Origin of the sequence: Methylomarinum vadi (genome assembly GCF_000733935.1) — a bacterium.
GTDB classification, from domain to species: Bacteria; Pseudomonadota; Gammaproteobacteria; order Methylococcales; family Methylomonadaceae; genus Methylomarinum; species Methylomarinum vadi.
Genome location: NZ_JPON01000001.1, coordinates 575,537 through 632,032, shown reverse-complemented (window position 1 = coordinate 632,032; position 56,496 = coordinate 575,537). Strand labels below are relative to the sequence as shown.

Sequence of the window (56,496 nt, the reverse complement as noted above, 5' to 3'; positions counted from 1 at the left end):
GGTTCAATTTTAATAGCTCAAAAAAAGATTAAACGAAATGATATGATTCATGGCATCGTCAACAAACGGCCTGCGAATGTATTGGTTGATGTAGCCGAATTCGGTTCTGACCTGTTCGTCCATTTGAAACCCCAAGCCGATAAAGGCGCGGTTTTGGTCGAAGCCATTATCGCTTTTCCAGTCTGGTTGATTTAGGTCGACAAATATCTCATTCCAGACAACCCAGCTTAATTTGGGCGTTGTTTTGAAGGGGCGATAATATTTTAAAAATTGGCGGAACCGCCAGCCGGTATCGTCGCCACGCTCGTCGAAACGTTGCTCCAATCGAGAACGAGACATAAATTTCCCACCGGAAAAAGATTCGGTCCATAACAGTTGTTGCCATAAACGATGCTCATCAAACGAATCCGAATCGGTCGGTTCATTGGGGATCCAGGCATAACCTAACCAGATGCTCAAATTATCATATAGCGAATAACCCAATGAGGTACGCAGAATCGCTTGCGAAAACCGTGAAATATCGTCACCGAAACGCCCTTGGCCCTCTAACCAGAGTTTCACGTTTGCTAAAGCTGGATCAAATCGGTCTAACGACGTAATAGCCGTTACATTGCCCCAGGATTGAATGTCATCCTTGATTTTTTCGGCTAATCCAATACTGGGCCCGCAAATAACACTTATCAATAAGAAAATTCTGCTTAGATTCATCACATTATATGGATAATATGTCATCATTTTCGCTTGGCAATTGGCAAAAAAAAGCGCCAAAACAGTTGGCGCTAGGGACCCGCAATGTGCGGGGGAATCAATCATTATCGTACAATCAATGTTTACTTGAGAGCATTCACTATCTAATCATCGATTCAGTTAAAGATTCTAATTTACTTAGCTGGTTGGATGTAAAAGCCATCCTAATAACAAATTCAAATAAAAACAGTGTGGTTCCTTTTGGGTTCGAGAGGCATTGATGACTTTTGTCATCCCGTTGCCGTCGCGACCAGCTTGGTAAAGGCAGGCTCCCGCACCGACCCAGACGCCGGAGGTTGCAGCTTGACTTGCAACACACTGTCGAGTTCGACTTGAATATTGTCGTCGGGCGCCGTTTTCAAGAAATTTTGCAAGGTTTCTCGGATATCATGATCGATGAATTTGGCTTGAGTACCGTCGATGACCACGGTGCTGTTTTCGTCAATGCTGTTCAGCAGGCGTCTGAGCAGCGCTTTATTCAGAAAAGAGACATCTTTGTTCAATATCAGCGTGTAGTGGTTATCTTCGCGGTGCAGCAGGATCGATTCGCGATAATTCGAAATCATGACGAAAACCATGCCGAAGGCGATACCGATGACGATGCCTTGCAATAAGTCGGTGATCAGAATAAACACGACCGTTGCGATAAACGGCAGGAATTGGTTCCAACCTTGGCGGTAGAGGGCAAAAAATTGCTGCGGTTTCGCCAATTTATAGCCGGTTTGCAACAAAATAGCCGCCAAGCAGGCCAGCGGTATTAGATTCATGACCTGGGTAAAAAACAAAATACTCAACAGCAGGAATAGGCCGTGGACGAAACTGGAGACTTTGGTATGACCGCCCGCGTTGATGTTGGCCGAACTGCGTACGATCACGGCGGTGATGGGCAATCCGCCAATCAAACCGCTGATCAGATTGCCCAAGCCTTGCGCTTTCAGTTCCCGATTGGTCGGAGCGCTGCGTTTCAACGGGTCCAGCTTGTCGACCGCCTCGAGGCTTAGCAGTGTTTCCAGGCTGGCGATGATCGCCAGGGTAATGGCAATCGAGTAAATCTGAGGATTGGCCAGGAAACTGAAATCCGGCATGATAAACAGGTTGAGAAAATCGCCGGCTATTTCTGTGGCAGGCAAGCTCACCAGATCTGCATCATGAACTGTCAAATCCGGCAGCCATTTTTGTGACAAGAGGTGATATGCGATGCCCCAAGCCACTACGGCCAATGGACCTGGTATCAGTTTGACCAGCGAAAATCGTTTTAGCCAGCGTGATTCCCATAACAGTAGAATCAATAATCCGACCACGGTGATGATGACGCTGCCATAGGTAAATGCGTTTAAAGAGTCGATTAGCTCTTGAAAACTCATCGCGGCGGTTTCGTTCATGTAACTTTCGTCGCCTTCATACCCCTGGTGATAGCCCACCGCATGCGGCAATTGCTTGATGATCAGAATCAGGCCGATCGCCACCAACATACCCTTTATCACGGCGGAAGGGAAAAAGGCGCCGATGATGCCGGCGCGTAGGTACCCAAGGAGTAACTGAATAATCCCGGCTAACACCAGGCTGACCAGGAAACCGGCAAAACTTCCCAATTGTTCGATCGCGGTAAAGACGATTACGGTCAATCCGGCCGCAGGCCCTGAAACGCTCAATTGGGAACCGCTGGCCCAGGAAACGACGAGGCCGCCGATTAAACCGGCAATGAGGCCGGAAAATAATGGTGCCCCGGAGGCGAGGGCTATCCCCAGGCACAACGGCAATGCAACCAGAAAAACCACTAGCCCGGCGGGAATATCGTGTTTCAGGTGACCCAGATAATAGGCAACATGTTTATGTATCATTGTCTTCTCCTCATCAACACACTTCTAAGCGATCGTCCGTGCTGCGATGATTCATCACGTGCTCTATCCCTGACAGATCTACGGATTCCAAGTCTGGATTTTCGTATTGAAAAATCGGATGGATTAAATCCTCATTCGGGGATAGGGTGATCAGCGGGTTTAGGAGACCATCCTGTAAGCCATAGACCCAGCCATGGATGGTTGGGCTGTTCTCATGTCGCCATGCACTTTGGATGATCGAAGTGTGCGCCAAAGAATTAACCTGTTCGATAACGTTGAGTTCGACCAGTCTATTTACCTTTCTACTTTTATCGTGGATGTTATCCAGCTCATGTTGATGAAGGCGGTAGGTATTTTTTAAATGCATCAACCATTTATTGGTGATGACTAGATTGGCGGATTGTTGTTGCAACGCGGCCTGTACGCCACCACAGTTGTAATGTCCGCAGACGATGATATGCTTAACCTTGAGTACATTGACCGCGTATTGCAACACGCTGAGACAATTGAAATCGGTATGTACGACTTGATTGGCGATGTTGCGATGGATGAAAATTTCGCCCGGTTCGGCATTGACGATAATTTCCGCCGGCACACGGCTATCGGAGCATCCTATCCATAAATATTCCGGTGTCTGGCTTTTCGATAGCTTATTGAAAAAATTTGGATCTTCCGCCTTTTTTGCCGATGACCATTGTTTGTTTTGTGCTAATAATTTTTCGAACGATTTCATAGTCAATACCTTTCTCTCAATTGACTTCATGCCTAACTTTTCGCGGCGCCGGCTAGCTGTATCTTGGCTCGTCTTTGCATCACGAAAAAACTAAATAACTGAGCCCTAACGCACCCAAAAAACAACCGGAGATAAACTTGCATTTCTTAATAAACGATTGTTGTTGCCACATGCTTTTGGCCAGTTCCTTTTTGTCCTGGCACCAGCAAGGAATGGTTTGCTTCAATTCAATGACGCGTCTTTTGCAGTAACGAAACATCCGGTAAGCCGGATAAAGAACCATCGCCCACATCAGATAAAAAACAATGATCTGAGTGGTATGCCGGTCTGTATGAAACAGATGTTCGACGATTTCATCGAGCGTTACTTCGATAAGCTCGAACAGCGCGTGCAAGAGCTCAAATAAAGTGTGGATCAACCAGAGCGCAAGGTCGGGGGTAATAAACAAAATCGCGATACTTGTCAGTAACAAAAGCCATTTGATATTTGTTGAAAAGTTCATATCAGCCTCGGATCCAGCCCATTAAAAAATAGAGATCGCCTGTTCCTAAACTCAGCGCAATCAGTTACGTGTTATCTTGAGATGGTATTGTATCGATACTACCTTACAAAAACCTTTCAAGCTGGAGAAATTTTTGAATTTTAAAAAGGGGAGTTGTACCGATCTCAAAAAACAATCTATTAATAAAGATGTTAGGGAGCAATAGTGACTGTAGCGCGACCGATAAAAAGGGGGTATGTTACTGCTGACTGGATTCGCTGACGTAATCAGGCATGTTTTTGAACCTAACCCGGATATTTCATGATAGAGGCGGGCAAGTTTGTTGATATTTGATAAAATTCAGTTGCTTATATTGAATTTAACCAACAACTTGCCCATGACAAATTGTACTCCATCTCAAATAGAATTTCCCCCCTTAAAACGCCGTAAAATAGACGCCCAATTCAGTGGTGGAGCGATCACCAGCGATGGCGGCGTGTTGTTGTTAAGAGCGGTGGATCAACGGTTACGATTAACGGAGCGGATTGCTCAACACATTCCGGATCCTCGCGATCCGGCCAAAATCCAACATGCCGGTGTCGACTTGCTACGGCAACGAGTCTATGGGTTGGCCTGTGGTTATGAGGATTTGAATGATCATGACACGCTCAGAAATGATATCGCCTTTCAGACGGCGGTGGAAAAGGATCAGACATTGGGCAGCCGATCCACCTTGTGCCGGTTTGAGCAGCAGGCGGATCGCGCCTTGATGTGGCGAGTTCATGAGGAGTTGCTGGCACAGTTTATCGCTTCGTATGAGACACCGCCGAAATCGTTGATCCTGGATTTCGACGCCACCGATGATCCGGTTCATGGCGAACAGGACGGACGTTTTTTTCATGGCTACTATCGGCACTATTGTTTCCTGCCGTTGTATGTCTTTTGCGGCCATCACTGCTTGGTCAGTTATCTACGTCCCAGCAATATTGATGGCGCCAAGCACAGCTGGGCTATTCTGGCTTTGCTGGTCAGGCGCTTGCGTCAGGCTTGGCCGGACGTTGACATCACGTTTCGCGGCGATGGCGGTTTTTGTCGCCATAAGATGCTGAGTTGGTGCGAGCGGCATCGCGTTCACTATATTGTCGGGTTGGCCAAAAATAAACGCTTAACGCGCTTAAGCCAACCCTGGATTGAACAAGCCCGGCAACAGTTCCAAAGCGAACAGCAGAAACAGCGTCTCTTTACCGATTTCCACTATAAAGCCGGCACCTGGAAACGCCGACGCCGTGTCATTCTTAAGGCCGAACACATGAGCCAAGGGAGTAATCCCCGCTATGTCGTAACCAATCTGGACGGCGATGCACAAACACTCTATGAAACCGTTTACTGTGCGCGAGGCGACATGGAAAACCGGATTAAAGAGCAACAATTGGATCTGTTTGCCGACCGCACCAGTTGCAGCCTGTGGTGGCCGAATCAGTTTCGTTTGCTGTTATCCACCTTGGCCTATACCCTGATCCAGGCGATTCGCCGAATCGCCCTCAATAACACCGAACTAGCGACAGCCACTTGCGCCACCATTCGCCTGAAATTGTTTAAAATCGGTGCCGTCATCATTCGTAACACCCGTCGTATTCGACTGCTGTTCAGCAGTCAGTATCCGTTTCAATCCCTGTTTAAATCCGTTTGTCAGCGCCTGTGCCCTGATTAGTACAAACAGAGTGCTGTGCCCGGCACGCTGATAAACAATGGGGTAAGGGGAAGTTGCGCCTGAAAAACGGAAATCAATGCTTAATTCCCTTTTTGACCGCTCAATTTCTCCTTACGATCGCATGTTTTAAAACAAACGAGGGTTTCGATAGGGTTTCAAGGGACTGATGAAATATCCGGGCTACTTATTGCAGCAATGGCAGTTTTCCCACGATGAGATTCGGACCTTCCTGTTCCTGAAGCTCATTGTGGCGGGGCACAGCACCCTTTATGTCACCCGGGCGCGTGGCTGGTTCTGGCAAAAACCTTGGCCAGCGCCGGTGCTGTTTTTAGCCACCTTTGGTACCGAGGTGGTGGGCACTGTGTTCGCCGCCGAGGGCTGGCTAATGACGCCCATCGGTTGGACCTATGCTTTGATGATCTGGGGCTATGCCATGGTCTGGTTACTGATCGACGACCTGGTGAAGGTAACGGTCGGCCGCCTGATCCGCGAGAATGGACAACGGAAACAACAAGACATGAACATTGCATTCGAGAGAATATAAATATGAAAGATTCCATGCACATCGTCTGTTCGCATTGCGACGCGGTCAACCGCATTCCCGCCGTGCGACTGGCTGAAAAGCCCAAATGCGGAAAATGTCATCGGCAGCTGTTTGAGTCGCACCCGATCGAGCTTAGCGGCGCGAACTTTCAGAAGCACATCAGTCGCAATGACATCCCGGTGCTGGTGGACTTCTGGGCGCCCTGGTGCGGGCCGTGCAGGATGATGGCGCCGCAGTTCGAGCAAGCGGCGGCGCAACTGGAACCCCGCGTGCGCCTGGCCAAGGTCAACACCGAGGAGGAACAGATGCTAGGCGCGCAATTCGGCATCCGCAGCATTCCGACCCTGGTGCTTTTCCACGGTGGGCGAGAGGTCGCCCGTCAGCCAGGGGCGATGGGGGCCGCGGACATCATCCGTTGGGTCAGCGGGAAGATCTCTGGATAGTAGCAAAGTATCGCCCGGGTAACGGAAGTTGAATAAATTCGTGAACGACAGGATAAGCATATGAACAAAAATGACTATTTGCAAAGGTTATGGAGAGTATTTAAAAGAATCACTGAAGTGGATAATCATATGAACAAAAATGGTTATCGGCAAAGCAATGGGCAGGATGGACCGGACATCGAGATCAACCAAACCAGCAAGCCATCTTTCTGGCAGAACCCGCAATTCAACCTGATTCTCTATTTGCTGTTTATCTTTGTGTCGTTTCACTTCTGGGGGGCGATGCAGGAGACCAAGCAAATGGAGATCCCGTACAGCGCCTTCCTCGAACACGTGGAGAAACAGGAGGTGGCCGAGGCCGTGGTGACCGACAAGGCCATTATGGGTGAGTTGACGATCAGCGATCCACAAACGGGTCGGCCACAGCAGTTCGTCACGATTCCGCTGTGGAACCAGGAGCTGGCCGACAAGCTCGCCAGCCAGGGCGTTCGTTACACGGTGCGCTATGAAAACAACTGGCTGAGCAACTTCCTGTTCAACTGGGTGCTGCCGTTCGGCGTGTCGTTTCTGCTCTGGGGGTGGATGGCCCGGCGCATGGGCACCATGGGTAGAGGTTTTCTCAACATCGGTAACCGGGTACGAGTGCATCCCGACCAGCGGCCTAAGGTCACGTTCGACGATGTCGCGGGCTACGAAGATGTAAAACAGGAGCTGCGCGAGACCGTCGAGTTTCTCAAGGACCCAGCGCGGATCAAGGCTTTGGGCGCACGTAGTCCCAAGGGTGTCCTGCTGGTTGGGCCGCCCGGTACGGGCAAGACGCTCTTTGCCCGCGCGGTGGCCGGCGAGGCACAGGTACCGTTTTTCAATATCAGCGGCTCGGAATTCATCGAGATGTTCGTCGGCGTCGGCGCGGCGCGGGTGCGCGAGATGTTCGACCAGGCGCGCCAGAAGGCGCCCTGCATCATCTTTATCGACGAGATCGATGCCATCGGCCGTTCCCGCAGCGGCGGGCCTGTCATGGGTGGTCATGACGAGCGCGAGCAGACCCTTAATCAGCTGCTCACCGAGATGGACGGTTTCGACTCCTCCACCGGCGTGGTGGTGATGGCGGCGACCAACCGACCGGAAATCCTCGATCAGGCCCTGTTGCGCGCCGGGCGTTTTGACCGCCGGGTTCTGGTGGACAAACCGGATCTTGTCGCCAGGCAGGGCATCCTGCAGCTCTATGCGAACAAGATGAAACTGGCGCCGGATGTGGACCTGGCAGTGGTGGCGAAACGCACGCCCGGCTTTGTCGGCGCCGATCTTGAAAACATCTGCAACGAGGCGGCCATCCATGCCCTGCGCGAGAACCGCGGCCAAGTCAAGATGGCCGACTTCGAAGCGGCCATCAATCGGGTGATCGCCGGCCCCGAGGCGAAACAGCGGGCCTTGAGTCCGGAGGAAAAGCACCGTGTCGCCGTCCACGAGTCGGGTCACGCATTGGTCGCGGTGGCGGTACCGACCGGGGAGCCGGTGCATCGTGTGACCATCATTCCGCGCGCCATCGGTGCCCTCGGGTTTACCCTGCAACTGCCCGTGGAAGAGAAGTACCTCTCAACCACCGAAGAGATGAAGGACCAGATCGCCATCCTGCTGGGTGGCCGGGTTGCCGAGGAGCAGGTGCTCGGCAGTATCTCCTCCGGCGCGTCCAACGATCTGGAACGCGCCACGGAGATCGCCCGCACCATGGTCGCACGTCTGGGTATGAGCGATAGCCTCGGGCCGGTGGTCTATGGGCGCCAGCAGCAGTTGCAGTACCTGAACAGTGCGCAGACGGTCGAGGAACGCAATTTCAGTGAGGCTACCGCGCAGGCCATCGACGCCGAGGTCAAGGCCCTGGTGGAAGAGGGTAGGAACCGTACTCGGGAGATCCTGACCCGTTGCCGACCTGCTTTGGATAAGCTGACAAGTGAACTCGAGGACAAGGAGACCTTGAGTGGTGACGACGTGACCCGTTTAGTTGCGGGCTACGATGTAGGCAACGCCCGCGAATAGCCTCGATCACCTTGTCAGGGTATCGATAAATTAGCCTGTCGTCATAACTGGGCGGGATGATATTATATTTTTACGGAAGTCTTATCTATGCAAACGAACCATCAACTCGACCCTGTCTTGCGACGTCTGCGCTGGGTGACCGGGTCTGTCGTACTGATCCTGATTCTCTGGCAATTCCTGCCCTGGTTTGATCGCTATCTAATCGACATGACGTCGGAGCCGCGGGTCGTCACGGCACGTAGTGAACTGGCGGCAGACGAGCGTACAACGATTAAGATCTTTGAGTAGTCAAGCCCCTCGGTGGTGTTCATCAGCACGAGCTCGTGCAGTGAAGCGCCGTCCGAAAACCTACCGGTTGTTAACAAAGCCTAGAAATCAAGCCTGTGACGCTATTAGTTTATAAGGGATTTTTATTAAGTAAGCAGTATTAGGCCGAATATTTCATGATAGAGGCGGGCAAGCGCCTTCCGTAGCTCGCGGTATACCAGGAACTCATAGCGATCAACCTCCAGGGTTTTCTTTTTTTGTTCTTCCGCCCTGGTATACAAGTACCGCTGCAAATTCTTGGCGATGATTCCGGTCGGGAAGTTGGCCGGGTTCATTTGTCGTGGCGTCTTGCCCTGGCGCAGCAGCTCCTGTAGAAACAAAATGGCTTCCAGCAGCGGTTCATCCGACACCAGGCAGACGGAATCGAGATTACAGAACAAATGCCGTAAATTGAGCTTGAATTTGTGCCGCAGCGTACCGTAATACGACCATTCAAAAGCGGTTTTATCGAATTCGATGTTACGCATAAAATCCGATACGACTGGAAAGCTCTCGATGTTGAGTAGCTCGAAAGCTTTTTCCTTAATGGACGCAAACGGTGTTTCGTCAGGGATTGAATCGTCGATGAACAGTTCCAGAACTTGGCCTGCCGCCTGTAGATTCGCGCCGGCCTCGTCGATGGCTTGCTGCATGGCTTCATCGGCGGCAAGTTTGGCTTGTTTCTCGTATTGGCCAATGAGACAAATCAGGGCTTCAATCAAATTATCGTTGATTTGCCGAAAGCGATGAAAGGCGAAACACAGCAAATACAGGCGGGTTGTGGGTTCCGCCATGCGCCGAAGCTTATAGACGGAGTAGAACGGAACCAATGAGGCATAGTATTTTATGCTCTCATTGGACAGGCCGGCAGTACCCAGAAAGCTTTGCCCGAATTCATACAGCGGCTGGAAAAATTTGCGGCGGTCAACCTCCTGGCGTAACTCGCGGTAACTGAAATCCTTAGGCTCGTGCTTGAGAAGGCTGATGCGGTACATGCCTTCCTCAGACTTAAGCAAGGCGTCGAGTTGCTTGTCGACATCCGGCGTCATGGCTTTTTCCAGTAAGCCCGTAATCCGCCGACGTTCGCCAGTCACGACTCGGCTCACCATGTCCTGTAGATAGGTGTAGCCTGGAGCAATTAGGCGTTGGTTTGTCAGGTATTGTAAGGTTTCGCGTAGGATGTAAATCGGCTGTGTCGACAGCATGGCGACCCGTTGCGCTTTCCGTTCCAGTGCCGCCTTGGCTTCGCCGTCGCATAGGCGATAGTCGAATAATTGGAGGATGATCTGTTGCTGTTCGAGCCGGGTCGGCTTGGAAAGGGTTTTGATCTTATCTAATGCCTGGTCGGGGAAATACCGCTGGAGAATATAGTGTAGGTCGTCGAGCACAGCCTCCCGCCCGTAAACAAAAAACTGTTGCTTGGCCTTGAAATACCCGATTTGAAGGATTAGATGGACTGCCGACGAGCAGGTATGAACGGCATCGACAGCTCCCTGTTCAACCGCGCTTAAATCGAAGAAGAGACTGCGGTCGTCTTCGCTGAAACGAGGCAACCCGTAAAGATCATCGATCTCACTTTTCGTCAGGATAGACAGGCGGCGCGAATTGACGTTCATTCGACACCGCTTTTCGGCGAGTGCAGAAAGTACACTTTTTGCACTCTACGTTCACCAAAATCTGGATTCTCAGATTGATGCGTTGCAAAAAGCCGGGGGCGGCAAAATATTTTCCGACAAGATGACCGGTTCGCACATGGATCGACCCGGCTGGGATCAGCTTTTAGAATATGCTCGCCCAGGCGATACCTTGGTGGTCAGCGAATTAAGCCGCATGACGCGCTCTTTGATGGATTTACTGACCACTGCAAAGGTGCTGGAACAGCGGCAAATTAACTTAGTGTCATTGCGTGAAAATATCGATACCACATCCGCAACGGGTCGTTGTTTCTTGTCGATGATGGGCGCTATTCACCAAATGGAGCGGGAACTTCGCGCAGAGCGGGCGGCAGCGGGACGTTCATCCGCTAAAGCGCGGGGCAAAACGGGTGGAAGACCTAAAACTGACCCGGAAAAATTGGAGAATGCCAGAATCCTCTACGAAAACTCGGACAAAACCGCCGCCGAGGTTTGTGAGATTACCGGCGTAGGGAGGCGAAAATTCTTCTCCTATGTGGCAGAAAAACGGAATGGCTCTGGTAAAACGTAAAATTGTATTTGAATTGGGACGCAATCGAACGGAAAACCGAGTTAGCACCTAAAATAAGGCGCTAAGCATTTTGTATGGCACGTCTGGTCAGCAACACTCGCCCCCCTTTCTGCCGTTTATTTGTTTCAAACAGCTATGTTCTCTGTATATGATATATCTGCCAATCCAGTCTTGAAATGGCAGGATGCAGAATCTGAAAAAACCTGATGTCGAATCTGCCTTTGCAAAACACAAGTGATCTGATGGTTTTTTGATCACCGGGAACGTTATATTTGCGTAACCTCAGCCGAACGGTAACAGATGACTAAGACTATGCTCATCCATTTCCATTAACCCTCAATGCAGCCGTATCGGGCTCTGATTGGGTTCCGCTCCCAAGTGGATTAACAATTCGTTGGCCAAAAGTTCCGGATTGGAAACCGTAATCAACACTAATCGGCTACGTCTGTCCTGGTTCGGACGTTCCGGCAATGGTACAGGTGGATACAATTGACCGGCGACACCATGCACGGCCAACGGCGCCGCACAGTCAGGCAAATAAATCAGCCCTTTGATTCGAACCAAGTCATCGGCATGGTTTGCCAACAAGGTTTGCAACGTGGCTTGCAATCTGGGCCAATCCGGAATGTGCTCCAGATAAAGCGACACGCTACGAAAGCCGTGTTCAGCCACAAGCTTGCCGGTCGGCATCCGTCGAAAAGCGGGATACGCATAGCCTTGCAAAGTGGCTGCGTCGAACTGATCCAGCCTAACCGCCAACGTTGGCGTGGCCGGTGCATGACGCTGCAAGTAGCCGATCAATTCCGCCTGTTGCGCGGTATTGGCCAGATCGGCGTGAGTCAACAGCAACAGGTCGGCCCAAGTCATTTGCGCACGCGCTTCGGCGTGGCGCTGCAATTGGTCAATGGCCGACGGTATCGCCAGCGTAGCGACGATTTGCTGCAAGCGGTAGCGTTTGCACAACCAGGATTCGCGCAGCAGTGTATCCAAAATGGGTTCCGGACTGGCAACGCCGCTGGTCTCGATGATGAGCCGTTCGAACGGCTTGGCTTCAATCTGATTCCAAGCCATCCACAAGTTCTTCAAAGTCGGTGCCAGTGCGCCTTTGATCTGGCAGCACAAGCAACCGCCCGATAATACCGTCATCGGGATGTCTTGACTCAGTATCAAGTCCTGATCGATAGGCGTGGCGCCGAATTCGTTGATCACCACCGCCGTCTTCACCCCGTCTGCCAATAAACGGTTTAACAGCGTGGTCTTGCCGCTACCGAGAAAACCGGTGATCACAATAACGGGGATTTTGGGCAATTCCCTGGTCATGCGATGCACAAAAGATTCGCTAACAAGCTTTGAAAGTTCATTGAGACACCACTTGGCACGATTCCAACGCCTCCAGCATCTCCTGTTTGGGTAAATTACGGCCAATAAAGACCAGATTGGATGTCTTGGTTTCCCCATTTTGCCAGGGAGTGACAAAATCCTGCGTCATCAACATGTGTACGCCTTGGTAAATTACTCGCTTGTCGCAACCGGCAATGTTCAAAATGCCTTTGTAGCGCAATAGGTCGTTACCGAAATGGCGCACCATGATGTCCAGAAAGGCCAGTATCCTTGCAGCATCCAGCTCCCGTTCACAACTGAATACGAACGAGCTGATGTCGTCCTCGTGTTCGTGGCTGACATCTTCTAGAAAGTCCGGTTCGATTTTCAGGATGTCGTCCAGATTGAAGCCGTCGATGTCCAGGATGTCGTGCAACTCGGTGGCGCCGAAATGTACGCGTTTGATCGGCGCTCTTGGGTTCATCGCTCGCAAGCGGGTTTCCAGATCGGCGACCACTTCGGCTTCCTGCAAATCGGTTTTTGACAACAAAATCCGATCAGCGAAGCCGACTTGTTCTTGCGCTTCGTGGTGTTCTTGCAGTTGTTGATGGGCATGCACCGCATCAACCACGGTGACAATGGCATCCAGTTTGTAGTTTTCGGCGATGTCCTGCTCGATGAAAAAGGTTTGCGCCACCGGCGCCGGATCGGCCAGACCGGTGGTTTCGATGATCACCCGCTCGAAATGCACGTCGCCGTTTTCTCGGCGCTCGGACAATTCGCCCAGGATGCGTACCAGATCGCCGCGTACCGTGCAACAGATACAACCGTTGTTCATGGTGACGATTTGCTCGTCGGCTTGCACCAGCAACTCGTTGTCGATACCGGTTTCGCCGAATTCGTTTTCGATCACCGCAATGCGCCGACCGTGATGTTCGGTGAGAATGCGGTTCAGTAACGTGGTTTTACCAGCGCCTAGAAAGCCGGTCAGGATGGTGACTGGCACCGGGTAGTTGAGTTTTGGGGCGGTATTCATGAACGAGATTTCTCCAAAGAAGTGAATTAAGCGGTGTTCTGCGGTGCGCTGTTCATAACCACGCGATCACCCTGCACCGTATGATAGAAACAGCTGCGGCGCCCGGTGTGACAGGCTGGCCCTTGCTGATCGACCAGCAGCAACAAGGTGTCGCCGTCGCAATCGATGCGCAGTTCTTTCAGCGTTTGATAATGCCCGGACGTCTCGCCTTTGCGCCATAAGCGCTGCCGCGAACGCGACCAATAGCACACCCGGCCGCTACTCAGGGTTTCCAGGATGGCGGCGCGGTTCATCCAGGCCAGCATCAATACTTCTCCGCTGTCGACTTGCTGGGCAATGGCCGGTAACAGGCCGTCGGCGTTGAAGGGTAGCTCAGCCAAGACGGCTTCCCAGGACAGGCTGTCACCAACGGCCAGGGTTTCCGCATGTTTGAACAGATTCATTTCACCCCCTTGATCAAGGCATACGCCGAATGATTGTGAATCGACTCGAAGTTCTCGGATTCCACGATGTAAGCCGTGATGCGAGGTTCAGCTTCCAGTCGGGCGGCCACGTCGCGAACCATGTCTTCGACGAATTTGGGGTGGTCGTAAGCGTATTCGGTCACGTATTTTTCGTCGGGACGCTTCAGCAAGCCATAGATGGGCGACGAAGCCTCGGACTCGACCAGCGCAATCAATTCTTCCAGCCAGATGAATTCCCTGGTCGCAATTGTCACGGTCACGTGCGAGCGCTGGTTGTGAGCGCCGCGCGCGGAGATTTCCTTGGAACACGGGCACAGGCTGGTCACCGGCACCACGATTTTGACTTTGGTGCGGCAGCCTTGGGCGTCGATTTCGCCGATGAAGCTGACCTGATAATCCAGCAGACTGCGCACGCCGCTGACCGGCGCGGCTTTTTCGACAAAATACGGAAAGCGCATGTCGATGTAGCCGGATTCGGCTTCCAACCGCTGCAGCATTTCTTGCAACATGATCGGGAACGAGGCGATGCTGATTTCGCGGTCGTGGCTATTCAAAATCTCGACGAAACGCGACATGTGAGTGCCCTTGAAGTCGTGCGGCAGATTCACGGTCATGTCGAAGCGGGCCACGGTATGTTGCTCGCCGCCGAATTTATCCTGTACCCGCACCGGATGCAGGATGTCCTTGATGCCGACTTTGTCGATGGCGATGCGGCGACTGTCGGCGCGACCTTGGATGTCTTCGATAACACAATTGTTCATGCAGCGATCTCCTTGTAGCGGACGCAGGCGGTGTCGGTTTCCCAGATCGTGACGGCGCTGACACTGACGCCGCTGCCATTCAAGATTTTCGACAATTGCCGGTAAAACCAGGCCGCCAGGTTTTCGGCGCTGGGGTTGATGCGGTCGAAGGGTTCGATGTCGTTCAAAAACCGGTGATCCAGGCTATCGGCCAAAGTCCGGGTGGCCGCCTTGATGGCTTTGAAATCGATGGCAATACCGATGTCATTCAGCACTTTGGCTTCTACCTCGGTTTCGACTTTCCAGTTATGCCCATGCAGGCGGCGGCAATCGCCGGGGTAATCGCGCAAGGCATGGGCGGCGCAAAATTGGGCCTGGATTTTCAGGGTATAGAGGCCGCAAGTCGGCGGCGCTGATTCGGAGTGATTCATTATTCAACGGGTTCTGTTTCGTTATTAGCTTTTCCTGAAGGGAAACGATTTTGTCTCGTCAATTCAGCGACCGCTTGCACCAATGGCAAGGTTTGCTGATGTCCGCCGTGCAGCCAGCGCAGTGTGACTAGACCGTCTTGCATTTCCTGCTGGCCGACCACGATTAACAGCGACACTTTGGCTAAACTGTGTTCACGGATCTTGTAGCCGATTTTTTCATTGCGTAAGTCGGTTTCCACATGCAAACCGGCGGTGTTTAATTGCCCGGCAACCTCCAGCGCATAGGCTTCGGTTGGTGCGCTGATGGGCGCGACCACCACTTGCAAGGGTGCCAGCCAGAACGGCAGCCAACCGGCGTAATGCTCCAGCAAAATACCGGTAAAGCGCTCCAGCGAACCAAACAAAGCCCGATGTAGCATCACCGGGGTTTGCTTGTTGCCGTCGGTATCGATGTAATAAGCGCCTAATCGCCCAGGCAAATTGAGGTCGACTTGCAAGGTACCGCATTGCCAGTCGCGCCCCACCGCATCGCGCAGCACAAATTCCAGCTTCGGACCGTAAAACGCGCCTTCGCCGGGATTATGCGTATAGGGCAGTCCGCTGGTTTGCATGGCTTGAATCAAGGCCTGCTCGGCCTGGTCCCAAACCGCATCGCTACCCACCCGTTGTGGCGGGCGGTCGGAAAATTTGATGCGGATGTCGTGAAAACCGAAGTCGCGATAGATGCTTAATATCAGTTCGCAAATGGTCAGGCTTTCTTGAGTAATCTGCTGCTCGCTGCAAAAGATATGGGCATCGTCCTGAGTGAACGAACGCACCCGCATCAAACCGTGCAAGGCGCCGGACGGTTCGTAGCGATGCACCTTACCGAACTCCGCCAGCCGCAAGGGCAATTGCCGGTAGCTGCGCAAACCCTGTTTGAATACCTGAACGCCGCCGGGGCAGTTCATCGGCTTGAGTGCGAAAATCCGTTCATCCGGGGGTTGGGTGGTAAACATGTGTTCGCCGAATTTTTCCCAGTGGCCGGAGTCTTGCCACAGGCCTATGTCCATGACATCCGGGGTGTTGATTTCCTGATAACCCGCCGCCTTTTGCCGTTGCCGCAAGTAATCGATTAGCCGCTGGAACAAACGCCAACCCTTGGGGTGCCAGAATACCGAGCCCGGTGCCTGTTCCTGAAAATGAAATAAGTCCATGTCTCGCCCCAGACGGCGATGATCGCGCAATTCCGCTTCCGCCAATTGCTTGAGATAGCGATCCAGCTCCTCCTGAGTCGGCCATACCGTGCCGTAGATGCGTTGCAGCATGGGCTGGCGATGATCGCCGCGCCAATAAGCGCCCGCCAGCTTCAGTAATTTAAAGGCAAGTCCAATTTGCCCGGTATCCGCGCCGTGCGGGCCACGGCACAGGTCGGTAAATTCGCCCTGCCGGTAGACGCTGATGGTCTCGTGTTCCGGAATGGCGACCAGCAACTCTTGTTTAAAGCGTTCGCCTGTTGCGGCGAAAAACGCATCGGCTTCGGCACGGGGCCATTCTTCCCGCCGAATGGGTTCGCGGCGGAAAACGATCTCGCGCATGCGCTGCTCGATGGCCGGCAATTCGTCGGCGGTCAACGGCTCTGGAAACGCAAAATCGTAATAAAAGCCGTGTTCGATGGCCGGACCGATGGCGACTTGGACGGCCGGATATAACTCCTTGACGGCTTGCGCCAACAGGTGGGCGCAGTCGTGGCGCAAGGTTTCCAGATCGGTTTCGAGTGTTGAGCGATTTGATGGCATAGGTTGGCTAAGACAAGGCAATATTGCGGAAACGCGGCTGCCCGAGATCATCGAAATCGGCATCGTTGACCCCGTATTGACTGAGTTTCAAACTGTAAAAACGGTCGAAATGCTGTTTGACGGTGCGGGTGATGCCGGTGTCGTAGATCGGGCTGACGGTTTGCGCCAGACCGGTCGGCCGCTCGATCACCACACCGTCCTGCACCACCAGGCGGCCGTTTTTGAACAGCAGTGCGGCGTTAGCGAACATGGCTTGGTAATCGGGACGAGAACCAGCGGCTTGGTCGGATCGCGTGTGCGGATCGTAAACCACAATGTCGGCGATGGCGCCAGGGGCGAGATGACCGCGATCGTTGAGGCCCAGCAATTTGGCAGCGGCGGAGCGGGTCATGGTGGCAACTTCGCTCAAGCTCAGTTCGCGCTTCAAATTCGGCAGCAGGGTCAGTGCCAAGGCTTCCTGATTCAGACGTGCCATGCACTGCTGCCGGTAGTCGGCGTCCATCAGTAAGCGCAACAGTTCCGGGTAGGCGGTAAATGGTGCGCCATTGGGGTGGTCGGTGGTAAAAAACAGCCGTTCCGGCGCCTCGGCCAGTAAAAACAGTTCCAAACCGATCGCCCATTGCAGGGTGTTGACGAAGCTGGCTTCGCGGTAACGGTACGGCACCACGCCGCCGGAGCCTTCTGTTTCGGCGTCCCACATCACGTATTTGCTCGGGCTGGCGTCGGCGTGGCGGCTGTATTGGGCAATTACATCGCCGGAGATCGTCACCGTTTGGCCGAACAGCACTTGGCCGACGTCCATGGTGATGTTGGGGTGGCGGTTGAAGGCTTCCAGCAGTTTGGCCGCCGCCGACGAAAAGCCTTTCGCGCCTTCGCTGCCGTAGGCGTAGAACTGCACGTGGGCAAGGTGCATCGGCAAGCCTTGCGCGGCGTCCATGGTGGCAACGATGGTGTCGACGTTGCCGGGAATGCCGAGGTTGTTGCAATGGACGTGCGGCGGATGCGGTACGCCGATCTGGCAGGCGGCAGTTTGCAGGGTTTGCAGAATTTGCCGCGAGCTGACGCCGTAATCCGGCACGATGTCGTCCAGGCCGAATTGGCGGACGTTACTTTTAAAGGCGTTGGCGCCGCCGGCGTTGATGATCTTCAGGCCCATCGCGCGGGTGGCGTTCAAGGTCCAGGCCACGTAATCGTTGATCTGGTTCTGGCTGGCCTTGGACCGCATCAACCGCAGCAATAAATCGTCGTTGCCCAGTATCGCCAGCGCGGCGGTGTCCAGAATTGGAATGTCGGCCATTTGCAGATGCACGTCCAACGCGTCGACCGGCAGCATCGCCGGTTCGACCACGGTGGTGTAGCCCATGCGGGCGTAGCGGTAGCCGGTGTCGGTGGTCGACCATTTGGCGGTGCTGAAGGGATGGTTAAGCCGCCGGGCCATGTGGTTGCGATGCTGTTCCGGTAGCAACAGCCGGGCAGTGTTGACGTTACCGCCGGCGATGTGGCTGTGAATGTCGATGGCCCCGGCCATGACAATTTTGCCCGCCAGATCATAAACCGCGTCGAAGTGCGCATCCGGACCGGGATCATTTGCCATCAGTCCATCTTGAATGAACAGGTCACGCTGTTCGCCGTGTAGGTTTTGCGCGGGATCGTAAATCCGCCCACCCGTTAACTTGATCAGCAAATCCGTCTCCCTACAGCATATCCAGAGTCAACAACAATCTGCGTGGCTGCACGGCGGTTGGCTGCGGCGAGCGATGCACTAAGCCATGACCTTCGTTGCCTTCCCAGTTTTCGCCTTTCATCAGCCCCACCGCGTAAGCGGGCATTTGCCGGATTGCGGTGGGATCGGCAATCAGGCCGGATTCGGCATCCGGCAAGCCGCAACCGCCCATGCCCAATTTGGCGCGCTCGAATGCATATTCCGGTAGCCATTCGGTACCGATGCCGCCGTAACTGCAAATCATCCGCGCCGGCACCCGGTCGACGTGGAAGCGCGGGCACATGGCTTTATCCAGTGTCCTTAGGCGTAAACCGGCTTCACGGCGTTCGAACAGTTCGCAGAACGCCGTGACCAGTAACTCGACATCGGCCAGCCAGTCTCGATAACCGGGTATTTGTGCGGTTGCCGGCCATAGCTTGTTGAAGTCGAATTGCAGCGGATCGACCGGCTGGCTAATCTCGATACTGCCGACATTTTGCAAAGCCCGGTAGACGAATTGCTCTATAGCTGCAGGTAACGGCCGTTCGATCAGGCACAAATTGACGCCGTCTTCATAGATGCGCGATAAATCGGCGAACTGATTAGAGATGACGTTCCTGCTTGCCGAGGGGTTGAATAGCGGGCGAAATCCAGAGGCAATGATGGGCGATGCAATGTCAGATTGACGAAATGGAACACGGGCGAACATTGAAAAACTCCTTAGGTAGTCAGCAAGGCTTGTTCGAAAAATACGATGAATTGCATGAAACCGATGCCCGATGCAAAAGCCGCGCTCTGACCGCCTAGATGAATCAGGCTGGAGCGTTCATGCAACACGGGAATTAGGTCGGAAGCGGCAATATAGATGAAGCCGCCGGCGGCAATCGGCAGTAATACGATTAAGGACGATTCGGCGACCTGACTGAGCAGCAAGGTAAAAATTGCGCCCGGCAACACACTCAGCGAGCAGTAAAAGTTGTACAGCACGGCCTGACGCGGCTTAAATCCGCCGCGCAGCAGCGCACCGACATCGCCCAGCTCCTGGGGGATTTCGTGCGCAATGATGGCCAGCGTGGTGGTCAGTCCCATAACCGGATCGGCCAGAAAGCTACCCGCGATCAGAATGCCGTCGACAAAGTTATGCATGGCATCGCCGATCAGATTCATTTTGGCCAAAGGCAAAATGTGATCGGTGGATGGGCGGGTGTCGACGTTGTGGTCGTGACGCCAGCGCACGCCTTTTTCCAACATGAAAAAAACAAACATACCGATTAGCACGGTCAGACAGACCTCGCTGACTGCCCCATGGCGCTGAATGGCATCGGGAATCAGATGAATGAAGGCATCGCCCAGCAGTACACCAACAGCCAAGGCCACCAGATTGGGTACCAGCCATTTTAATGTCTCAGGTTTTAGCCAGAGCGCAATCGCACTCGACAGCGTGCATAAACTGACGGCGAGACAGGCGGCAATTGTGCCGGTTACGGTCGTTAAGACAATGGTCATGTTCTGCCCAGAGCCGGTGTTTTTATGGAACGGTATTCGTGGTGCGAGCTGTAGATGAACGCGGCGATTTTGCCGGGTAATAAGTGCGTGGCGAAGTGCGCCAACGTGAAGCCCATCACGACCAGAAATACCGTCGATAACGCACGCTTATGGGACCGGTTGTTCAACAGCGGTAGGACAATTGCCAGAATCGCCAACAACTCGATGCCAATGATGTGTAAATAGGTGTCGAGGCTAGCCATCGGCAAACCACTGAGGGAAATCATCCCGGTAGTTGCGCCAAGTGTTCGGACCGGCCGCCAATTCGGCTTCGGTTAGCAGGCAGGCGTCGAGTTCCATGCACACTTTTTTAGCATCGACGTTTTGACCGATGAACACCAGTTCCTGACGGCAATCGCCGTAAGGTTCTTCCCATTGCGATTCGATGTCGTCCAGATAGTCCGCCGGCCATTGTTCCTTGGGGACCGACGCCCACCAGCGACCGGCCAGCCCGTGATGCATGACGCCACCCGCCTGGGACCAACTGCCTGCGTGATCAGGACGCGAAGCCAGCCAGAAAAAGCCCTTGGAGCGCAACAGAGTGCCGTTGTCCCATTCGCCGTCATGCAGATGCTCGTAGAAGCGTTGTGGATGAAACGGCCGGCGGGCACTGTAAACAAAGCTGCCGATGCCGTATTCCTCGGTCTCTGGAATGTGCTCACCGCGCAGTTCCTTCAGCCAACCCGGCGCTTGTTCGGCTTTTTCGAAATCGAACAGGCCGGTGTTCAGTACCTTATGCAAATCGACTTGACCCATCACCATGGACACGATGTCTGCGTCGGGATTGAGGCTATATAAGACGGCTTTGAGGTTAGAGATTTCGTCGCTGGAAATGAGGTCGATCTTGGAAATCAGGATGACGTTGGCGAATTCGATTTGATCGACCAGCAGATCGGCGACATTGCGCTCATCGTCTTCGCCCTGGGCTTCGCCGGCCTCTTTCAGGCTCAAGGCTTCCTGGTAATCGCGCATGAAATTGACTGCATCCACCACGGTGACCAGGGTGTCGAGGCGGGCGATGTCGGACAGGCTGATGCCTTGTTCGTCCCGGAAAGTGAAGGTCTCGGCGATTGGCAAGGGTTCGGCGATACCGGTGGACTCGATCACCAGATAATCAAAGCGGCCTTCCTTGGCCAAGTTGCCGACCTCGATCAGCAAGTCCTCGCGTAAGGTGCAGCAAATGCACCCGTTGCTCATTTCGACCAGTTTTTCCTGGCCACGATTCAGTTGCACTTCGTTTTTGACTAATGCCGCGTCAATATTGACTTCGCTCATATCATTGACGATAACGGCCACACGGCGATTGTCGCGGTTGGTGAGAATATGCTTTAGCAGCGTGGTTTTACCGGCACCGAGAAAACCGGAGAGTACGGTGACAGGTAATTTTGCGGAGCTCGGGTCAATGACAGTTAACGACATGGCAATGATATATTGTGACGTTTATGAGGTTTAAAAAAGACGTGACGGATAACCCGTAACGTCTTGATCTACAGCGTGTTTAGTAACTGACTCTAAAGCCGACTTCCGCACCGCGTCCTGCTTCCGGCGCAAAGTTGCGCAGGTATGACGTCGAGTTACGGATGTTTTCGTCCAGCAGATTGTTGCCTTTCGCGAACAGCATTAAATTGGACTCTTTATACAGCTTGACCTGATAATTGACGCCGACGTTGAGCAGGAAATAGCCGGCGGTCGAGGTTTCAAAATCCCCGGCATGAGGCTGGTCGTCAGCGCGGGTCAAGCGCAGGTAGCTGGAAAGTTTATTTTTGTTGTAATCCAACTGAAAGCCGTAACGTAGTGGCGGCATGCGCGGCACGTCGCCGCCATTGACGAATTCGCCGCGGGTGTAGTCGCTGAACAGGGTCAGCTCCAGCAGGCCATAGTGGTTTTCCATCATCGGGAAAATCAACTTGGCTTCGTAGCCTTTGAATATCGCGTCGTTCTGGGTACTGACAACCACGGGAATAGTGCAGTCTGGTGCACAGGCATTGCTACCGTCTTCATCCACGAATTCGCCACTGCGTTGCTGGGCGATATAGTCGGTCGCCCAGTTGTGGAACAGGTCGAACTCGGCGCGCAGCCAGTCGCTTTTGAAGCGGTAGCCCAGATCCAGGTTGTACGAAGTTTCTTCTTTTAAACTCAGGCTGCCGATCTCGAAACTGCGGGTAGCGTCGTGATAGCCGTTGGATAACAACTCCTGGACATTGGGCGCCCGCGATGAACGGGTGATGGCCAGATTCAGGCTGTTGCGATTATCCAGTTTCCATAAAGCAGAAGCCGAGGCGCTGACGGGGGTGTAACTGAGGCTGTTCATGCCGTCCGGGCGAATGTCGGTTTGTTCGACGCGGATGCCGAATTGATAAGTGACCGGACCGATATCGAAGGATTCGACGCCAAATACGCCATAACTGGTGATATCCGATCGCGGCACAATAATTTCACCGCTGAGTTTTTCTATGGCGTTGAAATCGCTCGCTTGCGCTTGAAATCCGACGACACCGCGCAGTGGACCGATATCGTGGTGTTCGAACTCCATACGGCCTTCATAGGTTTGATTGGTGAAATAAGCACCCGGTTCACCATTAGCAATTTCGGTATGCTCATAGTCGGTATAGCCCAGCCGAGTCTTGATGCTTTTGGCGAATTTAAACGGATTGTTCAACTCGCTCTTAAAATCGTATTTGCTTTGCCGCATGGCGATGCGCACTGTTTCTTCGCCGGTACCGTCCGGCGCAATGCCATAATTGTTATTGATGTTATTGTATGAAACGCCGGCAAAGCCGAAATCGTCTATCCACGACAAACCGGCCGAGCCGCTGATGGCTTCGGCACCGGTGTTATTCAGATAGCCATAGGGATTGTCGACAACCTCCAAGGAAGGGTCGGTGATGGCGACTTTGGCGGTATCGATGCCGCGACCGCCAATATCCAGGTTATTACGGTGGCGGTAGAAACCGTCCACATGGTAAGCGATGTGATCCTTACTGCCTTCGACTTTCATTGCTGTGCTGGTTTCGTCGCTGGTGGAGTCGAAGCGTTGCTCCAGTGCGGCATTCAACGCTTTGTCAAAAGCCTTGCCGGGAATTCGGTTGTCGATGACATTGACCACGCCGCCCATCGCACCGCTGCCATACAACAATGTCGCCGGTCCACGCAGCACTTCAATGCGTTCGGCGAGCAGCGGCTCGATGCTGGTCGCGTGATCCGGACTGATCGCAGACGCGTCGTTGCTGCCGATGCCGTTGTTCAACACCCGTACCCTGGGGCCAGCTTGGCCGCGTATCACCGGCGTACCGACTCCGGGGCCAAACGACTGGCTGTTGATGCCCAACTCGTTTTTCAGGGTTTCGCCAATGCTGTGACCGGTTTTCATCCGTAATTCATCATCGCTTAAAACCGTCACAGGCATGGCGCTTTCGGATAGTTTCAATTGCAATGGGGATGTGACGATCACCGGTTCGAGCTCAGTGATAGCTTGTTCTTCGGCTTGAACGCTTATTGCAATAGAGTCCGAAGCGGCCAGTAAGATGAGTTTTTTGTGCATCAGCATTCCAAATTTGTTGTTAATTTCCAATGTTATATCGTTTCATCTAAGTGCGTGAAAAGGATGTCAGTTTTCCTAGGTTTATGCCGAGTTAGCCAACTGCTTTGGCCTGCGCGCATCGACCGCAGATGCCATGAATTTCGATGGCCTTACGTTGCATAGTAAATGATGCCAATTCAAGTTCCTTTGCTATGGCTTCCATCACCCGTTCGCCAGGCCTTTCCTCGACTTCATGGCATTGAACGCAAGTCAGCAATAACTGCTCGTGCCGACGATCCGAAAAACTGCATCCGATAAAGGCGTTCAGACTTTCCACCTTGTGAATCAGTCCTTGTTCCAACAGAAAATCCAATGCCCGGTAGACCGTGGCGGGCTTGGCTGTACCCGATTTTGGCTTGATCCGATCAAGCAAATCATAAGCCTTGACCGCCCGATGACTTTCCCAGATCAGTTCGAGTACTTCACGTCGAATGGGTGTAAAGCGAACCCCGCGTTGGCTACACAATTGTTCCGCAGTGTGCATCGCCTTCGCACGGCAACCATTATGGTCATGCGTTGTCGGAGAATGCTCTAGCACAATCATTTCAGCTTGTTGCGTCATTGAGAAAATGGCGTATCTCGTTCTTAGCGTTATGTTATAACATTTCATTGCGATATAGCAACATTTCCCACATTAAGCCTCCGTCCGATCACTGGTAAACATCAGCCAGTGGCGAGCGATGTTTTTCCGCGATCTGAATGTAGCAAAATGGTGGCTTATACTTATCAGTTTGCTTAAGAAATCCTATAAGCGAATTATTTGAATGTTAATTATCCATCATAAGGTTTAAACCACCGGCTTTAGCCGGTCAGCTTTAGCTGCGATAATTTGCCCAAGGAGGTGGCGATGGACTATAGATACGGCAGCCATACGGTTTACCAAATTGAGTATCATTTTGTTTGGGTTACGAAGTATCGTTATAAAGTGCTGAAGGATGAAATAGCCGAACGAGTGAGAGACTTGGTGCGGCAGACATGCGAAGCCTTTGAGATACGGATTATCAAAGGTGTCGTGAGCAAAGATCATGTGCACATTTTGGTGAGTGCGCCGCCGACTATGGCCCCAAGCGAAATCATGAGGCGAATCAAGGGACGAACTTCGAGCTATCTGTTCGAAGAGTTCCCGCACTTGAAAAAGCGATATTGGGGTCGACATTTTTGAGCCCGCGGTTATTTTTGCGCCACAGTGGGGCAAATGACTGATGAGATGATAAAGCAATATTTGGAGCATCACTTTGAACCTAATCCAAACGATAATTTCAAGATGGAGCCCGACTAAGACGCGTCGTTTAGTCGACGCGTATCCGGACTTTCAGTCCGTTATTGGAACCCACCCGCTTGAGCGGGTGGTTGTTTAGTTGCGTTTTCGTCCCGTTGGATTTATCAAGCTGGATCGGCATGCAGATGAATGCGTGCGCCCGTGAGGGCGCACAGTCTGTGTGGTGAAAGTCCGCACCGGAGAAAGCCATGACTCCGAAGCCGAAAGTAACTGCGTCACCGCAAGGTGGGGTAATGGCTCGTGTTGAAATGGGTATAGCGGAAATGGGTTATATGCCAGGTAGCTTAGTAAAAACAAAGCCATGTTCTTACCTGTCTATTAGATATTTCTAATTTTTACCTTTTCGAGGGGATGGGCAAAAATAGCTAAATCGCCCCGGTAACAAGGCCGAGAAAGCGAAGAATCTTGGTGTTACTGTCCTGTCGGAGGAGGAGTTCCTTCACTTGCTCAACGAGTCTCGTCGTGATGGCATTCTAAAATCTCAAAGCGCAGGTTGTCAGGATTAGCCGGCTGACTTTTTTATTGGAGTCAGCCGGTTCCTGGCAAAGTTATAATTTTAAGGTTTACTCGGAGGCCGTTCCTTCACCGCTGGTATCGGGGACTGTCACTTTTTTGTCGGTATTGGAAACCGACTCTTGCTCACCCACTCCAGCGATCGTTTCCGTCACCGTTTTCAGGCTGGCGGACTCGATCAGCGGCTTGGCCTGGTAACTGGTCAGCCGGAAGTATTCCGGCCGGCTGGAGACCTTGAGGGTGTACTCTTCCTTGTCTTTGGCTTTACTTACGCGGTAGGTCAGCGTCTCGCCCCCATTCCGGGTTAGAGCCAGCTCCAGCACGAGTTCTTCTAAGCCGTACTCGGCTTTCCCTCTTGCCCCAAAACTCGATCGAACCGCAGATCGGCAAGCAATCCGACCAGCTTGTCTACCGCCTCGGTTTTCAGTCGCTTGCCTTCCGGTACGCCTTTGGCTTGCCATGTCGGCGCTGTCGTTGAGTCTTCGGTCACCTTGACGTCTTTTGTTGCCGATGAGCTGCGCTCGATATGCAGGCCGTTGGCAGTGATGGCCGTTTTCGATAAGGTCAGAACGGACTTGTCTTCCCAGGCCGACGCTTTGACCGGCACATCGTTTGCGGCCATCTTGACAACATGGATGGCGTCACACGCTTCATCACGGGCGTGGATCAGCCGCATACCCGGCGAGCTACCTAGGTATAGCCGGGCGACCGTCTCATCTCTGTCGGACAATGTGATGCGGCGTTCAAATGCCTCGTTGCCCACCTTGAAGCGTTCCCATGCGCCGTAGCTGGTAGCCACCGGCGTGCCGGAGCGCAGGGCTTCGAGTCGGTCGAATAGCTGCTTCACTTTGTCGCTGTTGACAGGGAAGTCGGCCACATCCGGCAGCACCCAAGTGCCACCTTTCTTCTCAAGCAACACTTTCGCGTCGTCCGGTCCTTCCAAGGTGATGCGATCAACTTTTTCACCATCGAAGTTCACCAGAGGAACGGGTTTATTTCCGGCGGAAATTTCTTGGTCGCTAAAGCCGGTCCCCGCTGCCAGCATCAATTGGGCGGCGAGCAGAACGGCCAGTATCTTGACAGTTTTTTGCATGATTTATACCTCCGCCAACACGGTGTCGTAATGTTGCTTGTCAGCGGCCGCTACCTTGCGGCGCCAGCCACACACGGCCAGTAGTCCGAGGACGGCCAGGCCGTAGTTGGCCACCCCCAAATCCGTTGTTCGTCATCGGGCATGGGGTCGAGGGTGACCGCCAGTTGCATTCGTCCCTGCAAGGCCAGCAATCCGCGGTCTTCCAGCGACCAGTTGATGGCGTTCTGTACGAAGGCCAGCGGCTTGGTGTTCAGGGTGCTGAGGCCCTGGGAAGCGCGGTCGATGGCGGCGTTAGAAGCGAAGGTGTTGCTCGACACCAGGATCAGCCGCGCCGATTCCGGCGAGCGCTCGATCACACCAGTGATGCGCTGCTCGGCCTCTTTCTCCTCTTTTTATCCGCACTTTCACCGTCTGCCTCGTTATCATTGGCTGCGTCGTCGCTATCTTCAACCTTGGCCAGGGGCGACTCCTTATCTTTATAGAACGAATCGAAACGCTCTTCGATGGCCACGGCCAGGAGTTGTGACTTGCATTCGCCGCTGACGCTAAAACCTGCATCTGGATGGGCGCGGTAATCAGGCACCAGGTTCAGGCTGTCCTAGGTCCAGCTGTTTTCGGAGCTGTGCAGCAACTCGATGACCTTGCGCGCCTGGTTCTTGTCCACATCCACCTGAATCGGCAAGGCCCAGTTGAGGATCAACTGACCCAGCGAGGCGGTGATGGGATTGTCCGGGTTCAGGCTGCCGCTCACCTGCACGTCGAAGGGAGACGTGGTAAGAACCACGCTGCCGCCCTGCATCAAGAACTGGTCGACGGCGAAACGCTGTTCACGGCTGAAGAATTGGCGGACGTTATTAGCAAGCGCCATGACCTGAGGCGAAAGGCCAGGGAATCTCTCGCTAGACGGTCTCAGGTGGCGCTACAATGAATCTGACAAAGTAGAATTAGGCAGTTGCAAAAAAGCACAGAGTCGACGCAAAAACGTTTGCTGAAAGCGCGCCTCCCGGACGAGCCACTGGAAAACGTGGAAGAATTGACGGCGCAACTCGACGATCTGGAGCGGGCGATGGCGCTGGTTGGCGAACAGGCAAAAACGATGCAACAACCGCTGGCGCCGTTCGATTCTCAGGAACTCAAGGTGCGGATTTCGCAACTGGCGCGCGACAGCGGCGTGAGAATACGCAGCAACGAGAAATTGCAGCCGCCGCCGCAAACGGCGACGAGCAAAAATGCCAAGCGAGTGGGTAAAAAATGCGGCAAGACTATAGCCGAGCCGATAGAACCGCTGATCTTGCCGGAAACCTCGGGCTGGATCGCGCGGATGTCGCCCGGAACAATGTTTCACCGGCCGATGCAGCGAATCGAGCTGGAAGGTTCGTATATGGCGAAACGTAAATTCGTTCACGGCCTGGGCGACTTGTCTTACTAGATCACTGTGCTGATGCTGAATATAGAGAAATAGCCGCTGTCCTCGCCGGCCGGTGGCGATGGCGGATCCGTCGCAGTTGCGCCTTCGCATCGAACGGGCGCTGGCCGGCAAGACCGCCGCGCCCGAGACGGACTCGGCGGAGGACGACACCAATCTGGTGGCGTTGCTGGATACGATCATTCGTGAGGCTTATCGCCCGGAATTTCAGAGACCGATGCGATTATTGGCGCTAATACGTCGGGCAACGAAAAGCGGTTGCCCGACTACTTGGCCCCGCTTCCTTTCAATGAATAATTCCTGCTTCCACTCGGGGAGAGTTCCCTTAGTCCGAGACAGTGCCCCGGTCGATAATATCCGCTTTTTGGAAGACGGACGACAACTATGAAACCCTTGTTGCTTTGCATTTACCTTGCCCTGTTACCGATGTTGGCACAAGCGCATGGACCGACCCCGCAGAAGGCCAAGGAAAGCATCGTGATCGACGCGCCGCCGGCAAAAGTCTGGGAAGTGGTCAAGGATTTCGACCGCATCGCCGACTGGCATCCCGGCGTATCCGCCAGTTCCGGAGACGGCGGCAACGAGGCTGGCGTGGCGCGCAAGATCACCCTGGAAAACGGCGGCGTGCTGGAGGAAAGCCTGGATTATTACAGCGACGCCGACCATGAATACAGCTATCGCCTCAAGGCCGAGAATCTCGAGGCGCTACCGGTCAGCTTTTATACCGCGTCGCTGCAATTGAGCGCGGAGGGCGACAAAACCTTGGTCAATTGGAAGGGCCGTTTCTACCGCGGCGACACCAGTAACTTTCCGCCGGAAAATCTCAACGACGCCGCCGCGGTCAAGGCCATGACGGATTTTATCCGGCAGGGTTTGGCCGGACTGAAAAGCAAATTCGAATGACATGAAGGTGTTTTTCCTGACCATGATGCTGACCTTCTCCGGGGTGGCCCAGGCTGGCTCCTATGTTTTCATCAACCGGCAGCAAGGTAGTTCGGTCAATGTGTATGACGGCCAGGACATGCGTCTGCTGCGCAGCGTACCCACCTTGGAAGGTCCGGCGGGCATCGTCATCGACACGGAAAACGATTGGTTCGCGGTCAGTTACCCCGAACGAGGCATGATCAGCTTCATCGATAGCCGCCGGTTGATTCCGCTGGAGCATGTTGCCGTCGGCGGCAGTCCTTTCGGCCTGGCCGTTATCACTGGAAAATTGTTTTACAGCGATTGGAACGGGGATGTCGTTGGCGTCGTCGACCCGGCCAGCGGCCGTCTGTTGACAAAGATTCCGGTCGGCCAAGCCCCGGCGGGACTGGTTGCGGTCGCCGGCAAGGGGCTGCTTCTGGCGGCCAACCGCGAAAGCGATAGTGTTTCGGTCATCGATGTGCACGCATTGAAACGGTTAAAGGATATTCCTGTCGGCAAGGCGCCGTTCGCCCTCGATCATGACGGCCGCTATGCCTATGTAGCCAATTCCGGCGACAATGATCTGAGTGTGATCGACCTAGGTCGGTTGGCCGAAACCCGACGCATCGCCACCGGCCGCATGCCTTTTGGCGTTGCCGTCGATGCATCGGAACATAGGCTCTATGTCAATAATCAACTGGAAAATACCGTCAGCGTCATCGACATCGTCGAAGGGCGCATTAGCGGGACTATTAAAACCGGCGCCTATCCGGAAAACATCGCCCTGGATCGAGCTGATCGGCGCCTGTATGTGTTGAATTGGCTGGACGCCACGCTCGGCGTGTACGATATCCGCATTCACAAACTGTTGCGGACGGTGCCGCTGGAGGAGGGCAGCCGCGCCTTCGGCCGGTTCGTGTCGAGCGACCAATAGAGGCGAATCGATCAAGGTGCATGAAATGCACCCTAGTGTGCCCGGGATGGGCTAAAACTTGTTATCTGAAAGGAGATAACCGGAGAGAGTAACGACAACCGAAGCGAAACCGCAAGGGGAAAGCCGCGAGGCCAGCCTGAAAGAAGCGGATAGCAAATGCACGACCGTAGGAACACGAACAAGCAGCGAGGCTGAGTGCGGGCGATGAGTGTGCTAGGGAACACGAAATCCAACCGTTACCGAAAGACGCATCACGTAGAGCTTGGCGGCACGGGCAGAAAGTTTTAGCGCCTTATCCGGGGAGATCTCCCGAATGAGAGTTTGGGAGAAGTCAGCAGAGGCCGTAGTAGCGAAGAAGGCCTGGAAACAGGTTGGAGCAAAGGGCCGAAGGAATCGAGATACGGCGAAATGACTTCTGTGGAAACACGAGTAGTCACTTGAAACAGGACGGAGTAGTCGCGAGCGACAAGCTACCCGAATGCGATGTTTTGTTGGGTTTGGTGGATTCCAAGCATGGACAAAACAGGAAGTGACGAGTGTCGAACAGGGCGGCAAAAGTAAGATGTATCGACGAGGAGTAAAACCTTGAACGACTTAGGCCGTTGATTCCAACCGCCGGATGCGGAAAACCGCATGTCCGGTGGTGTGGGTGGGGTGACGGGCGCAATCCCGTCACCTCCACCCGATCGGTTGATTTAAGCCAAGGGGGTGCGGTTGCTTTCGCGTCTCGAGGGTGCATTCCATGCCCCGCACGACAGTGGATGAAGGTTCGGCCGTCCGGTGTTTCCGCGTCTCGAGTAGGCTGCATTCCATGCGCCGCCGCGAATCTATTCAATCAATCCCTGGCGATTGGCCAGCAAGGTCAATTCGGCGATATTCTTGACTTCCAGCTTGTCCTTGATATTGGTGGCGTGGTTGCACACGGTCTTGTAACTCAAGTGGAGTTTATCGGCGATGTCGCGGGAAGTCTGGCCTTGCGCGAGCAGGCGGAAGATGTCGAATTCCCGGGGCGACAGCTTGCCGATCTTTTTTTCCTCGTCTTCGCCGGTCGCCATCGCCACGGCCAGTTTCTGCGCCAGCTCCGGATCGATATAGGTGTTGCCTTGAGCGATCGCGCAGACCGCGGTGACCAAGGTTTCCGGCACGCTGTTTTTGGTGATGTATCCCTTGGCGCCGGCCTTGATCGCGCGGGTCGCGTAAATCGCCTCGTCATGAATGCTGAAAACCAGGATCTTGCAGCGGCTGTCTCGGCTCAACAGGCGGCGGATGCATTCGAAACCGCCGATGCCCGGCATCGACAAGTCCAGCACGACGACATCGATGTCGTGTTGATGATAGAGCTGGCAGGCTGTCTCGCCGCGGTCGGCTTCATGGATCGTGCCGATCTTGTCTGAAAGCGACAGATAGGTTTTATAGCCGGTCCTGACGACGGCGTGGTCGTCTACCAGCAAAACACTGTACTTGGCCATCCTTAAATAGAGTTCGTTACCTTAAACAGCCACCTATCTTGCGCGTTTTGATTGGGCATGACCATAGGAGATTTTCCCGTTCCCGCACGAAAGAGAAAAACGGGAATTTTTCTTGGCGGTTTTGCAGCGTTTTTCCCGCCGCATCGGGCGCTGATTCCGTATCCCGAAAACGGTGAAAAAAATATCATATGCCGCAGGTTCCGGGCGATGGAAATACTTATTTCGCCTTGATCAAGTGGCTGTTATCACAAATAAACATTGTTGCCATCGTCCGGCGCCGACCTGATTAAAAAAACGACCTGGAGGAAACATGCAAATTTCGAAATTTGCGCGGAACATGGGCGCGGCGGCGATTGCGTCGGGCGTCGCTATGACGGTGTCGCAACCGTCATACGCCAACAAAGAATTGGACAAGCTGTCGATGCAAAACACCAATTGGGTGATGCAGACCAAGGACTACAAGTCCACTCACTATAGTCCGATGTACGACATCAATGTCACCAACGTGCATAAGCTGAAGCCGGCCTGGTCGTTCTCGACCGGCGTGTTGAACGGGCACGAGGGCGGTCCGTTAGTGATCGACGGCATCATGTATGTGCACAGCCCCTTCCCGAACAACGTCTACGCGATAAACCTGGACAAACCCGACGAAATCCTGTGGCAGTACAAGCCGAAACAAAATCCGGCGGCGCGGGCCGTCGCCTGTTGCGACGTCGTCAACCGGGGCCTGGCTTACGCGCCGGGCACCAAGGATTATCCGGCGACCATTTTCCTGAATCAACTGGACGGCCATATCGTCGCACTGGACGCGAAAAACGGCAAACTGCGCTGGAAAATGGAAAACTCCGATATCGCGATGGGTTCGACGCTGACCGTCGCCCCGTTCGTCGCCAAGGATAAGGTGATCGTCGGTAGTTCCGGCGCCGAGTTGGGCGTGCGCGGTTATGCGACCGCCTATAACATCAAGGACGGCAAGCAGGAATGGCGCGTTTACGCCACCGGGCCGGACGAGGACATCAAGTTGGCCAAGGATTTCAACGCCGCCAACCCGCATTACGGCCGTTTCGGTTTGGGCCAGAAAACCTGGGAAGGCGACGCCTGGAAAATCGGCGGCGGCACCAATTGGGGCTGGTACGCTTACGACATTGATCTGGAAATGCTGTATTACGGTTCCGGCAACCCGGCGCCTTGGAACGAAACCATGCGTCCCGGCGATAACAAATGGACCATGACCATCTGGGGCCGCGACATCGATAGCGGCGAGGCCAAGTTCGGTTATCAAAAAACGCCGCACGACGAATGGGATTACGCCGGCGTCAACTACATGGGTCTGTCCGAGCAAAAAGTCAACGGCCGCATGACCAAGCTGCTGACCCATCCGGACCGCAACGGCATCGTCTACACCCTGAATCGTGAGACCGGCGATCTGGTCAACGCCTTCAAGATCGACGACACCGTCAACTGGGTCAAGAAGGTCGACCTGAAAACCGGACTGCCGATCCGCGATCCGGAATATTCGACACGCATGGACCACGAGGCCAAAGGCATTTGTCCGTCGGCGATGGGCTATCACAACCAGGGCATCGAGTCCTACGACCCGGCCAGGCAGTTGTTCTTCATGGGCGTCAACCATATATGTATGGACTGGGAGCCGTTCATGCTGCCGTACCGCGCGGGCCAGTTCTTCGTCGGCGCGACGCTGAACATGTATCCGGGGCCTAAAGGAACGTTGGGTCAGGTCAAGGCGATGAACGCCGTGACCGGCGAGTTCGCCTGGGAAGTGCAGGAGAAATTCGCGGTCTGGGGCGGCACGTTGGCGACCGCCGGCGATCTGGTCTTCTACGGCACGCTGGACGGCTACATCAAGGCCCTTCATTCTGAAACCGGCGAGGAGCTATGGAAATTCAAGCTGCCTTCCGGCGTCATCGGCCACCCGATCACCTATAAACACGACGGCAAACAATACGTCGCGATCTACTATGGCGTCGGCGGCTGGCCGGGGGTCGGTCTGGTGTTCGACCTACAGGATCCAACCGCCGGCCTGGGCGCGGTGGGCGCGTTCAAGGAGCTGGCGCACCATACCCAAATGGGCGGCGGCGTGATGGTGTTCTCACTTTAAACCGTTAATGTTGTCGGCACTACGCCGGCAACGATTAACCAACAAAAATGAAGTAAATGATGGCGTTTAAACAAAAATTGATTTCTTTGCTGACCGTTGGCCTCGGCAGCATCGCCCTGCAGGGTTGCGCGGGGCTCAAGGCCGAAGACATCGACCGTTATGTCGAAAGCACCGTGGTCGACGGGCCGGTGTTGAAGGTCTGCGCCGCGGAAAACGAAATGCCGTATTCCAACCAACAAGGCGAAGGTTTCGAGAACCGCTTGACCCGATTCCTCGGGGCGAAACTGAACCGCAAGATCGAATACGTTTACTGGAAGGACCCGCGTTATTACGTGCGCGATTTCCTGCAAAAAGGATTGTGCGATGTCGCGGTCGGGGTCGACACCGGCGATCCGCGGGTGGCGACGACGATCCCTTATTACCGTTCGGGCTATGTCTTCATTTCCCGGCAAGAGGACGACCTGGCTCTGGCGAACTGGGACAGCGAGGTATTGCAGCGGGCCAGACGCATCGGCTTCATTCCCGGCACGCCGTCGGAAGTGATGCTGAAGAAGATCGGCCGTTACCACGACATGTTCAATTACAACAAGGAACTGGTCGGCTTTAAATCGCGCCGCAACCAGTATGTCAAGTACGAACCGTCCAAGCTGGTCGCCGATGTCTCCGCCGGCAAGGCGGAAGTCGCGGTGCTGTGGGGACCTTCAGCGGCACGTTATGTGCGGGAATCCTCTACCCCGCTGAGGATGACGGTGATCCCGGACAACAACACCCGCAGAGATGGGCAAAAAGTGGGATTCCACTACAGCACGTCGATGGCGGTGCGCAAGGACGATAAAGAACTATTGCAACAACTGAATCAATTTATTCAACAAAACCAAAACCAAATCACCGCGCTGTTGGAACAGGAAGGTATTCCGCTGTTGCCTCTGGAGGAGACGGAATTGGCTTTAACCACACAGGATAACGAATGAAAGTGAAAAATATATTAATCGCCGGGACTGTCGCAACGACGATATGGGCGGCCCACGCCCAGGCCGAGATCACGCCGAGACATGCCTTGACCGGCGAAGTGCTCGATCTCAGCTACGCCAAAAAAGGGGGCAATACCGAGGCCTTCAGGAAGTTTTTGGAAACCGGCAAGAACCCCTACAACAGCGATGACGCAGCGATAGAGGAAGGTCATAGCCTGTTTTTGACCGGCTGTTCCGGCTGCCACGGCCACGAGGCCGAGGGCAAACTGGGGCCGGGCTTGGCGGACGATTATTGGACTTATCCGCGCGGCCTGACCGACCAAGGGTTGTTCGAGATCCTGTTCGGCGGCGCCAACGGTATGATGGGGCCGCAGTATGTCAATTTCAACACCGACGAAATGCTGCGTATCATGGCTTGGCTACGATCCATTTACCAAGGCGATCCCAAGAAAGCCAAATGGTTGAAGTAAGACCGTTAAACAACGTCGCCGAATTAGACGCTGGGTTACGTGACGATTGAAACCGCAAGGCTTTTTAGGTTGTCAGGGAACGCTGTCGCGCACCCTGACCTACCGGTCCCATTTTGGCAACGATAACGAGTGAAATAAAGAGGAGTGAATAATGAAGCAAAAAACACTGGTGACAAGCGCGCTGTTGAGCTTAGTTTTGCCGCTGGCCGCGCAGGCCTATGACGGCACCAACTGTAAGGAACCCGGTAACTGCTGGGAGCCCAAACCCGGCTATCCCGAGCAGGTGGCCGGCAGCAAGTATGATCCCAAGCACGATCCCAACGAACTGAATAAACAATCCGAGTCGATCCGAGAGATGGAAGCCCGCAATTACAAACGCTGGCAACACCTTAACAAGACCGGCGAGTTTGTTTATGACGTAGAGGAAATCTAACGGTTTTCTCGGACATGAATACCCTCTCTCCGGTATTCATGTCAACGGTAACTCAAACGGCCAAGCCTATTCCGGTTTCCCCCTTCCTAGCGGATTAGGTTCAGTCGGTTGCGTTTCCTCAGGAATCGCCTGTGTACGCTTGCAGGCGTTCCATTGTGTTTTATGACTAATATAACCTCACACTCCGGTAATTAACTGCCGGAGTTTTTTTATCGATGAATTCAGACAATCAACTCAGTGACTGGCGCGAACGCGCATTGCAGTTTGAACGACAAATCAACCAAACCGTGCTGGGCCAGCAACAAGCCATTCGTCATGTGCTGATCGCCGTGTTCGCGCGCGGCCATGTGCTGCTGGAAGGCAATGTCGGGGTCGGCAAGACCACCTTGCTGCGCGCCGTCGCCCACGGCCTGGGCGGCGATTATCAACGCATCGAAGGCACGATCGATCTGATGCCGGCTGATTTGATTTATTACACCCACCTGGACAGCAACGGCCGCCCCAGCGTCGACCCGGGACCGCTGCTGCAGCAGGGCGAACGGTTGGCGACCTTTTTCTTCAACGAAATCAATCGCGCCAGGCCGCAAGTGCATTCGCTGCTGCTGCGGGTCATGGCCGAACGCAGCGTCAGCGCCTTCAATCGCGAATACCGTTTTCCGCATATCCAGGTGTTCGCCGATCGCAACCCGGTCGAAAAGGAGGAAACCTTCGAATTGCCGGCCGCCGCGCGCGACCGCTTCATGATGGAAATCGGTATCGACCGGCCGGACGACGACGCGTTGTTGGAAGAGTTGATTTTCAATCCCCGTTTCCACGATGTCGACCGCCTGATCGATGCATCGGAAACCGGCGCGATCCCTTATTACCAATTGAACGAAATCGCCGAACAGTTGCAGCAGGCGATCAACCCCAGCCCGACCCTGCGCCAGTACGCGGTGGACCTATGCCGGGCCAGCAGCCGGCCGGACGCCTACGGCATCGCATTGAGCGACGTCGACATGAGCCAGGCGATCGTCGCCGGATCGAGCCCGCGCGGCATGAGTTATTTGATCCGAGCCGCCCGCGTCCACGCCTGGCTGGCAGGACGCGACATGCTGCTGCCGGAGGACCTGCAGGCGGTGTTTCATGTCGTGATGGGGCACCGGATTTTCCTGAACCCGGTCTACGCCTACCGCCAGGACGAACTGCTGCCGGCCTTGCTCGACGGCATGCTGCGCTATATCGCCGCCCCATAAAATGGTTTGGAACCCCGTAGGTTGGGCTGAATGAAATGAAGCCCAACAAACCAACCCGACATCGGTTATTTCGATAACCCAATGAACAAAGAAACGATTAAACGAACATGCAACAGCGGATGAAACAATTATTGCCGAAAAGCGGTTGGCGCGATTTGCTGACCGTCTATATCAACTGGTCCGGGGTCGGTTTCGTCAGCGTGCTGGTCGCCGACTGGCTGGACGATCTGTCCGGCATCGCCTACGCCGCTCACTACACCGACGCGGTCAACGCCGCGATCGGCTTTCATTTCTGGCTGCTGATCAGCAGCACCGGCCTGCTGTTGTTTTGCCTGGCGCTGCCGGTCGCCTACGGCCTGCGCGATTATCCGCAACATCACTGGCTGTCCGAACGCCTGCGTTTTTTCACCTATATGTTTTTTCTGGTCGCCTTCGACGAAGGCGCGCTGATGGTGGGTATCCTGCTGGGCACGATGCTCGGTGTCAGCGAGCGCGCCGACCTGATCATCTCCAAATCGTTCTTGTTCAGCGATAACAGCTTCGGCATCCTGGCCGCGATGCTGCTGGCCAATTCGCTGCTGTGGTGGTTGGGCGAATCGATCTACAATCGGATGGACAAGAGTGTTTCCGGCCTCGTCACGCTGGCGCTGAACAGCCCGCTGAAATACAGCGCGCCGTCCTATCTGCTGTTGACCGGCGCTTTCGTACTGACATTGATCAATCAACAATGATCGCGATGTCCCGACCCCAAACCTTCAATTACCGCGTTTCGAGCAAGGTTTGCGGCACCTATCCCGGCGCCCATGTCGGTCAGATGGTCGGCTCAGGGCAACTGTTCAAGCGCCATGCACCATTGATCGCCAGCCCCGATCCACGGCGCATCGATTTGCGAGCCAGCTTGCTGGACCCGTTCCAGCAATTCAACGTGCGCGTCTATCAACAGGCGACCCAACTGACGGTGTTCTTGCTCGCCGATCTGTCGGCCTCGATGAGATTTCAGGGCGATCGCGACAAACGCGGCGCACTGGCCGATGGCCTGTTGTCGGTGGCCGATTCCGCTAGTCAAGCCGGCGATTTGTTCGGTTTCATCGGCTGCGCCGACGCGGTGGATAGCGATTATCTGTTGTTGCCGTCGGCCCACGGCCAGCAGCGCATCCGGCGGGTGGCGGAAAGTTTGCGACAAGTGCCGCTGCATGGCCAAGCCAAGGGATTGTTGCAGGCCGTCCGTTATCTGCCGGCGCGGCCCGCGCTGGTCTTCCTGTTGTCCGACTTCTACTGGCCGGCAGGGCAAATAACGCACCTGCTGCAGGCGCTGTCCCGCCATTTCGTCGTGCCGTTGGCGCTGTGGGACAAACAGGAATATGAACGCCTGCCGGCCTGGGGCAGTATTCGGCTGCGCGATCTGGAAAACGGCCGACAGCGCACGCTGCTGATGAGGCCGGCATTGCGGCGTAAAATCATCGCCGCCTTCGAGCGCCGGCGCGATGAACTGACGCGGCAATTCCGCGCCTTCGGCTGCGAGCCGCTGTTTCTCGACGAGGGATTTCAGGCCGAGCGCCTGAACCAGTATTTTTTACGCCATAGCGCCTGAATGACCATGAAGATGAACGTATTCTTTTTCGATGTTTCAGGGTTAAAACGCTTGCCGTTGGCTGGCCTGGTTTTCATACTGTTGGCGCTGAGCGCCTGCTCCGGCAGGATCGACGAAGCGATCAGCCATTTCGCCGTGCAAACGCCCAGGCCTTTCGGTTACGTCATCGGCGACGAAATCGAGCAGCGCATCGAGGTCGTCGTGCGCCGAGGATTCGAGCTGCAGTACAGCAGCCTGCCGGGGAAGGGCAAGATCAACCGTTGGCTGGATTTGAAGCATGTCAAGGTCCGGCAAACGGACGCTCCGCAAGGCGTCCGCTATCGAATCGCCTTGCGTTATCAATTTTTCTATGCGCCGCTGGAGGTGAAGATGTTGACGTTGCCGGGCTTCCCGGTGCAGTTCCGTCAAGGCGTCAACCAAGTCGAACGGCCGGTCCCGGACTGGCATTTCACCGTCGCGCCGATCCGCGAACTGGCGATACGCAAGCAGGACGGAAAGCAGTATATGCGCCCGAACATGCCGGCGCCGTCCATCGAGACGACGCCGCAACGTCTCGGCTTGTGGATTTCGCTGGCCGCCGCCGCGCTGGCGGGAGCTTATCTGGCCTATTGCCACGGCCTGTTCCGGCGCTTCTCGCGGCGGACGGTTTTCAAGCGCGCCCAGAAACGTCTGGCCCGGCTTGGCGATGACAGACTGAAGATGCATTGCAAAGTGCTGCACGAGGCGCTGAACGAACTGCATGGGGAGGTTTTGTTCCAACACGGCCTGGAAGCGTTTTATCGAAGCCAGCCGGCTTACCGCGCATTAAGGGAACGGCTGGAATGGTTCTTCGATCTCTCCAACCGCTTGCATTTTGCCGGCGAGAGCGCGATCGATAGCGAAGCGGCGCAACGCATCCGCGAACTGTGCCGGCAATGCCGGGCCATCGAGCGGGGGCAGCGATGACTCTCGCCGTCGTCCACCCTTGGGTGCTGAGCGCGCTGCTCCTGACGCTGTTGCCCCTGTTCAACAACGGCGTCACGATCCGCCGCTATGCCAACGCCGCGTTGTTGCCGGAGGATTGGCCGTCGACCCTGTATTCGCTGTTGCTGAAGGCGCTGGCGATGAGCGTGATGGCTGCGCTGATTCTTGGCATTGCCGGGCTCTATCGCGGCGAGCATTGGATTGAACGGGTCGGCCACGGCGCCAACATCGTTATGCTGTTCGACCGCAGCAGCAGCATGGACCAGACCTTCGCCGGCCGGGCGCCGGGCGGCGGCGAGGAAGCCAAAGCCAGTGCCGCCAAGCGCCTGCTGCTCGATTTCATCGCCCGGCGGCCGCATGACCGCGTCGGCGTCGCCTCCTACAGCACTTCGCCGTTGTTGGTGATGCCGTTGACTGAAAACAAGGATGCGGTGGCCGCGGCGATATCCGCGACCGATAAGCCGGGGCTGGCCTACACCAATATCGCCAAGGGCCTGGGGATGGCCCTGTCGTTTTACCGGGAACAACCCGAAACGACCGGCTCGAAGATCATACTGTTGGTGTCCGACGGCGCCGCCGCGATCGACGCCGACAACGAGCGTAAATTGAGGCAATGGTTCGCCGAGCAACCGTTGCGGTTGTACTGGATATTTCTGCGCGGCAAGAACAGTCCGGGCATTTTCGAGCAACCCGAGGACCCGCGCGACGACAACGCCCAGTCCAGGCCAGAACGCTATCTGCATTTGTTTTTCAAGAGTCTCGGCATTCCTTATCAGGCCTACCAGGCGGAAAGCCCCGACGCGATGCGGGATGCGGTCGCCGAGATCGACCGCTTGGAGAATCTGCCGCTGCATTATCGCGAGAAAATTCCCCGCGAGGACTTGTCGGGGACCTGCTACGGCGCCGCTGCGCTATTGCTGGCCCTATTGCTGGGGCTGAAACTGTGCGAGGCCAGAGCATGAGAAGTTTACGTTATTACGGTATTTGGACGGTGCTGGCGCTGGCCGTGCTGGTCACTGGTTACAGCGCCATTTCGCTGTACCGGATCGAGCGCGACAATCATACGATCGCCCGGCTGAATCAGGGCAAGGGACCGGTTCCGGACGGAGCCGAGCGGGCCGCGCCCGCCATTCGCTTGGCCGCAGCCGGTTATCTGCAACAACACGGCCGTTCCGAGGAAGCGCTGGAGCTGCTCGGCCGCGAGATCGATCGCGGCGATGCGGCCTTGAATATCACCAGGCTGTATAACCTCGGCAACCTCTATCTGAATAAAGCGATGGACGCCGCCCTGGACAGCCGTTTCGACGAGGCGATGGCAATGACCGGTCTGGCCAAGAACGCCTACCGCCGGGTGCTGGCGCTGGACAGCCGGCATTGGGACGCGAAATACAATCTCGAGGTGGCGATGCGGTTGTTGCCGGAAATGGAACGTGTCAATATCGAAGACGAACAGGAAACCGCGAAAAAAAGCAAGCCATGGACCACCATACCGGGCTTTCCACGCGGTTTGCCGTAGGGTGCGTTCCATGCGCCATTTACGGTGCATAAAATGCACCCTGGAATATCATCATGTTGAGCGAACATCTGCAAAAGAATATTCACGATCACCGTTTCCTGCTGTTGCTGCTGGCGCTGGCGGCGATGCTGGCGGCTTTCGTCAAACCGAGCATCGTTCGCGAACGGCCGGTCTACAACTTCACCTTCGTCATCGACATCACCCGCAGCATGAACACGCGCGATTATCGGCTGAACGACGAAGCGGTCAGCCGGCTGGATTTCGTCAAACGGCAGTTGCGCGCGCTGATTCCGAAATTGCCGTGCCAATCGAAAATCGGGCTGGCCGTGTTCACCGACCGGCAAGCGAGCCTGTTGTTCGAGCCGCTGGAAGTGTGTTCGGCGCGGATTGAAATCGACCGGGTCATCGAAGCCCTCGACTGGCGCATGGCTTGGGCCGCCGACAGCCGCATCGGCAAGGGCCTGCGGCATGCCGTCGACACGTTGACGCCGCTGGACACGACCTTGGTCTTTGTGACCGACGGCCAGGAGGCGCCGCCGCTGAATCCGCGCTACCGCAGCGATTTTTCGGACGTCAAAGGGAGATTTCGGGGCATGATAGTCGGCGTCGGCGGCTTGAACAACGTGCCGATTCCGAAATACGACAAGCGCGGCAAACAAATCGGTTTCTATAAGGCCGACGACGTGCCGCACCGCTCCACCTTCGGCATCCCCAACCGCCTGCCGACGGATGCCGGCAATGTCCACGCCCGCAACGCGCCGTTCGGCGGAGCCAAGGTGACCAGCGACCAGCATCTGAGCCGGTTGTACGAACCCTATTTGCAACAACTGAGTAACGAAACCGGTTGGCGTTATCACCGCCTGAAAAACTTGAAACAATGGAGCCGGGCGTTGCGCAATCCGGCATTCGCCGAAATGAGACGCGTGGCGGTCGATATCCGGTCTTACGCCGCTGCGGCCGCCTTGTGCCTGGTCGCACTGGCTTATCTGCCGTTGGGAAGATTGACGAATATCGGCGCGTGAGCGGGTATTCGGGCGGTGATCGCTACAGGGAACAAGCGGGGCGGACTATTTGGACTTCGACGAGTGAGGGCATGGAACAGGCGGTACTAGCGGCCGTGTTGTCGGGTTCGAGCATCGATCCGAAGTGGCCGGTCGGGACTCGCCAAAGGCTTTACCGTGCTCATCGGGACGATAGTGATTGCGCACTTATGCCCTTGAGGCTCCAAAGCCCGGCGAACGGCCATGGGTAAAGTCAACGCGTTAACGCTGTGCGGCATCCCCTCAGCCGCTGGCTCGTACCCTCGCCGACCTCTTATTAGCCTAAAAACATCAGTCGAATGCTGCGTAGCGTAATAAGGCGTTGACTGATAAATTTAACTTCATTTCCTCTGATTCACCCATGGGTTGATTCAAACCCGCTTCACGGTTTTGTGAAAAATCTAAACGCGGAATTCAGCAGAATAGCTCTAGACAAGGACTAACGACCATTATCGTCAAGCGATTCTTTGTCTTCCATGCCCAGATTTTCCACAAAATCCGTGCTCAACTGATGTTTTTAGATTAATCTGACATCCAGTATGTATCCCATTGATGATCCGTTAAAAACCCTGATCAGTTGGCGGCAATATTAGGTCGATTTTGGCAATTGTCAGAAGATCTTAGAGCGGTCTATCCCGGAGGCGATCTTCTTTAAGTTTTTGACAAAATAGTTGACTAACGTTACCCGTACTCGGCATAGATTTCTTATTGGAATAATCAACGCTCCATAATCCCCTCCGTAATATCCAATTTTTGGTAATGGATTTTCCCCATCATTTAATTTGGGCCAATTCCTGCCAATTTGTCGTATAGCGCGGTGAAATACGCTGCGCCTTAGATTACCAGGACTTGTCGAAGCCGGTGGCTGCCAGCGATATCGCTTTGGGAAAGCGCCGGTTGATGTGGTCTAGCGCCTCAAAAATTGATGCAAATTTTTTCAAAGAAAGGAAGCTAGGATATTAATTATCCATCCTAAGGTTTAAACCACCGGCTTTAGCCGGTCAGCTTTAGCTGCGATAATTTGCCCAAGGAGGTGGCGATGGACTATAGATACGGCAGCCATACGGTTTACCAAATTGAGTATCATTTTTTTTGGGTTACGAAGTATCGTTATAAAGTGCTGAAGGGCGAAATAGCCGAACGAGTGAGAGACTTGGTGCGGCAGACATGCGAAGCCTTTGAGATACGGATTATCAAAGGTGTCGTGAGCAAAGATCATGTGCACATATTGGTGAGTGCACCACCAACTATGGCCCCAAGCGAAATCATGAGGCGAATCAAGGGACGAACTTCGAGTTATCTGCTCGAAGAGTTCCCGCACTTGAAAAAGCGATATTGGGGTCGACATTTTTGGGCCCGCGGTTATTTTTGCGCCACAAGGGGCAAATGACTGATGAGATGATAAAGCAATATTTGGAGCATCACTTTGAACCTAATCCAAACGATAATTTCAAGTTGGAGCCCGACTAAGACGCGTCGTTTAGTCGACGCGTATCCGGACTTTCAGTCCGTTATTGGAACCCACCCGCTTGAGCGGGTGGTTGTTTAGTAGCTGAATCAGCGATAGCAAAAATCCTTGCGTCGCTCGCAAGGTCAGTTTAAACACTTCTCTGAGAGTGAGTGCACATTGGATCGCCATCTCAGAATAGGTCATCGGACTGCCTCTATACCCCGTTTTTTCCGGCTGATGCCAATGTTGAACGACTGATTCATCAAACCATAACGTGAGCGAACCTCGATTGATCAGCGCTTGGTTGTAGGCCGACCAGTTTTTAAGCTTGTACCGTTGCTTGCCTTTCTTTTCCATGTCCTCGAATATGGGGGCTATGCCGATTTATGCAACAAAGCCTATGCCAGCGATACCGGTAATACGGAAACGGTCGCGAAAATGATACAAGATGAAATCGGTCAGGAAGTCGTTACCCTCCATCAAGTCCACACTATAGAATTAACTGATGTGCTGAGACAATACGATTTTTTCATTTTGGATATTCCCACTTGGTATGATGGCGAAATGCAAACCGATTGGCAGGATAATGCGGAAGAGCTTACCAAGCTTAATCTGACCGGTCTTAAGTTTGCTGTTTATGGATTAGGAGACCAAGAAGACTGGGGTGAATACTTTTGCAACGCGATGGGGGCGCTGGCAGAAAGAGTCAGTTCTTCAGGCGCGACACTGCTCGGACATTGGCCGGCTGAGAATTATCATTTTACTGAAGCCAAAGCTTTGATTGATAGAAAAACTTTTGTGGGATTAGCCTTAGATGAAGATAGACTGGCTGATTTGACGGCAACCAGAATTGTCAATTGGATTAAGCAATTACAAAATGAATTACAGATCAACAACTGGGAGGTGACAGACCCGACAAGCGCTGCAGCCTAATAATTAACTTCAGAGAAAAACACCTTTTCTACTTCACGGATAGTGCCTGGAGAACTAATTCGTTCCCATTCACGGAATAAGGCCAGTGGCTAAACAAACCTGGTGTGATAAATATCTGGTAAAACCGATGCAAGCTCAGGATTCATCATGCTGCTCATGTATAATTGATTCTTACAATTCTCTTCTGAAGGGTATCAGAACTTGATTGTTAAAGTATCAAAGTAGTTTTACATACTTTTTCATTACTTTGTTAATTTTACTTGTTTTATTACTACTTTTAGTAGTAAATTTCAGTAAAACTCAGGAGTTTCATAAACGATCGTTCTTGAAACGGGAGGAAGATGCTAATCGGCTACGCCAGAGTCTCTAAAGCGGACGGATCACAAATGCTGAATTTGCAAATCGATGCGTTGCTGGGGGCTGGGGTCGAGAAAAATCATATCTATACCGATCACGCTTCCGGAACCAAAGATGATCGGCCAGGATTGCAGGCCTGTTTGAAAGCGCTGAGGTCGGGTGATACGTTGATTGTTTGGAAGCTCGATCGATTGGGTAGGAATTTAAAACACCTGGTCACGACCACTCACGAGCTATCCAACCAGGATATCGGTTTTCGTGTATTAGCGGGGCAGGGCGCTAATATCGACACCACAACGACAAACGGAAAATTGATTTTCGGCATCTTTGCAGCGCTGGCAGAGTTCGAGCGGGACTTGATCAGCGAACGCACGAAGGCAGGACTGGCTGCGGCTAGGGCCAGGGGACGGAAAGGCGGAGCCAAGCCCTCGTTGACAAAAGCGCAAATCAGACAGGCACAGGCCTCGATGGGGAAGCGCGAAACCGTGGTCTCTGAGCTTTGTAAGGAATTAGGTATCACCAAGCCTACTTTGTATCGCTATGTCGGTCCTGACGGCTCCTTGCGGGAATTTGGCAAAAAAGTGTTGGGGATTAAGCAATAACATGTTGAATATTAGCTGGTTGAAAAAAGACAAGGCTAAATCCGAAGCGGTACCGCCGGATATTCCCGGAATTTTGTCGATTCGAAGTGTCGACGATTTGTTGTCTCCTCATCAAGGAATGATGGTGCAAATCGATGAATTGGCCGGTTTGTCGGAACGCAATTTCAACCGCTATTATCTTCACACCATTCGGAATTTCGCGCGATTCGTGCAATTGCTTCCAGCCTCGGAAGTGCATCACCACGCCGGCCCAGGAGGAATGCTAACGCATACCTTGGAAGTCTGCGTGAATGCGTTGAAGATCCGACGATCTTATTTATTGTCCGAAAGCGGCGGAGCCGAGGAGATAGCCGCCAAACAGGATTTATGGACTTACGCCGTTTTTCTGGCCGCATTATCACACGACTTGGCCAAAGTCGCCGTCGATCAATCGGTGACGGTTTACGATGCCGATCGCAAGGCAATACCCTGGTCGCCTTGGGATTCGTTTTTGGACGAGCAGGGTGTATGGTACAGCACGGAGTTCCAACGCGGACGGAAATACCGCCTGCATGAGAAAGCCTCGCTGCTGTTAATCCATCGAATCATTCCGTCATACGCTTTAAATTGGTTGTCCGGCGATCGACACATTTTTGAACAATGGCTGGCTTGCGTATCTGGCGATATCGAAAATGCGTCATCGATCGGCGAGATTGTTGGCGCTGCCGATAGTAAATCGGTGGCGACGAACCTGGGAGCCGATTCCAGCCGGATGCCGGCCGTCAGAACAAAACCATTGCACGAAAAGATGTTGACCGCTCTACGCCATTTATTGAACGAAGGGGAACTACCGTTAAACCGGAACGGCGCGGCCGGATGGGTTAGCGGCGACGACTGTTGGTTGGTGAGCAAACGAACCGTGGATGCAACCAGGGATCAATTAACCCAAGAAGGGCACTCCGGCATACCAACGAAAAACGGCCGTATGTTCGACATACTCCAAGAGCATGGCGTACTGATCCCGTATGGCGACAAAGCGATCTGGCCAGCCGTCGTCGAAGGGAGGCTGTCGTAAAACCCCAATTTCTTTGATTTACCACTGGAAACCGGCCGTATTTCCCACGGCCGGCGAAGCTGGCAAGTCAGTAGTTTAACCATGACAAATGTCGAACTTTCGGTCAAACGAGCTCATAAACCGGCTAAGCCAATGATATAAAGCGCGAAAAAGAGCTGCCACTAAGGCGCGGCTCAGATTGTAGGCCATGGCGTGCAAGGCGAATTCCACTTTGACGCCCGCCAAACCTTTACGGCGAAAGCGATTCAAGCCTTGGCGACCGCGTAGCTGACTGAAGACGGGCTCCACCATGGCCTGCCGCTGTCGATAGCGTTGCCGAGGTTCGGGCTGGGCCATTTTCAGGCGCAGGGCTTCTTTTTGTGTATCGCTGTCATAGCGTTTGAGGGTGCGACCGCTTTCGCTACGCGTGCATTGGGATTTCAGCGGACAGTCTGAACAGGCATCGCAGGCGTAGACGGTATAAGCATGGCCACTTTTACCGCCTTTGCAGGTGTGACGGCGAGTCAAGCGTTGTTGCCCCGGACAGCGATAAGTGTCGTCGTCGGCCTGATAAATAAAGCGGCTTTTGGGGATTTGTTTGTTGGATTGTTTGTTCCAATCGTCTCCTTCACTTTGGCCTTCCGGACAAAGCAATTCGATGTTGTGTTGCTCAGCAGTATCCAAGACGCCATTGCTGAAATAGCCAGCATCGAACAGAGCTGTTTCGACGCCTCCCAGGGCTTGGGCGCGATCCAGTAAGCCCGGCACCACCTCGGTTTCACTGGAAGGATGAACGTCGCAAGCCACGATCACTCGATTGTCGTTCGCCAATACCGACGGTTTATAACTGCTGCGAAAGTCTTTGGAGTTCTTTTGCGGCTGTAATACCGCCTCCGGCTCGTTGCTTTGTACTTGGGTCTTGGCCGGATCTTTGCCTTTGGCGGCTTGTTTTTGCTGGCGAGACTTTAGCTCGGCTTGGGCTTGTTCCAGACCGTTCAAACGCTTAGTCGCAGCCGCATCGTTTGGGTTGGCTTGCGCGGCTTCCTTCGCTTGCGCCAAGGCTTGGTTGAGCGCTTCTTCCTTCATCAATCGAAACCGGGAGGACATGGCTTCGATCACGGTACCGTCACCCGCCAACGCCGTCGTGCCGGAGCCGGTGACTTTCAAAGTACGACGCGTTAGTTGATCGAAAAATTCGGTCGTCAATGAGTCGGCATGCTGATGGACGAAACGGCCAATGACGGAGTGATCCGGCATGATACCGCCACTTAGCCACCAACACCCCACATCGGCTCGAGCTAAACGCTCCAAGTCGCGCAGGCTGCTGATGCCTTGTAACAGGCCGTAGAGAATGATCCCCACCATCGCACATGGCGCATACGGCGGACGCCCGCCGGGCCGATAACGGGCTTCGAACTCGGCGAAGGATAGCGATTGCAAGAAGGGGCGCAATTTCAACGGGATGGTTAAGCCGGCGTGCTCCAGATGTTCGCCGAGCGGTTTACCGTTGATCGATAAGCCGCGCGGGTCGGGCGCTTCAAAACGGGCCATCGGTTCGCTTGAGATCGATTGAGCGATCAACTCAGGTAACGGTTCAACCTCGCATTCATCGAATAGCGAATATTGCTTGGCGCTATACAATGTCTTGACGGGTCTAATGTTCGCTTCGGCTGCCATTGATCTATTTCTAATAGGTTTGGATAGGGTTATTTTACCGTATGTGTAGCTGGTTGGGGCTTTTACGACACCCTCATAAAGATAGAGTTGATCAGGATAGTGCGCAACGTTTAGCGATCTTAGCTTCGAATGAGTTTTTGGTTTGGTCTTTATCGTATGAAGATGTACAGAGCATATTAGAAGATAAATCAGTTGATCAATTCGATTTATTTCTTGGCATGCCAAAAGAAAAGTTAGAGGCTTTTCTTGAGAAGTTTAATGCTCGGTCATTGATGGAATTAAAAAGTCGTTCTAGTTTTTATTGGTTGGTCGAATGGCTTAGCCAGCCATGTTTTTCGGCATGGAATTCCTTTGCATCTGCGTTTGTTTTTGGTGGTTTTTTGAAGGCATGCTCAACACCTTCCAGTAACGAAGCGTTTTATCAGGAATTTGAGTTGCCGGATTATGCGCAGACTCAGCTTGGAAACTTGTGGCTCTCTGGAGATAAAAAAGGATGCTTAAAAGGCATTGTTATGGGAGAGAGCTGGCAGCGTTTCCATTTGGGCTGGATTGTAGATAAATCAGCTATCAAATCAGGCAATATGCATCAACTAGCTGGGCATTGTGTATTTGATGATTCCTCGGAGCTTACTGATAGTGACCTGGATAAGCAACAATGGAATGGTTTTTTACGGATGATTAACCTACTTCAATTTCAATCGCTCAGCTGCTTTTTTACTATCAAGGGGATTGCGAATAGTCTTTATTCCGGTCTGGCATCGAATAAAACAACGACTGAAGATAGCGGAGATGCTTGGGATGAATTGTTGGCTGATGCTGTCAGTGACGAGGAACGGGCATTAATTGTGTTGCTTTCGAGTTTGGGAGTAGAAATACCGATTCTGGGGTATGAGCTTGAAAATGAAGAAGGGGAAGTTTTAGCAGAGGCTTTTTTAGCATGGACAAATCAAAAAATTGCCGTTTTGTTCGATGATGTATTGGAAGATCAGTCAGTTTTTACAGCTATGGGATGGACTGTTTTTACTAGTCCTGCATTGCAAGAAGATAGCAGCGCTTTTGTTAATTTATTTAAAAAATAGCGATGTGTGTACGTAAAAAAATTCATTTAAAAAAACAATAATGAGTAGGTAGTATGTCAATCAGCCCAAAAGTTGCTATTTCATCAGAATTTTTTACTAGTGTCTTAAAACTGCCTAAAGCTCAGCAAGACAAGGCTGTTAAATTCATGGAGCAGTTTCGTCATGATCCGAAGTCTCCTGGGATTAATTATGAAACGATTCAAGCTGCTCGAGATAAAAATTTGCGATCGGTAAGAATTGATCAAGCTTATCGGGCGATTGTATTAGCACCTGATAAGGGGAACGTTTTTATTCTGTTATGGGCTGATAAACATGATGATGCGTATCACTGGGCGCAAAATAAAGTTTTAAAAATCAACCCAGAAAATGGGGTTTTGCAATTTTTAGAGTCTGAATATATCGATGAGGCGGAGCGCGTAAAGTCAAATTTGATAGAAGCAAGTGATGGGTTATTTTCCGGCATTAGGGATAGGCATTTAATTGTCGATGAGGCGCAAGATTTTGGATTTAATGCTTTTAAATTAATTCGCCATCTTGTTTCTGAGCATAGTAACGACTTGTTTATCGTGGGCGATCCGCATCAAAGAATCTACGGTAGTAAGGTGACCCTAGGTCATTGTGATATCAGAATTGTTGGGCGTAGTCATAAACTCAGAGTGAATTATCGAACAACAGAACAAATTCGCCATGCTGCGGTTGCGGTATTGGAAGGGATCCCTTTTGATGATTTGGATGATGGTTTAGATGAGCAAAAAGGCTATCGGTCATTGATGACGGGTGTTGAGCCTGTAGTTCAGTGTTTTAACAATGCTCAAGAAGAATTAAATTATTTAATCGACTCATTAGCTGCATCGAGTCCAGAAGAGCTGACGAGGACTTGTATTGCAGTTAGGCGTCACATCGATATTGATCGTTATAGTATGGCCTTTGGTGAAGCAGGTATTGCTTACTATAAAGTCGATCATAATTCGCTGGATGATGCAAATCATGCAGGTGTCCGGATGGCAACAATGCATCGGGTCAAAGGATTAGAGTTCGATACGATGTATGTGGCTGGTGTTAATGACGGGGTTTTACCGTTAGCAATTTTAGAATCTGATGATCCAACAATAGTCAGAGAACACGAATGGCGTGAGCGTTCTTTGCTCTATGTAGCTATAACCCGCGCAAAACGATTTTGTTCAATATCAGGGTTTGGGACGTTATCGAAATTTATTCAATAAATTGGAAGCATACTGAGCAGTAAATCGTCATGTGAAGTTGCTTTGCGCCGACAACCTGCATGCCAAAATGGTCGAGGTTAACGATGAAAGAAACCTGGTGAAAAGGGTTCCCGCATTATCCCAGGTCGAAGACTGGATTGCGCAAGCCAAGGAAATGCCTCGTGTGATTAATTATTAAGTGAGCTTACGCTTAGAATAGTATAGTAAGAGGTCACGCTACGAAACGATTGTGAATGATATGATTCTCACCGTACAGCGGAGACCGATTAATCGGTAAAATTCATGAAGTAACAAATAAGACTTATATCTATGTTGAGTGGCGTTTTTCTTTCGAGACTCGCGTGTTAGTTTCATTGTTCTTCAAACGCCGGTCGCGTCGTTGAATCGGCGTGGTGTTTTTCAACATGGTGCAGAGGCGAGCGCGTTCGATGCCGGCCGCCAGGTAGACATAGGCAATCGCGCGAACTTCGTAGGCATAGATGAAATCACCATCGGGGGACTCGATGGCTTCCGGCGTCAACCGAAAGCCTCGCCAGGGTTTGCCCAGGCAATCGAGTTTACCGCCCATCAATTCCAGGCAAGCCGATACTGATTTAGGCAGTCGATTCGTCTGCCAGTTACGCACGGTTTTTTCCGTGACCTCGAAAAAATGGGCCAGTTCTTTTTCATTATGAAAACCGGCATCGAGCATGAGCCAACGGAAATCACAGTGTCTCATCACGCCCACCTAACACGAATGCGCCCCGAGCCGGTGTCGTTCCGTTGACCCGGGAATGGGAAACAGAAACCGAAGAATGACGTGAAAAAGCGTAAGAAGGCTTTTACGACGGCGCCACGCATTCTGCCATAACTTCGCATAATGTATATTATGTCAAATCACTAAAGTATCTCCGTATCGTCGCCGCAAACGCCTTTTCCAAATTGTGCGCGATCTTTTATGGTCTATTTTTTCGATTCGCTGGATGCATCAACCGGCCATCGGCTTGTGTGCCTGTTAGGTGGGCGTGATGACCCCGTCCGATTTCCGTTGGCTGATGCGTGACGCCGGTTTCCAAACCGAAAAAGAACTGGCAACCTTTTTCGAGGTCACCGAACGCACCGTCCGTAACTGGCAGCGTTATCGCTTGCCGAAATACGAAGTCCGCGCTATCGCCTATGTCTATTTGGCGGCCGGGATCGAACGCGCCCGGCTTTGTCCGATGTTGCAACAAACGACGCCGATTCACCGCGGCAATCGTTGCCGGAAAGCGGAAAAACCGGCGTTGACCGTCATCACGGACACGGCGCGTCCCTTCAAACGTGTGGCGCGGAACTGACACATTCCTGTTGAACCGTTGCGTCGCCAAAGATGGCGCTCATCACAACGCACTGGGACGTTACATCGATCCATGTGATGTGAAAAAATGTCGTGTGATGATGGACTGACAAACTACTATCGATTCTCAATCAATAACTATTAACTTTTTAAAGAACGATATTACCTGGCCGATATCCGAGGAAAATCGTGTTTTCATGGAGATGCCGATGAATCAATCCCATTTTCACTGGTTGCTTGTCGATGCCGGGTTCCGAGATGAAAAAGAACTGGCGGCTTTTTTTGAGGTCACCGAAAAAACCGTGCGTAATTGGAAAAAACAGCGTCCACCCAAAGCCGTGCGATTCTGCTTGGAACTGATGAGCGGCCGGCTGGATTGCCTGGGCAATCCGTGGCGTGGTTTTCGGTTGACGCCGGAAGCGATCGAGTCGCCCGACGGCGACTTTATTTACGCCCATGAAGTTCGCGCGATCGGCTATGTGTATCAAGCGGCCGGCATCGAGCGCGCTCGCCTCTGCACCATGCTGCACAATACTACGCCGATTCAGCAACGCGGCCGACGTTTGAAGAGCGATGAATCTGACACACGAATTTCGGAAAGAAAAAGCCACTCAACATAAATGTTTGTTATATTCATTTTCACGCCATTAGACTGAACGCATGGATGCGTGGCAAAACTGGATTCGCTTAATGTACGTTCGGTTTATCCTGAGTGGCGGTGTCGCTATTTTTAGGTCAATGTATCTCGAGGCGATAAAAACACCACAGGCTTTCCGCTCTGCACCATCCGCTTGTTATAGTTCACTCGATCGATACGGGCGCCGGTGCTGTCGCACAGCATAATGATATCCTGATTATTCGAAAGCTGAACGGGACTGATGTCCTTGATGGCCACCGATTCGCCGGGATGCATGATGCGTTCGTTGGGATCCGTCAAGACGTTATCGAGCAATAACTTCTTGTAGGAGTTGTCGGATAGCGTCCATCCGGTAATATCGACGGTTTCACTGCCCAAGTTGTGATCAAGGACACCCATTCGTGATGGGCATCGGGTCCTTCCGGATTGACCATCGCCGAGGCAATGAAAATATCCACGATATCGTCATTAAGCGTTTGTCTCTTCAGCCCTGAGGAAATCATGTCTTCAGCCCTCGAGACCTCGATGCGCTCCGGCACATGCACGACGTTTTCATTAGGCTGTGCGTTATCCTCGCGATAATACAACGGGTTTGCCTCGTAAATGCTGTTTTCGAATCGGAACCGGTCAATTGCTCGATTTCCGTAATAGTGACTTGATAATGTTCATTATTGGGGTAGAACAAGCAGTCGTGTCACCAGCCGCCATTTCAATTAGGGCAAATCCAGCCGGGTATTCATATCGAGGTCAAACCGCCCGTACGGATTGATATGTTCCCAAATCAGTGGAGTTAATGCGGCGTAGTCTCGTATTGTCATCTTGCCCTGCCAGTGCGGCATGGCTAACACCTTCTGAATCATCAACGTGTTGATGTAAACCATGCAGTTTTGAATGAGATGCAGGGATAGCATGCTAATTTCGTGGTCTTCCTGGCGATTGCTTGACATTTCACCACGACGAGCAAAGAACACGAAATCAGTTGCGCCATTCCATTGCTCAACCACATTCAGTCCTTCGTGAATTTCCCGGCGCAACGATTCATCGTGCAGATAACGGCATAGAAAAATAGTCTTAATCGCCTTGCCTAATTCTGCGAATGCCTTGTAAGTGGGATGCTGTACGTTCTTCCGAGTAAATCGCCGTAAGATAGCTTCTGTTTCCGCTGTTCGAAGACGAAGAGAGGTCGTGTATTTCACCATTTGATCATATTGCTGCCGAACGCAATCCCAATCAATCGGTTTTGTTAAAATCTGTTGTAAATTTGGATAGGCATCAGCCATACCAACATCCGGCCGATTTAACTTCTGCGAGTGAATAGCTTTTAGTCTGGGTAGTAACTGAAATCCTAATAAGCGACAAAAGGCAAACGCAACCGTGCTTTGGCCGTGAGAATCGACATATTGGCGGTCAACTTCCATCTCGGTGCAATGATGGATAACGCCTTCGATCATTGACGCCACTTCCGAAGAGGACGGCGATTTAAGTTGCGAATGGATGCACAATGAATTGCGTTCGACATGCCAGTAAATCATGATGCCGCGGCCACCATAACGAACATGCCATTGTGTGGTTAGGTTCTGATCCCATGCGCCGAAATGCTTGGAGTCGGATGCGCAAGCGGTAGTACCGTCACCCCATATTGCTGGATTACGAGCATGTAACGTACCATCGGCGACAATAGCAATCGCGCGGCGCATGGCTTCGACGCCAATATAACGGCGACGAACATAAGCCAAGTCTCTTGCCGTTGTGCCGGAATCAAGCCCGGCCATGCGCTGTAAGCCCGCATTGGTACCAAGACCGTGTAGGCAAAGTAATAATCGTGGCTGCAACACTGACCGATCCATCGTTTCATAGGAAGTCGGACTTTTCAATACGTCTGTAAAACCCAGCCGCAGATCGGTTTCCTTTACGACATCGAGCAAACTGGTCATCGGCCACAGCGTATTAAGTTCGGCTTTGAGCGTTGCCAAATTGGGTGGTTCGGGCTGGGCGTCCAACGGTGTTAAGATGATCCAGCCGTTATTTTTGTCGCTGAGTCGGACGTAAGGATTCTTTTTCAGGCTAGTGTCGAAGGCGTTTAATGCTTCGCGCATTTCGGCCTGTAAATTGGTGATGAACAGCTCCGCATTGAGCGGCAGATTTAACGCTTGATAATAGTCTGCACGGTTCTCATTGAAGTCGCTTGGCAGGTCTTCATCGGGATTGCGGTAACGGTTTGCACCGACCACCCAAATTTCCTTGCAGCGCAGCCGTTCGCGTAACGCTTCAAGCACAGAAATTTCATAAGTGATGCGATTGACGCGATCCCGGTCGGCGGCGTCCTTTTCCATCACAGCCTCACGCCATAATCCGCGCACTACGCCATCAAGCGGCACATGTTCATCGGCCGGAAAGGTATGCACCTTGGTGTCTGCAAAACGTTTTACCAATTCAAGCGCGTCCATCACCGGACGGTGAAGGTCATTGTTGCTCCGAAATTCCAGGGCGCTCAGCAAAGTAGGCACCATGCGGCGATAGTGGCCTTTGTACGAATTGCGAATCACGGTTCGCAGCGTAATTCGGTAGGTCGGTCCGGTGGCTTTCCATTCTTTAACCAAATCACGTAGGGTTTGTTCGCTGACTACGGGAAATACCACATCGCGCACCACCCCATCGGGTTGGGCTAGCGTGGCATCTGCCAGTTCGAACAATAGGTTTTGTTTACCGGAAACGCGCTTAAGGTCTTCCAACAATTCCCGCTCGACTTTACGCTCAGCCCGTGCGCCGATCCGATGAATGGTTTCAATCAGCAAGTCCACAAGATCATCGGTCAAACTGCGGGCACGCAAGTAAACGAATGCTGCCAGCCAAGTAATACGTACCGCATCGGGATGTCTACGTAAATCGCGGGGCACTTCGACAGAAACGCGTTTACGGCAACGTTCCAAATCAAGCGGTGATACCTTATCGAATAAATCGGCCGGCAAACCGATTTTCCGGATGATTTCTAATTTAGCTAATTCGTCTTGCATGCTGGCAAGGTTTGGGCGGCCAGGATTGCCTAACAGTTTCAATAAGAGCGCCGACGCACTGCCGGTAGCATCTTCTTGGTCGTTATTCTCGTCGTCGCCCTTCTCCGGTCGCAACAAGGCGTCCAAATTCTCGCGCTGTTTGGGCGAAAGACGCTCATAGACAGTATGATGGAAACGGTCTTCGTGAGCACGTAATGCGCTACGTGCAATGCGGTCCATTCGATCAGGCGTAGGCGGTTCAATGGAAAGCTCGCGACAGCGTGCTTCCAATCGAACAATCATGGGTTCGATATCGCCACCTACTTCGCCGGCAACATGATCGCGTAGCCAGGCCGTCAGTATTTCCGCATCGGCAATCGTGGCCTCGCGGAAACCGAAACGGATTCGTATTTCAGCGCGTAGCCGTTCGGCAGTACGGCCCGTCAGGATAGCCTCGCCATCTATTGGAATCGTTACTTCTAACTGCTGGCCTAATAAAGCTATACCTTGCGTTTCAATTTCGGATTCATCGCGCGGGAACCTGCCGCGTTCGCGGAAGAAAGTCAGCAGAATAGCAAAGCCTAACCGGTTTGCTCGGTTCTTGGACATGACCAGCGAACGTTCGGCAGGTGTCAGTACCCACTGATTTTTCTCGCTACTAGTGTCCATAGTGCCGCTATGGAGTTAGATTTGATGCAGGCCAGCCGATGCGAGCCAAGGTGTCAATCAGCGTGGTTCGCTTGACCTCAAAATTACGACAGACGGCAGCTTTCGACATGCCGTTGTTTAAGGCTTCAAGAATCGCTTCCAATTTTTCCCCGGTAATGGAGGGTGTCGTAAAAGCCCCAACCAGCTACACATACGGTAAAATACCACTATCCAAACCTATTAGAAATAGATCAATGGCAGCCGAAGCGAACATTAGACCCGTCAAGACATTGTATAGCGCCAAGCAATATTCGCTATTCGATGAATGCGAGGTTGAACCGTTACCTGAGTTGATCGCTCAAACGATCTCAAGCGAACGGATGGCCCGTTTTGAAGCGCCCGACCCGCGCGGCTTATCGATCAACGGTAAACCGCTCGGCGAACATCTGGAGCACGCCGGCTTAACCATCCCGTTGAAATTGCGCCCCTTCTTGCAATCGCTATCCTTCGCCGAGTTCGAAGCCCGTTATCGGCCCGGCGGGCGTCCGCCGTATGCGCCATGTGCGATGGTGGGGATCATTCTCTACGGCCTGTTACAAGGCATCAGCAGCCTGCGCGACTTGGAGCGTTTAGCTCGAGCCGATGTGGGGTGTTGGTGGCTAAGTGGCGGTATCATGCCGGATCACTCCGTCATTGGCCGTTTCGTCCATCAGCATGCCGACTCATTGACGACCGAATTTTTCGATCAACTAACGCGTCGTACTTTGAAAGTCACCGGCTCCGGCACGACGGCGTTGGCGGGTGACGGTACCGTGATCGAAGCCATGTCCTCCCGGTTTCGATTGATGAAGGAAGAAGCGCTCAACCAAGCCTTGGCGCAAGCGAAGGAAGCCGCGCAAGCCAACCCAAACGATGCGGCTGCGACTAAGCGTTTGAACGGTCTGGAA

Annotated in this window: 60 protein-coding genes and 3 pseudogenes (1 of these 63 running past the window's edge); 32 read left to right on the top strand and 31 right to left on the bottom strand. The window is 53.1% G+C overall.

The features are described from left to right. Positions 1–9 precede the first annotated feature (9 nt). From EP25_RS0103245 to EP25_RS0103230, 4 genes are all read right to left on the bottom strand, one after another. Positions 10–813, bottom strand: coding sequence for a DUF2490 domain-containing protein (locus EP25_RS0103245; protein ID WP_235185820.1), 804 nt, complete (start codon positions 811–813; stop codon positions 10–12). A gap of 164 nt (positions 814–977) precedes the next feature. After that, positions 978–2,588 carry a SulP family inorganic anion transporter gene (locus EP25_RS0103240; RefSeq protein ID WP_084190940.1) on the bottom strand — a complete coding sequence of 537 codons (1,611 nt, stop codon included), beginning with the start codon at positions 2,586–2,588 and terminating at the stop codon, positions 978–980. A gap of 13 nt (positions 2,589–2,601) precedes the next feature. After that, the gene (can, locus tag EP25_RS0103235) at positions 2,602–3,321 is read right to left on the bottom strand and encodes a carbonate dehydratase (protein WP_084190939.1); all 720 of its coding nucleotides are present in this window, start codon (positions 3,319–3,321) and stop codon (positions 2,602–2,604) included. A 79-nt stretch (positions 3,322–3,400) separates the two neighbouring features. Beyond that, on the bottom strand, positions 3,401–3,823 hold the full coding sequence (locus EP25_RS0103230) for a hypothetical protein (protein WP_031432574.1): 423 nt from the start codon (positions 3,821–3,823) through the stop codon (positions 3,401–3,403). Between the two features lie 376 nt (positions 3,824–4,199). Between EP25_RS0103230 and EP25_RS0103225 the strand changes: the two genes are divergently transcribed. From EP25_RS0103225 to EP25_RS0103205, 5 genes are all read left to right on the top strand, one after another. Next, positions 4,200–5,513, top strand: a complete 1,314-nt coding sequence (locus EP25_RS0103225) for an IS1380 family transposase (RefSeq protein WP_031432573.1) — start codon at positions 4,200–4,202, stop codon at positions 5,511–5,513. Between the two features lie 166 nt (positions 5,514–5,679). Beyond that, entirely contained in the window at positions 5,680–6,057 is a 378-nt protein-coding gene (locus EP25_RS0103220) for a hypothetical protein (protein WP_031432572.1), read from the top strand. 2 nt (positions 6,058–6,059) lie between these two features. Then, positions 6,060–6,500, top strand: coding sequence for a thioredoxin TrxC (gene trxC / locus EP25_RS0103215; protein ID WP_031432571.1), 441 nt, complete (start codon positions 6,060–6,062; stop codon positions 6,498–6,500). Between the two features lie 129 nt (positions 6,501–6,629). Continuing rightward, positions 6,630–8,537, top strand: coding sequence for an ATP-dependent zinc metalloprotease FtsH (gene ftsH / locus EP25_RS0103210; protein WP_051906982.1), 1,908 nt, complete (start codon positions 6,630–6,632; stop codon positions 8,535–8,537). Positions 8,538–8,624: 87 nt separating this feature from the next. Continuing rightward, complete coding sequence (locus tag EP25_RS0103205; protein WP_031432569.1) at positions 8,625–8,825, top strand: hypothetical protein; 201 nt, start codon at positions 8,625–8,627, stop codon at positions 8,823–8,825. Between the two features lie 125 nt (positions 8,826–8,950). On the opposite strand, the gene EP25_RS0103200 is transcribed toward EP25_RS0103205, so the two are convergent. Next, positions 8,951–10,459, bottom strand: a complete 1,509-nt coding sequence (locus EP25_RS0103200) for a DUF4158 domain-containing protein (RefSeq protein ID WP_152555592.1) — start codon at positions 10,457–10,459, stop codon at positions 8,951–8,953. On the opposite strand from EP25_RS0103200, the gene EP25_RS0103190 reads away from it, so the two are divergent. Then, complete coding sequence (locus EP25_RS0103190) at positions 10,449–11,048, top strand: recombinase family protein (RefSeq protein ID WP_152555591.1); 600 nt, start codon at positions 10,449–10,451, stop codon at positions 11,046–11,048. The genes EP25_RS0103200 and EP25_RS0103190 overlap by 11 nt on opposite strands. 336 nt (positions 11,049–11,384) lie before the next feature. On the opposite strand, the gene EP25_RS0103185 is transcribed toward EP25_RS0103190, so the two are convergent. The 13 genes from EP25_RS0103185 to EP25_RS0103125 all read right to left on the bottom strand — a co-directional run bounded on the left by EP25_RS0103185 (position 11,385) and on the right by EP25_RS0103125 (position 24,206). Further along, the gene (locus EP25_RS0103185) at positions 11,385–12,368 is read right to left on the bottom strand and encodes a CobW family GTP-binding protein (RefSeq protein WP_031432565.1); all 984 of its coding nucleotides are present in this window, start codon (positions 12,366–12,368) and stop codon (positions 11,385–11,387) included. Between the two features lie 37 nt (positions 12,369–12,405). Further along, the gene (locus tag EP25_RS0103180) at positions 12,406–13,404 is read right to left on the bottom strand and encodes a CobW family GTP-binding protein (protein ID WP_031432564.1); all 999 of its coding nucleotides are present in this window, start codon (positions 13,402–13,404) and stop codon (positions 12,406–12,408) included. Between the two features lie 26 nt (positions 13,405–13,430). Beyond that, the gene (gene hisI / locus EP25_RS0103175) at positions 13,431–13,847 is read right to left on the bottom strand and encodes a phosphoribosyl-AMP cyclohydrolase (RefSeq protein ID WP_031432563.1); all 417 of its coding nucleotides are present in this window, start codon (positions 13,845–13,847) and stop codon (positions 13,431–13,433) included. Continuing rightward, positions 13,844–14,629: a GTP cyclohydrolase FolE2 gene (gene folE2, locus EP25_RS0103170; protein ID WP_031432562.1), complete on the bottom strand. Its 786-nt coding sequence runs from the start codon at positions 14,627–14,629 to the stop codon at positions 13,844–13,846. The genes hisI and folE2 overlap by 4 nt, the downstream gene beginning before the upstream one ends. Beyond that, positions 14,626–15,039, bottom strand: a complete 414-nt coding sequence (queD, locus tag EP25_RS0103165; protein ID WP_051906363.1) for a 6-carboxytetrahydropterin synthase QueD — start codon at positions 15,037–15,039, stop codon at positions 14,626–14,628. Before queD ends, folE2 begins: the two co-directional genes overlap by 4 nt. Then, entirely contained in the window at positions 15,039–16,817 is a 1,779-nt protein-coding gene (gene thrS, locus EP25_RS0103160) for a threonine--tRNA ligase (protein ID WP_036300189.1), read from the bottom strand. The genes queD and thrS overlap by 1 nt, the downstream gene beginning before the upstream one ends. A gap of 7 nt (positions 16,818–16,824) precedes the next feature. After that, positions 16,825–18,501, bottom strand: coding sequence for a formylmethanofuran dehydrogenase subunit A (locus EP25_RS0103155; RefSeq protein WP_031432559.1), 1,677 nt, complete (start codon positions 18,499–18,501; stop codon positions 16,825–16,827). 10 nt (positions 18,502–18,511) lie between these two features. Beyond that, the gene (locus tag EP25_RS0103150) at positions 18,512–19,228 is read right to left on the bottom strand and encodes a DUF1826 domain-containing protein (protein WP_031432558.1); all 717 of its coding nucleotides are present in this window, start codon (positions 19,226–19,228) and stop codon (positions 18,512–18,514) included. 11 nt (positions 19,229–19,239) lie between these two features. After that, positions 19,240–20,025, bottom strand: a complete 786-nt coding sequence (locus tag EP25_RS0103145) for a ZIP family metal transporter (protein WP_031432557.1) — start codon at positions 20,023–20,025, stop codon at positions 19,240–19,242. Then, on the bottom strand, positions 20,022–20,267 hold the full coding sequence (locus EP25_RS0103140; protein WP_031432556.1) for a hypothetical protein: 246 nt from the start codon (positions 20,265–20,267) through the stop codon (positions 20,022–20,024). The genes EP25_RS0103145 and EP25_RS0103140 overlap by 4 nt, the downstream gene beginning before the upstream one ends. Then, the gene (gene zigA / locus EP25_RS0103135; RefSeq protein WP_031432555.1) at positions 20,260–21,483 is read right to left on the bottom strand and encodes a zinc metallochaperone GTPase ZigA; all 1,224 of its coding nucleotides are present in this window, start codon (positions 21,481–21,483) and stop codon (positions 20,260–20,262) included. The genes EP25_RS0103140 and zigA overlap by 8 nt, the downstream gene beginning before the upstream one ends. Positions 21,484–21,562: 79 nt before the next feature. Continuing rightward, positions 21,563–23,605: a TonB-dependent receptor gene (locus EP25_RS0103130; protein WP_031432554.1), complete on the bottom strand. Its 2,043-nt coding sequence runs from the start codon at positions 23,603–23,605 to the stop codon at positions 21,563–21,565. Between the two features lie 91 nt (positions 23,606–23,696). Beyond that, a complete protein-coding gene (locus tag EP25_RS0103125) occupies positions 23,697–24,206 on the bottom strand; it encodes a transcriptional repressor (protein WP_235185819.1) in 510 nt (169 codons plus the stop codon). 285 nt (positions 24,207–24,491) lie between these two features. Between EP25_RS0103125 and tnpA (EP25_RS0103120) the strand changes: the two are divergent. Then, positions 24,492–24,923, top strand: a pseudogene (tnpA, locus tag EP25_RS0103120) (IS200/IS605 family transposase). Positions 24,924–25,486: 563 nt separating this feature from the next. On the opposite strand, the gene EP25_RS0103110 reads toward tnpA (EP25_RS0103120), so the two are convergent. Genes EP25_RS0103110 through EP25_RS0103090 form a run of 5 tightly spaced genes read right to left on the bottom strand, consistent with a single transcriptional unit; the run spans position 25,487 to position 27,397 of the window. Further along, positions 25,487–25,759, bottom strand: coding sequence for a hypothetical protein (locus EP25_RS0103110; protein WP_031432552.1), 273 nt, complete (start codon positions 25,757–25,759; stop codon positions 25,487–25,489). An 8-nt stretch (positions 25,760–25,767) separates the two neighbouring features. Beyond that, positions 25,768–26,529, bottom strand: a complete 762-nt coding sequence (locus EP25_RS0103105; protein ID WP_031432551.1) for a DUF4340 domain-containing protein — start codon at positions 26,527–26,529, stop codon at positions 25,768–25,770. A gap of 50 nt (positions 26,530–26,579) precedes the next feature. After that, a complete protein-coding gene (locus EP25_RS0103100) occupies positions 26,580–26,846 on the bottom strand; it encodes a hypothetical protein (RefSeq protein WP_152555590.1) in 267 nt (88 codons plus the stop codon). A 35-nt stretch (positions 26,847–26,881) separates the two neighbouring features. Beyond that, on the bottom strand, positions 26,882–27,112 hold the full coding sequence (locus EP25_RS23220) for a hypothetical protein (protein WP_152555589.1): 231 nt from the start codon (positions 27,110–27,112) through the stop codon (positions 26,882–26,884). Positions 27,113–27,127: 15 nt separating this feature from the next. Next, positions 27,128–27,397, bottom strand: coding sequence for a hypothetical protein (locus tag EP25_RS0103090; RefSeq protein ID WP_031432549.1), 270 nt, complete (start codon positions 27,395–27,397; stop codon positions 27,128–27,130). A gap of 84 nt (positions 27,398–27,481) precedes the next feature. Here EP25_RS0103090 and EP25_RS0103085 point away from each other — a divergent pair, with 84 nt between their 5' ends. The 4 genes from EP25_RS0103085 to EP25_RS0103070 are packed head-to-tail and all read left to right on the top strand — an operon-like array spanning position 27,482 to position 29,795. Beyond that, a complete protein-coding gene (locus EP25_RS0103085) occupies positions 27,482–27,958 on the top strand; it encodes a hypothetical protein (protein ID WP_051906362.1) in 477 nt (158 codons plus the stop codon). Positions 27,959–28,016: 58 nt separating this feature from the next. Continuing rightward, positions 28,017–28,343 carry a hypothetical protein gene (locus tag EP25_RS0103080; protein WP_031432547.1) on the top strand — a complete coding sequence of 109 codons (327 nt, stop codon included), beginning with the start codon at positions 28,017–28,019 and terminating at the stop codon, positions 28,341–28,343. Further along, positions 28,340–28,858, top strand: coding sequence for an SRPBCC family protein (locus tag EP25_RS0103075; protein WP_031432546.1), 519 nt, complete (start codon positions 28,340–28,342; stop codon positions 28,856–28,858). The genes EP25_RS0103080 and EP25_RS0103075 overlap by 4 nt, the downstream gene beginning before the upstream one ends. A gap of 1 nt (position 28,859) precedes the next feature. Then, positions 28,860–29,795, top strand: a complete 936-nt coding sequence (locus EP25_RS0103070; protein WP_031432545.1) for a YncE family protein — start codon at positions 28,860–28,862, stop codon at positions 29,793–29,795. Between the two features lie 827 nt (positions 29,796–30,622). On the opposite strand, the gene EP25_RS0103060 is transcribed toward EP25_RS0103070, so the two are convergent. Then, positions 30,623–31,264, bottom strand: a complete 642-nt coding sequence (locus EP25_RS0103060; RefSeq protein ID WP_031432544.1) for a response regulator — start codon at positions 31,262–31,264, stop codon at positions 30,623–30,625. Between the two features lie 310 nt (positions 31,265–31,574). Between EP25_RS0103060 and EP25_RS0103055 the strand changes: the two genes are divergently transcribed. From EP25_RS0103055 to EP25_RS0103005, 11 genes are all read left to right on the top strand, one after another. After that, positions 31,575–33,383 carry a methanol/ethanol family PQQ-dependent dehydrogenase gene (locus EP25_RS0103055; RefSeq protein ID WP_031432543.1) on the top strand — a complete coding sequence of 603 codons (1,809 nt, stop codon included), beginning with the start codon at positions 31,575–31,577 and terminating at the stop codon, positions 33,381–33,383. A 59-nt stretch (positions 33,384–33,442) separates the two neighbouring features. After that, positions 33,443–34,354: a methanol oxidation system protein MoxJ gene (gene moxJ, locus EP25_RS0103050; protein WP_084191142.1), complete on the top strand. Its 912-nt coding sequence runs from the start codon at positions 33,443–33,445 to the stop codon at positions 34,352–34,354. After that, positions 34,351–34,824 carry a cytochrome c(L), periplasmic gene (gene moxG, locus EP25_RS0103045; RefSeq protein WP_031432541.1) on the top strand — a complete coding sequence of 158 codons (474 nt, stop codon included), beginning with the start codon at positions 34,351–34,353 and terminating at the stop codon, positions 34,822–34,824. Before moxJ ends, moxG begins: the two co-directional genes overlap by 4 nt. A gap of 151 nt (positions 34,825–34,975) precedes the next feature. Further along, entirely contained in the window at positions 34,976–35,257 is a 282-nt protein-coding gene (locus EP25_RS0103040; protein WP_031432540.1) for a methanol dehydrogenase [cytochrome c] subunit, read from the top strand. A 215-nt stretch (positions 35,258–35,472) separates the two neighbouring features. Continuing rightward, the gene (locus tag EP25_RS0103035) at positions 35,473–36,492 is read left to right on the top strand and encodes an AAA family ATPase (RefSeq protein ID WP_031432539.1); all 1,020 of its coding nucleotides are present in this window, start codon (positions 35,473–35,475) and stop codon (positions 36,490–36,492) included. A gap of 119 nt (positions 36,493–36,611) precedes the next feature. Continuing rightward, positions 36,612–37,223: a hypothetical protein gene (locus EP25_RS0103030; RefSeq protein WP_051906361.1), complete on the top strand. Its 612-nt coding sequence runs from the start codon at positions 36,612–36,614 to the stop codon at positions 37,221–37,223. A gap of 5 nt (positions 37,224–37,228) precedes the next feature. Further along, positions 37,229–38,083: a DUF58 domain-containing protein gene (locus EP25_RS0103025; RefSeq protein ID WP_031432537.1), complete on the top strand. Its 855-nt coding sequence runs from the start codon at positions 37,229–37,231 to the stop codon at positions 38,081–38,083. Between the two features lie 6 nt (positions 38,084–38,089). Continuing rightward, entirely contained in the window at positions 38,090–39,028 is a 939-nt protein-coding gene (locus EP25_RS0103020; protein WP_152555588.1) for a nonribosomal peptide synthetase MxaA, read from the top strand. Further along, a complete protein-coding gene (locus EP25_RS0103015) occupies positions 39,025–40,008 on the top strand; it encodes a vWA domain-containing protein (protein ID WP_031432535.1) in 984 nt (327 codons plus the stop codon). Before EP25_RS0103020 ends, EP25_RS0103015 begins: the two co-directional genes overlap by 4 nt. Further along, positions 40,005–40,562 carry a hypothetical protein gene (locus EP25_RS0103010; RefSeq protein ID WP_031432534.1) on the top strand — a complete coding sequence of 186 codons (558 nt, stop codon included), beginning with the start codon at positions 40,005–40,007 and terminating at the stop codon, positions 40,560–40,562. Before EP25_RS0103015 ends, EP25_RS0103010 begins: the two co-directional genes overlap by 4 nt. 53 nt (positions 40,563–40,615) lie before the next feature. After that, positions 40,616–41,584, top strand: coding sequence for a vWA domain-containing protein (locus tag EP25_RS0103005; RefSeq protein WP_031432533.1), 969 nt, complete (start codon positions 40,616–40,618; stop codon positions 41,582–41,584). Positions 41,585–42,375: 791 nt separating this feature from the next. Here the strand turns inward: EP25_RS0103005 and EP25_RS23785 are convergent. Next, positions 42,376–42,438, bottom strand: a pseudogene (locus EP25_RS23785) (DUF4113 domain-containing protein); the annotation flags it as partial. 203 nt (positions 42,439–42,641) lie between these two features. Between EP25_RS23785 and tnpA (EP25_RS0103000) the strand changes: the two are divergent. Further along, positions 42,642–43,072, top strand: a pseudogene (tnpA, locus tag EP25_RS0103000) (IS200/IS605 family transposase). Between the two features lie 10 nt (positions 43,073–43,082). On the opposite strand, the gene EP25_RS0102990 reads toward tnpA (EP25_RS0103000), so the two are convergent. After that, positions 43,083–43,409, bottom strand: a complete 327-nt coding sequence (locus tag EP25_RS0102990) for an IS5/IS1182 family transposase (protein ID WP_051906359.1) — start codon at positions 43,407–43,409, stop codon at positions 43,083–43,085. Here EP25_RS0102990 and EP25_RS0102985 point away from each other — a divergent pair. The 3 genes from EP25_RS0102985 to mobH all read left to right on the top strand — a co-directional run bounded on the left by EP25_RS0102985 (position 43,389) and on the right by mobH (position 45,998). Continuing rightward, positions 43,389–43,985: a flavodoxin gene (locus tag EP25_RS0102985; RefSeq protein WP_160172689.1), complete on the top strand. Its 597-nt coding sequence runs from the start codon at positions 43,389–43,391 to the stop codon at positions 43,983–43,985. The two genes, EP25_RS0102990 and EP25_RS0102985, sit on opposite strands and share 21 nt — an antisense overlap. A 341-nt stretch (positions 43,986–44,326) precedes the next feature. Further along, positions 44,327–44,944: a recombinase family protein gene (locus EP25_RS0102980; RefSeq protein ID WP_031432530.1), complete on the top strand. Its 618-nt coding sequence runs from the start codon at positions 44,327–44,329 to the stop codon at positions 44,942–44,944. 1 nt (position 44,945) lies between these two features. Then, a complete protein-coding gene (gene mobH / locus EP25_RS0102975) occupies positions 44,946–45,998 on the top strand; it encodes a MobH family relaxase (protein ID WP_235185818.1) in 1,053 nt (350 codons plus the stop codon). Positions 45,999–46,073: 75 nt separating this feature from the next. Here mobH and EP25_RS21700 read toward each other — a convergent pair whose 3' ends face one another. Further along, positions 46,074–47,654: an IS1182 family transposase gene (locus EP25_RS21700; RefSeq protein ID WP_051906357.1), complete on the bottom strand. Its 1,581-nt coding sequence runs from the start codon at positions 47,652–47,654 to the stop codon at positions 46,074–46,076. Positions 47,655–47,695: 41 nt separating this feature from the next. On the opposite strand from EP25_RS21700, the gene EP25_RS0102965 reads away from it, so the two are divergent. From EP25_RS0102965 to EP25_RS22840, 3 genes are read left to right on the top strand one after another with little or no spacing between them, the layout of a single operon-like run. Then, complete coding sequence (locus EP25_RS0102965) at positions 47,696–48,733, top strand: hypothetical protein (protein WP_031432528.1); 1,038 nt, start codon at positions 47,696–47,698, stop codon at positions 48,731–48,733. A gap of 53 nt (positions 48,734–48,786) precedes the next feature. After that, a complete protein-coding gene (locus EP25_RS0102960; protein ID WP_031432527.1) occupies positions 48,787–49,956 on the top strand; it encodes a 3'-5' exonuclease in 1,170 nt (389 codons plus the stop codon). Between the two features lie 31 nt (positions 49,957–49,987). Further along, positions 49,988–50,134: a DUF4332 domain-containing protein gene (locus EP25_RS22840; RefSeq protein WP_200875009.1), complete on the top strand. Its 147-nt coding sequence runs from the start codon at positions 49,988–49,990 to the stop codon at positions 50,132–50,134. 129 nt (positions 50,135–50,263) lie between these two features. On the opposite strand, the gene EP25_RS22375 is transcribed toward EP25_RS22840, so the two are convergent. After that, on the bottom strand, positions 50,264–50,674 hold the full coding sequence (locus tag EP25_RS22375) for a hypothetical protein (RefSeq protein ID WP_152555587.1): 411 nt from the start codon (positions 50,672–50,674) through the stop codon (positions 50,264–50,266). 289 nt (positions 50,675–50,963) lie between these two features. Here EP25_RS22375 and EP25_RS0102945 point away from each other — a divergent pair, with 289 nt between their 5' ends. Next, complete coding sequence (locus EP25_RS0102945; protein WP_152555586.1) at positions 50,964–51,272, top strand: hypothetical protein; 309 nt, start codon at positions 50,964–50,966, stop codon at positions 51,270–51,272. 208 nt (positions 51,273–51,480) lie between these two features. After that, positions 51,481–51,891, top strand: a complete 411-nt coding sequence (locus tag EP25_RS0102940; RefSeq protein WP_152555585.1) for a hypothetical protein — start codon at positions 51,481–51,483, stop codon at positions 51,889–51,891. 110 nt (positions 51,892–52,001) lie between these two features. Here EP25_RS0102940 and EP25_RS22370 read toward each other — a convergent pair whose 3' ends face one another. The 3 genes from EP25_RS22370 to EP25_RS24135 form a co-directional block, all read right to left on the bottom strand. Further along, positions 52,002–52,307, bottom strand: coding sequence for a lamin tail domain-containing protein (locus EP25_RS22370; protein WP_051906355.1), 306 nt, complete (start codon positions 52,305–52,307; stop codon positions 52,002–52,004). Between the two features lie 314 nt (positions 52,308–52,621). Further along, positions 52,622–55,570, bottom strand: coding sequence for a Tn3 family transposase (locus EP25_RS0102930; protein WP_031432523.1), 2,949 nt, complete (start codon positions 55,568–55,570; stop codon positions 52,622–52,624). 7 nt (positions 55,571–55,577) lie between these two features. After that, complete coding sequence (locus EP25_RS24135) at positions 55,578–55,712, bottom strand: hypothetical protein (protein ID WP_456085404.1); 135 nt, start codon at positions 55,710–55,712, stop codon at positions 55,578–55,580. A 91-nt stretch (positions 55,713–55,803) separates the two neighbouring features. Here EP25_RS24135 and EP25_RS21690 point away from each other — a divergent pair, with 91 nt between their 5' ends. Then, positions 55,804–56,496 carry the beginning of an IS1182 family transposase gene (locus tag EP25_RS21690; RefSeq protein WP_051906354.1) on the top strand. It continues 888 nt past the right edge of the window, so 693 of the gene's 1,581 nt are visible here — the first part of the coding sequence; its start codon is at positions 55,804–55,806; its stop codon lies off the right edge, out of view.

Coding starts and splice junctions, on each gene's coding strand:
- EP25_RS0103245 (WP_235185820.1), bottom strand. CDS start 813: ATGATTGATTCCCCCGCACATTGCGGGTCCCTAGCGCCAACTGTTTTG.
- EP25_RS0103240 (WP_084190940.1), bottom strand. CDS start 2,588: ATGATACATAAACATGTTGCCTATTATCTGGGTCACCTGAAACACGAT.
- can (WP_084190939.1), bottom strand. CDS start 3,321: ATGAAATCGTTCGAAAAATTATTAGCACAAAACAAACAATGGTCATCG.
- EP25_RS0103230 (WP_031432574.1), bottom strand. CDS start 3,823: ATGAACTTTTCAACAAATATCAAATGGCTTTTGTTACTGACAAGTATC.
- EP25_RS0103225 (WP_031432573.1), top strand. CDS start 4,200: ATGACAAATTGTACTCCATCTCAAATAGAATTTCCCCCCTTAAAACGC.
- EP25_RS0103220 (WP_031432572.1), top strand. CDS start 5,680: ATGAAATATCCGGGCTACTTATTGCAGCAATGGCAGTTTTCCCACGAT.
- trxC (WP_031432571.1), top strand. CDS start 6,060: ATGAAAGATTCCATGCACATCGTCTGTTCGCATTGCGACGCGGTCAAC.
- ftsH (WP_051906982.1), top strand. CDS start 6,630: ATGAACAAAAATGGTTATCGGCAAAGCAATGGGCAGGATGGACCGGAC.
- EP25_RS0103205 (WP_031432569.1), top strand. CDS start 8,625: ATGCAAACGAACCATCAACTCGACCCTGTCTTGCGACGTCTGCGCTGG.
- EP25_RS0103200 (WP_152555592.1), bottom strand. CDS start 10,459: ATGAACGTCAATTCGCGCCGCCTGTCTATCCTGACGAAAAGTGAGATC.
- EP25_RS0103185 (WP_031432565.1), bottom strand. CDS start 12,368: ATGACCAGGGAATTGCCCAAAATCCCCGTTATTGTGATCACCGGTTTT.
- EP25_RS0103180 (WP_031432564.1), bottom strand. CDS start 13,404: ATGAATACCGCCCCAAAACTCAACTACCCGGTGCCAGTCACCATCCTG.
- hisI (WP_031432563.1), bottom strand. CDS start 13,847: ATGAATCTGTTCAAACATGCGGAAACCCTGGCCGTTGGTGACAGCCTG.
- folE2 (WP_031432562.1), bottom strand. CDS start 14,629: ATGAACAATTGTGTTATCGAAGACATCCAAGGTCGCGCCGACAGTCGC.
- queD (WP_051906363.1), bottom strand. CDS start 15,039: ATGAATCACTCCGAATCAGCGCCGCCGACTTGCGGCCTCTATACCCTG.
- thrS (WP_036300189.1), bottom strand. CDS start 16,817: ATGCCATCAAATCGCTCAACACTCGAAACCGATCTGGAAACCTTGCGC.
- EP25_RS0103150 (WP_031432558.1), bottom strand. CDS start 19,228: ATGTTCGCCCGTGTTCCATTTCGTCAATCTGACATTGCATCGCCCATC.
- EP25_RS0103145 (WP_031432557.1), bottom strand. CDS start 20,025: ATGACCATTGTCTTAACGACCGTAACCGGCACAATTGCCGCCTGTCTC.
- EP25_RS0103140 (WP_031432556.1), bottom strand. CDS start 20,267: ATGGCTAGCCTCGACACCTATTTACACATCATTGGCATCGAGTTGTTG.
- zigA (WP_031432555.1), bottom strand. CDS start 21,483: ATGTCGTTAACTGTCATTGACCCGAGCTCCGCAAAATTACCTGTCACC.
- EP25_RS0103130 (WP_031432554.1), bottom strand. CDS start 23,605: ATGCACAAAAAACTCATCTTACTGGCCGCTTCGGACTCTATTGCAATA.
- EP25_RS0103125 (WP_235185819.1), bottom strand. CDS start 24,206: ATGACGCAACAAGCTGAAATGATTGTGCTAGAGCATTCTCCGACAACG.
- EP25_RS0103105 (WP_031432551.1), bottom strand. CDS start 26,529: ATGCAAAAAACTGTCAAGATACTGGCCGTTCTGCTCGCCGCCCAATTG.
- EP25_RS0103090 (WP_031432549.1), bottom strand. CDS start 27,397: ATGGCGCTTGCTAATAACGTCCGCCAATTCTTCAGCCGTGAACAGCGT.
- EP25_RS0103080 (WP_031432547.1), top strand. CDS start 28,017: ATGGCGGATCCGTCGCAGTTGCGCCTTCGCATCGAACGGGCGCTGGCC.
- EP25_RS0103075 (WP_031432546.1), top strand. CDS start 28,340: ATGAAACCCTTGTTGCTTTGCATTTACCTTGCCCTGTTACCGATGTTG.
- EP25_RS0103070 (WP_031432545.1), top strand. CDS start 28,860: ATGAAGGTGTTTTTCCTGACCATGATGCTGACCTTCTCCGGGGTGGCC.
- EP25_RS0103060 (WP_031432544.1), bottom strand. CDS start 31,264: ATGGCCAAGTACAGTGTTTTGCTGGTAGACGACCACGCCGTCGTCAGG.
- EP25_RS0103055 (WP_031432543.1), top strand. CDS start 31,575: ATGCAAATTTCGAAATTTGCGCGGAACATGGGCGCGGCGGCGATTGCG.
- moxJ (WP_084191142.1), top strand. CDS start 33,443: ATGGCGTTTAAACAAAAATTGATTTCTTTGCTGACCGTTGGCCTCGGC.
- moxG (WP_031432541.1), top strand. CDS start 34,351: ATGAAAGTGAAAAATATATTAATCGCCGGGACTGTCGCAACGACGATA.
- EP25_RS0103040 (WP_031432540.1), top strand. CDS start 34,976: ATGAAGCAAAAAACACTGGTGACAAGCGCGCTGTTGAGCTTAGTTTTG.
- EP25_RS0103035 (WP_031432539.1), top strand. CDS start 35,473: ATGAATTCAGACAATCAACTCAGTGACTGGCGCGAACGCGCATTGCAG.
- EP25_RS0103030 (WP_051906361.1), top strand. CDS start 36,612: ATGAAACAATTATTGCCGAAAAGCGGTTGGCGCGATTTGCTGACCGTC.
- EP25_RS0103025 (WP_031432537.1), top strand. CDS start 37,229: ATGTCCCGACCCCAAACCTTCAATTACCGCGTTTCGAGCAAGGTTTGC.
- EP25_RS0103020 (WP_152555588.1), top strand. CDS start 38,090: ATGAAGATGAACGTATTCTTTTTCGATGTTTCAGGGTTAAAACGCTTG.
- EP25_RS0103015 (WP_031432535.1), top strand. CDS start 39,025: ATGACTCTCGCCGTCGTCCACCCTTGGGTGCTGAGCGCGCTGCTCCTG.
- EP25_RS0103010 (WP_031432534.1), top strand. CDS start 40,005: ATGAGAAGTTTACGTTATTACGGTATTTGGACGGTGCTGGCGCTGGCC.
- EP25_RS0103005 (WP_031432533.1), top strand. CDS start 40,616: ATGTTGAGCGAACATCTGCAAAAGAATATTCACGATCACCGTTTCCTG.
- EP25_RS0102990 (WP_051906359.1), bottom strand. CDS start 43,409: ATGGAAAAGAAAGGCAAGCAACGGTACAAGCTTAAAAACTGGTCGGCC.
- EP25_RS0102980 (WP_031432530.1), top strand. CDS start 44,327: ATGCTAATCGGCTACGCCAGAGTCTCTAAAGCGGACGGATCACAAATG.
- mobH (WP_235185818.1), top strand. CDS start 44,946: ATGTTGAATATTAGCTGGTTGAAAAAAGACAAGGCTAAATCCGAAGCG.
- EP25_RS21700 (WP_051906357.1), bottom strand. CDS start 47,654: ATGGCAGCCGAAGCGAACATTAGACCCGTCAAGACATTGTATAGCGCC.
- EP25_RS0102965 (WP_031432528.1), top strand. CDS start 47,696: ATGTGTAGCTGGTTGGGGCTTTTACGACACCCTCATAAAGATAGAGTT.
- EP25_RS0102960 (WP_031432527.1), top strand. CDS start 48,787: ATGTCAATCAGCCCAAAAGTTGCTATTTCATCAGAATTTTTTACTAGT.
- EP25_RS22375 (WP_152555587.1), bottom strand. CDS start 50,674: ATGAGACACTGTGATTTCCGTTGGCTCATGCTCGATGCCGGTTTTCAT.
- EP25_RS0102945 (WP_152555586.1), top strand. CDS start 50,964: ATGACCCCGTCCGATTTCCGTTGGCTGATGCGTGACGCCGGTTTCCAA.
- EP25_RS0102940 (WP_152555585.1), top strand. CDS start 51,481: ATGAATCAATCCCATTTTCACTGGTTGCTTGTCGATGCCGGGTTCCGA.
- EP25_RS22370 (WP_051906355.1), bottom strand. CDS start 52,307: ATGGGTGTCCTTGATCACAACTTGGGCAGTGAAACCGTCGATATTACC.
- EP25_RS0102930 (WP_031432523.1), bottom strand. CDS start 55,570: ATGGACACTAGTAGCGAGAAAAATCAGTGGGTACTGACACCTGCCGAA.